This is a genomic window from Lysinibacillus sp. KCTC 33748, from assembly GCF_002237755.1.
In the GTDB taxonomy this organism is placed as follows: domain Bacteria; phylum Bacillota; class Bacilli; order Bacillales_A; family Planococcaceae; genus Lysinibacillus.
Window position 1 is genome coordinate 1 of sequence record NZ_MWSJ01000027.1, and the last position, 57,671, is coordinate 57,671.

General features: G+C 36.5%; 53 protein-coding genes and 2 pseudogenes (1 of these 55 running past the window's edge). 9 read left to right on the forward strand and 46 right to left on the reverse strand.

Translation table 11 applies throughout. The annotated features are described in order from the left end of the window. Positions 1–416 precede the first annotated feature (416 nt). From B1B04_RS21905 to rpsU, 10 genes are all read right to left on the reverse strand, one after another. Positions 417–767 (reverse strand): diacylglycerol kinase family protein, encoded by a 351-nt coding sequence (locus B1B04_RS21905; protein WP_079563470.1) that lies wholly within the window; start codon positions 765–767, stop codon positions 417–419. Next, the gene (gene ybeY / locus B1B04_RS21910) at positions 768–1,241 is read right to left on the reverse strand and encodes an rRNA maturation RNase YbeY (RefSeq protein WP_079563471.1); all 474 of its coding nucleotides are present in this window, start codon (positions 1,239–1,241) and stop codon (positions 768–770) included. Positions 1,242–1,249: 8 nt separating this feature from the next. Continuing rightward, positions 1,250–3,370 carry an HD family phosphohydrolase gene (locus tag B1B04_RS21915; protein ID WP_079563472.1) on the reverse strand — a complete coding sequence of 707 codons (2,121 nt, stop codon included), beginning with the start codon at positions 3,368–3,370 and terminating at the stop codon, positions 1,250–1,252. Between the two features lie 259 nt (positions 3,371–3,629). Next, positions 3,630–4,586: a PhoH family protein gene (locus B1B04_RS21920; protein WP_079563473.1), complete on the reverse strand. Its 957-nt coding sequence runs from the start codon at positions 4,584–4,586 to the stop codon at positions 3,630–3,632. A gap of 2 nt (positions 4,587–4,588) precedes the next feature. Next, entirely contained in the window at positions 4,589–5,707 is a 1,119-nt protein-coding gene (locus B1B04_RS21925; protein ID WP_079563474.1) for a sporulation protein YqfD, read from the reverse strand. Next, on the reverse strand, positions 5,697–5,957 hold the full coding sequence (locus B1B04_RS21930; protein ID WP_079563475.1) for a hypothetical protein: 261 nt from the start codon (positions 5,955–5,957) through the stop codon (positions 5,697–5,699). Before B1B04_RS21930 ends, B1B04_RS21925 begins: the two co-directional genes overlap by 11 nt. Before the next feature lie 55 nt (positions 5,958–6,012). Continuing rightward, positions 6,013–6,495, reverse strand: a complete 483-nt coding sequence (locus B1B04_RS21935) for a hypothetical protein (RefSeq protein WP_079563476.1) — start codon at positions 6,493–6,495, stop codon at positions 6,013–6,015. A 27-nt stretch (positions 6,496–6,522) separates the two neighbouring features. Beyond that, positions 6,523–7,527, reverse strand: coding sequence for a flotillin-like protein FloA (gene floA, locus B1B04_RS21940; RefSeq protein WP_079563477.1), 1,005 nt, complete (start codon positions 7,525–7,527; stop codon positions 6,523–6,525). 3 nt (positions 7,528–7,530) lie between these two features. Further along, the gene (locus B1B04_RS21945; RefSeq protein WP_079563478.1) at positions 7,531–8,859 is read right to left on the reverse strand and encodes an NfeD family protein; all 1,329 of its coding nucleotides are present in this window, start codon (positions 8,857–8,859) and stop codon (positions 7,531–7,533) included. A 331-nt stretch (positions 8,860–9,190) separates the two neighbouring features. After that, positions 9,191–9,364, reverse strand: a complete 174-nt coding sequence (gene rpsU / locus B1B04_RS21950) for a 30S ribosomal protein S21 (RefSeq protein ID WP_004227078.1) — start codon at positions 9,362–9,364, stop codon at positions 9,191–9,193. 223 nt (positions 9,365–9,587) lie between these two features. On the opposite strand from rpsU, the gene B1B04_RS21955 reads away from it, so the two are divergent. Beyond that, a complete protein-coding gene (locus B1B04_RS21955; RefSeq protein WP_079563479.1) occupies positions 9,588–10,925 on the forward strand; it encodes a TrkH family potassium uptake protein in 1,338 nt (445 codons plus the stop codon). Positions 10,926–10,950: 25 nt separating this feature from the next. After that, positions 10,951–11,607, forward strand: coding sequence for a potassium channel family protein (locus B1B04_RS21960; protein WP_079563529.1), 657 nt, complete (start codon positions 10,951–10,953; stop codon positions 11,605–11,607). A 68-nt stretch (positions 11,608–11,675) separates the two neighbouring features. Here the strand turns inward: B1B04_RS21960 and B1B04_RS21965 are convergent, their stop codons facing one another. The 19 genes from B1B04_RS21965 to B1B04_RS22055 form a co-directional block, all read right to left on the reverse strand. Further along, positions 11,676–12,245, reverse strand: coding sequence for a manganese catalase family protein (locus B1B04_RS21965; RefSeq protein ID WP_079563480.1), 570 nt, complete (start codon positions 12,243–12,245; stop codon positions 11,676–11,678). 104 nt (positions 12,246–12,349) lie between these two features. Further along, positions 12,350–12,613, reverse strand: a complete 264-nt coding sequence (locus tag B1B04_RS21970; protein ID WP_079563481.1) for a spore coat protein CotJB — start codon at positions 12,611–12,613, stop codon at positions 12,350–12,352. After that, positions 12,606–12,833 carry a spore coat associated protein CotJA gene (locus B1B04_RS21975; protein WP_079563482.1) on the reverse strand — a complete coding sequence of 76 codons (228 nt, stop codon included), beginning with the start codon at positions 12,831–12,833 and terminating at the stop codon, positions 12,606–12,608. The genes B1B04_RS21970 and B1B04_RS21975 overlap by 8 nt, the downstream gene beginning before the upstream one ends. Before the next feature lie 352 nt (positions 12,834–13,185). Further along, positions 13,186–13,671 carry a DedA family protein gene (locus B1B04_RS21980; protein WP_079563483.1) on the reverse strand — a complete coding sequence of 162 codons (486 nt, stop codon included), beginning with the start codon at positions 13,669–13,671 and terminating at the stop codon, positions 13,186–13,188. Positions 13,672–14,267: 596 nt separating this feature from the next. After that, positions 14,268–14,939, reverse strand: a complete 672-nt coding sequence (gene deoC / locus B1B04_RS21985; RefSeq protein WP_079563484.1) for a deoxyribose-phosphate aldolase — start codon at positions 14,937–14,939, stop codon at positions 14,268–14,270. A 286-nt stretch (positions 14,940–15,225) separates the two neighbouring features. Continuing rightward, complete coding sequence (gene mtaB, locus B1B04_RS21990) at positions 15,226–16,575, reverse strand: tRNA (N(6)-L-threonylcarbamoyladenosine(37)-C(2))-methylthiotransferase MtaB (RefSeq protein WP_079563485.1); 1,350 nt, start codon at positions 16,573–16,575, stop codon at positions 15,226–15,228. A 366-nt stretch (positions 16,576–16,941) separates the two neighbouring features. After that, entirely contained in the window at positions 16,942–17,709 is a 768-nt protein-coding gene (locus B1B04_RS21995) for a CsxC family protein (protein ID WP_170939055.1), read from the reverse strand. Between the two features lie 145 nt (positions 17,710–17,854). Then, positions 17,855–19,318 (reverse strand): BC_2427 family protein, encoded by a 1,464-nt coding sequence (locus B1B04_RS22000; RefSeq protein ID WP_079563487.1) that lies wholly within the window; start codon positions 19,316–19,318, stop codon positions 17,855–17,857. A 488-nt stretch (positions 19,319–19,806) separates the two neighbouring features. Further along, complete coding sequence (locus tag B1B04_RS22005) at positions 19,807–20,592, reverse strand: CsxC family protein (RefSeq protein ID WP_481817195.1); 786 nt, start codon at positions 20,590–20,592, stop codon at positions 19,807–19,809. A 411-nt stretch (positions 20,593–21,003) separates the two neighbouring features. Next, positions 21,004–21,741 (reverse strand): 16S rRNA (uracil(1498)-N(3))-methyltransferase, encoded by a 738-nt coding sequence (locus B1B04_RS22010; protein ID WP_079563489.1) that lies wholly within the window; start codon positions 21,739–21,741, stop codon positions 21,004–21,006. A gap of 84 nt (positions 21,742–21,825) precedes the next feature. Beyond that, a complete protein-coding gene (gene prmA / locus B1B04_RS22015; RefSeq protein WP_079563490.1) occupies positions 21,826–22,767 on the reverse strand; it encodes a 50S ribosomal protein L11 methyltransferase in 942 nt (313 codons plus the stop codon). A gap of 21 nt (positions 22,768–22,788) precedes the next feature. Next, on the reverse strand, positions 22,789–23,895 hold the full coding sequence (dnaJ, locus tag B1B04_RS22020; protein ID WP_079563491.1) for a molecular chaperone DnaJ: 1,107 nt from the start codon (positions 23,893–23,895) through the stop codon (positions 22,789–22,791). Between the two features lie 237 nt (positions 23,896–24,132). Then, positions 24,133–25,971, reverse strand: a complete 1,839-nt coding sequence (gene dnaK, locus B1B04_RS22025; protein ID WP_079563492.1) for a molecular chaperone DnaK — start codon at positions 25,969–25,971, stop codon at positions 24,133–24,135. Positions 25,972–26,049: 78 nt separating this feature from the next. Further along, positions 26,050–26,622, reverse strand: coding sequence for a nucleotide exchange factor GrpE (gene grpE, locus B1B04_RS22030; RefSeq protein ID WP_079563493.1), 573 nt, complete (start codon positions 26,620–26,622; stop codon positions 26,050–26,052). A gap of 18 nt (positions 26,623–26,640) precedes the next feature. Next, a complete protein-coding gene (gene hrcA / locus B1B04_RS22035; RefSeq protein WP_079563494.1) occupies positions 26,641–27,669 on the reverse strand; it encodes a heat-inducible transcriptional repressor HrcA in 1,029 nt (342 codons plus the stop codon). A gap of 89 nt (positions 27,670–27,758) precedes the next feature. Beyond that, positions 27,759–28,904, reverse strand: a complete 1,146-nt coding sequence (hemW, locus tag B1B04_RS22040; RefSeq protein WP_079563495.1) for a radical SAM family heme chaperone HemW — start codon at positions 28,902–28,904, stop codon at positions 27,759–27,761. A 294-nt stretch (positions 28,905–29,198) separates the two neighbouring features. Continuing rightward, positions 29,199–30,359: a chromate efflux transporter gene (gene chrA / locus B1B04_RS22045; RefSeq protein WP_079563496.1), complete on the reverse strand. Its 1,161-nt coding sequence runs from the start codon at positions 30,357–30,359 to the stop codon at positions 29,199–29,201. A 105-nt stretch (positions 30,360–30,464) separates the two neighbouring features. Further along, positions 30,465–31,307 carry a DUF5643 domain-containing protein gene (locus tag B1B04_RS22050; protein ID WP_240518371.1) on the reverse strand — a complete coding sequence of 281 codons (843 nt, stop codon included), beginning with the start codon at positions 31,305–31,307 and terminating at the stop codon, positions 30,465–30,467. Between the two features lie 550 nt (positions 31,308–31,857). Further along, a complete protein-coding gene (locus tag B1B04_RS22055) occupies positions 31,858–33,048 on the reverse strand; it encodes a DHH family phosphoesterase (protein WP_079563498.1) in 1,191 nt (396 codons plus the stop codon). A gap of 63 nt (positions 33,049–33,111) precedes the next feature. Between B1B04_RS22055 and B1B04_RS22060 the strand changes: the two are divergent. The 3 genes and pseudogenes from B1B04_RS22060 to B1B04_RS22070 all read left to right on the forward strand — a co-directional run. Next, positions 33,112–33,462, forward strand: a pseudogene (locus tag B1B04_RS22060) (polysaccharide deacetylase family protein); the annotation flags it as partial. A gap of 424 nt (positions 33,463–33,886) precedes the next feature. After that, entirely contained in the window at positions 33,887–35,536 is a 1,650-nt protein-coding gene (locus B1B04_RS22065; protein ID WP_079563499.1) for a pyridoxal phosphate-dependent decarboxylase family protein, read from the forward strand. Beyond that, entirely contained in the window at positions 35,514–37,211 is a 1,698-nt protein-coding gene (locus B1B04_RS22070; RefSeq protein WP_079563500.1) for a methyl-accepting chemotaxis protein, read from the forward strand. The genes B1B04_RS22065 and B1B04_RS22070 overlap by 23 nt, the downstream gene beginning before the upstream one ends. A gap of 94 nt (positions 37,212–37,305) precedes the next feature. Here B1B04_RS22070 and B1B04_RS22075 read toward each other — a convergent pair whose 3' ends face one another. The 5 genes from B1B04_RS22075 to B1B04_RS22095 all read right to left on the reverse strand — a co-directional run bounded on the left by B1B04_RS22075 (position 37,306) and on the right by B1B04_RS22095 (position 40,958). Next, positions 37,306–38,241, reverse strand: a complete 936-nt coding sequence (locus B1B04_RS22075; RefSeq protein WP_079563501.1) for an SDR family NAD(P)-dependent oxidoreductase — start codon at positions 38,239–38,241, stop codon at positions 37,306–37,308. 71 nt (positions 38,242–38,312) lie between these two features. Then, positions 38,313–38,891 (reverse strand): TetR/AcrR family transcriptional regulator, encoded by a 579-nt coding sequence (locus B1B04_RS22080; protein WP_079563502.1) that lies wholly within the window; start codon positions 38,889–38,891, stop codon positions 38,313–38,315. A gap of 136 nt (positions 38,892–39,027) precedes the next feature. Then, complete coding sequence (locus B1B04_RS22085) at positions 39,028–39,453, reverse strand: GatB/YqeY domain-containing protein (protein ID WP_079563503.1); 426 nt, start codon at positions 39,451–39,453, stop codon at positions 39,028–39,030. A gap of 104 nt (positions 39,454–39,557) precedes the next feature. Next, positions 39,558–39,893: a hypothetical protein gene (locus tag B1B04_RS22090; RefSeq protein WP_079563504.1), complete on the reverse strand. Its 336-nt coding sequence runs from the start codon at positions 39,891–39,893 to the stop codon at positions 39,558–39,560. Positions 39,894–40,199: 306 nt separating this feature from the next. Continuing rightward, positions 40,200–40,958 carry a formate/nitrite transporter family protein gene (locus B1B04_RS22095; protein ID WP_079563505.1) on the reverse strand — a complete coding sequence of 253 codons (759 nt, stop codon included), beginning with the start codon at positions 40,956–40,958 and terminating at the stop codon, positions 40,200–40,202. A gap of 482 nt (positions 40,959–41,440) precedes the next feature. Here B1B04_RS22095 and B1B04_RS22100 point away from each other — a divergent pair, with 482 nt between their 5' ends. Next, entirely contained in the window at positions 41,441–42,436 is a 996-nt protein-coding gene (locus B1B04_RS22100) for a PLP-dependent cysteine synthase family protein (protein WP_079563506.1), read from the forward strand. Between the two features lie 141 nt (positions 42,437–42,577). On the opposite strand, the gene B1B04_RS22105 is transcribed toward B1B04_RS22100, so the two are convergent. The 3 genes and pseudogenes from B1B04_RS22105 to B1B04_RS26605 all read right to left on the reverse strand — a co-directional run. Then, entirely contained in the window at positions 42,578–43,573 is a 996-nt protein-coding gene (locus B1B04_RS22105) for a zinc-dependent alcohol dehydrogenase family protein (RefSeq protein ID WP_079563507.1), read from the reverse strand. A gap of 70 nt (positions 43,574–43,643) precedes the next feature. After that, complete coding sequence (locus B1B04_RS22110; RefSeq protein ID WP_079563508.1) at positions 43,644–43,901, reverse strand: hypothetical protein; 258 nt, start codon at positions 43,899–43,901, stop codon at positions 43,644–43,646. A gap of 358 nt (positions 43,902–44,259) precedes the next feature. Then, positions 44,260–44,364, reverse strand: a pseudogene (locus B1B04_RS26605) (YoaP domain-containing protein); the annotation flags it as partial. Positions 44,365–44,810: 446 nt separating this feature from the next. Here B1B04_RS26605 and B1B04_RS22115 point away from each other — a divergent pair. Then, the gene (locus tag B1B04_RS22115; protein ID WP_079563509.1) at positions 44,811–45,236 is read left to right on the forward strand and encodes a GNAT family N-acetyltransferase; all 426 of its coding nucleotides are present in this window, start codon (positions 44,811–44,813) and stop codon (positions 45,234–45,236) included. Positions 45,237–45,346: 110 nt separating this feature from the next. Here B1B04_RS22115 and B1B04_RS22120 read toward each other — a convergent pair whose 3' ends face one another. Next, a complete protein-coding gene (locus B1B04_RS22120) occupies positions 45,347–45,850 on the reverse strand; it encodes a GNAT family N-acetyltransferase (protein WP_079563510.1) in 504 nt (167 codons plus the stop codon). Between the two features lie 208 nt (positions 45,851–46,058). Between B1B04_RS22120 and B1B04_RS22125 the strand changes: the two genes are divergently transcribed. Together B1B04_RS22125 and B1B04_RS22130 are read left to right on the forward strand one after the other, a co-directional pair. Further along, on the forward strand, positions 46,059–46,583 hold the full coding sequence (locus tag B1B04_RS22125) for a SpoIIIAH-like family protein (RefSeq protein WP_079563511.1): 525 nt from the start codon (positions 46,059–46,061) through the stop codon (positions 46,581–46,583). Between the two features lie 223 nt (positions 46,584–46,806). Beyond that, the gene (locus B1B04_RS22130; RefSeq protein ID WP_240518372.1) at positions 46,807–47,424 is read left to right on the forward strand and encodes an exosporium glycoprotein BclB-related protein; all 618 of its coding nucleotides are present in this window, start codon (positions 46,807–46,809) and stop codon (positions 47,422–47,424) included. A gap of 494 nt (positions 47,425–47,918) precedes the next feature. Here the strand turns inward: B1B04_RS22130 and B1B04_RS22135 are convergent, their stop codons facing one another. The 8 genes from B1B04_RS22135 to B1B04_RS22170 form a co-directional block, all read right to left on the reverse strand. Beyond that, complete coding sequence (locus B1B04_RS22135; protein WP_079563513.1) at positions 47,919–49,298, reverse strand: aminotransferase family protein; 1,380 nt, start codon at positions 49,296–49,298, stop codon at positions 47,919–47,921. A 125-nt stretch (positions 49,299–49,423) separates the two neighbouring features. Next, positions 49,424–50,821 (reverse strand): APC family permease, encoded by a 1,398-nt coding sequence (locus B1B04_RS22140; protein ID WP_079563514.1) that lies wholly within the window; start codon positions 50,819–50,821, stop codon positions 49,424–49,426. Positions 50,822–51,235: 414 nt separating this feature from the next. Then, positions 51,236–52,054 carry a helix-turn-helix transcriptional regulator gene (locus B1B04_RS22145; protein WP_079563515.1) on the reverse strand — a complete coding sequence of 273 codons (819 nt, stop codon included), beginning with the start codon at positions 52,052–52,054 and terminating at the stop codon, positions 51,236–51,238. A gap of 260 nt (positions 52,055–52,314) precedes the next feature. Continuing rightward, positions 52,315–53,808 carry an aldehyde dehydrogenase family protein gene (locus B1B04_RS22150; protein WP_094075121.1) on the reverse strand — a complete coding sequence of 498 codons (1,494 nt, stop codon included), beginning with the start codon at positions 53,806–53,808 and terminating at the stop codon, positions 52,315–52,317. A gap of 395 nt (positions 53,809–54,203) precedes the next feature. Further along, positions 54,204–54,590 carry a 5-carboxymethyl-2-hydroxymuconate Delta-isomerase gene (locus B1B04_RS22155; RefSeq protein ID WP_079563516.1) on the reverse strand — a complete coding sequence of 129 codons (387 nt, stop codon included), beginning with the start codon at positions 54,588–54,590 and terminating at the stop codon, positions 54,204–54,206. A 15-nt stretch (positions 54,591–54,605) separates the two neighbouring features. Beyond that, positions 54,606–55,394, reverse strand: coding sequence for a fumarylacetoacetate hydrolase family protein (locus B1B04_RS22160; RefSeq protein ID WP_079563517.1), 789 nt, complete (start codon positions 55,392–55,394; stop codon positions 54,606–54,608). A 33-nt stretch (positions 55,395–55,427) separates the two neighbouring features. After that, positions 55,428–56,186, reverse strand: coding sequence for a fumarylacetoacetate hydrolase family protein (locus tag B1B04_RS22165; RefSeq protein ID WP_079563518.1), 759 nt, complete (start codon positions 56,184–56,186; stop codon positions 55,428–55,430). A gap of 53 nt (positions 56,187–56,239) precedes the next feature. Further along, positions 56,240–57,671, reverse strand: the 3' portion of a protein-coding gene (locus tag B1B04_RS22170; RefSeq protein ID WP_079563519.1) for a solute symporter family protein. Its footprint extends 125 nt past the window's final position; only the last 1,432 of its 1,557 coding nucleotides appear in the window; its start codon lies off the right edge, out of view — the gene reads right to left on this strand; it ends in the stop codon at positions 56,240–56,242.

Consider the following 57,671-nt stretch of genomic DNA (forward strand, 5'->3'; position numbering starts at 1 on the left):
CAGTTAAAACATTTGTTGCTGTCGCTTCGCTTTCGCACAGTTAAAACATTTGTTGCTGTCGCTTCGCTTTCGCACAGTTAAAACATTTGTTGCTGCCGCTTCGCTTTCGCTCCAGGGTCTCGGGCCAGCAGATGTTTTTTGCGCGAAAGCGTAGTGCTAACGTAGCGGCAGCAGAGGGTTTTGTTTGTGCGAAAGCGCAGCGACAGCAGGATGTTGGTCACGAAGGCGTTATCACAGGACGTGATGCTTTTAGCCTTCGTTCCTCTATGACGCTGATCCCTAAGGAGTCGCCCAGCCTCCACTTCATCAACTTATTGCATGGATTAACAAATGTCCTCACTTAACTTTTGGTGACGAGCCCAATAATCATAATTCTCCAGCACATTTGTTACCACTTCATGACCGAGTAATAATTTTTAAAACCATTTCGGTATAAATATGAGTAATCCGATTATAGCACTGAATATCGCAAATACAAGTACTGCACCTGCAGCAAGATCTTTCGCCTGCTTAGCAAGCGGATGAATCGTAGGTGAAGCTAAATCCACTACTCGTTCAATTGCTGTATTAATCATTTCAAGTGCAAACATTAGAGCAATTAATAACAATACAATATACCATTCTATACGTGATAAACCCGTAAAATAGCCAGCATTCAAAACTATTCCCGCACTTAGTAAGTGGGATTTAAAATTTTGCTCCGCACAGGCTGTAATAATACCTTTAAAGGCATACCCAAAAGAGCGTACAAATTTGCGAACATTCATTTATTCTCGTCCTAAGCCGAAAGATTGTAAAATCTCATCCTGCTTACCGAACATCACCTTTTCATCTTCTGGCACCATATGATCATAGCCAAGTAAATGTAAGAAACCATGGACTGCTAAAAAGCCTAATTCTCGCTCAAATGTATGCCCATATTCCGCTGCCTGTTCTTTTGTACGATCTGTTGAAATAATAATATCTCCTAATATACGAGGCATCCCTTCAAATGTTACTTCCATTTCTCCCTCACCTAATTCCTCCAGGGCAAATGAGATAACATCTGTCGGTTGATCTTTGTCACGATATTCTCGGTTTATTTCTTGAATCGCTTCATTTGTAACGAACGTCACTGACACTTCCGTTTCCGGCTCAATATTCTCTAGTTTCGCAGCTAGCTGCAAAAGCTTTTCAACAAGCTCCATATGCTCAGTAGCCACTTCATTTGTTTCATCTGTAAAATCAATTGTTAAAATCATAGATCCTCCTACTTATCTGCCTTTGGATATTCAATTCGTGAGTGGAAAATTCCATTCAACGTTTCACAAAGTACTCTCTCTATACATTTTAACTCTTTTATCGAAATATCGCATTCATCAAACTGACTGTCTTGTACTCGATCATCAATGATTGCTCGTACCAACTTTTGAATTTTCTCTGCATTCGGTTCCTTCATCGATCGAACCGCTGCCTCAACGCTATCTGCAACACTAATAACTGCTGCTTCCTTCGTTTGTGGTTTCGGACCTGGATATCTGTACGTTGTATCATCTAAGCATTTTCCTTCTTCCTTCGCTTTAAAGTAGAAGTATTTTAACAGACTAGATCCGTGATGCTGCAAAGCAATATCAATAATTTCCTGTGGCATCTTATATCGTTTTAGCATTTCAGCCCCATCAGTAGTATGCGCAATTATAATTTCCGCGCTTTTTTCCGGAGACAATGAATCATGGGGATTAATACCAGACATTTGATTCTCGATGAAAAAAGCAGGTCGCTTCGTTTTACCAATATCATGATAATAGCATCCTACACGAGCTAGTAATCCATCCGCACCAATTTCCTCACACGCAGCCTCCGCTAAGTTCGCCACCATAACACTATGATGATATGTTCCCGGAGCCTCCATTAGTAATTTTTTCAGCAATGGATGGTTCGGGTTCGATAATTCAATTAAACGCAACGATGACAATAAGCTAAATGCTGATTCAAAGAATGGTAAGAGACCCATTGTAAGAGCTCCTGATAATAAAGCTGATATCATTGCCGCGATAAAGTAAAACACTAACTCTGACAAGCCGTAGGTAGATTGTGTCATCAGTAAATAAAATGCAATAAATAACATATTTACGAGCCCTATAATACCTACAGTATGTAGAATATGCGAACGCTTTTCCATACTTTGTAAAAAGAATAAACTCGCAAATCCTCCAAAAATTATATACAGTGTAATTTCCATTTGCATAACAGATGAATAACCCTCTTGGAATATAACACCCGCAGATGCTGCTGTCATAACCGTAATAAGAACTGCAGCACGGTCATCCGCTAATAACCGTACTAGCATCGTTGCCAATGCTGTTGGGAAAAGGAAGGCAATCGTAACATCGAAACTTCCTGAGACTAGACTAATAAATTTCATCAGCAGGATTGATAAACTATAAACAATTACTGTTACCAACAGGGCATTACGTTTCTTGTACTCATCTATATGCCAGCGTTCGAATAAAACAAACATGAACATCATTTCAAGAAGTATTAAAATAATCAGCCCTGCAATCGGTTTCATGGATGCCTTATTACTTACCATACCTAGAAGCTCTAATTGACGGAACGCCTCATTATCAATAATTTGCCCTTCCTGTACGATGATTTGACCTTGAAGAATTCGAGTCGGTTCAACTGATTCCTTCACTTGTTCCTTTCTAATTTTCGTTTGTTCCTCGTTTATCGTCTCGTTTTCAATAATACTCGTACGACCAATTAAAACTACCGTATTAAATATTTTATCAGGATAGCCTCGTTGTCCACGAATTTTTGTCTCAAAATCATTTTGAGACGCAAACACATTTTCCGATCGAATGGATTTTTGTAAATATTCCTGCACGAGTTTTGATAGTTGCGTACTTGTTCTTTTTAGATCCGCTTCACTTTGTACTAACAATCCTTCTAGTTGTGAATCAGTGAAGACAATAGGCATTTGCTCTGAATCTATAGATTCAAGTTTTTTACGAAGCTGCGCCACTTGATCGACAACAGGAATAGGTTCTTTGCTACTCTCAACATCTGCCTTTACCTCAAGAACATAGTCGAATAAAGACGTTACAATCGAAGCTCGCTGTTTAGCAACATCTGCAGAAAATTGATAGACTGGTGCAACTGCATTTGTTGCTTTTTCTCGTTCCTGTTGCGTTTTATAAGTATCTTCTATCGTTTTAGTAGATCGTACTGTTTCAGGCGCTAGCTGTAATGGTTTAAAATCATATGTAACACCTTTAACATTGCCATACATAAAAGTAAATTGTAGGGCTCCTGTTAAGATGAGAATGACAATTAAAAAGTAGCGAAAGCCAATAAGTTCTGTTATTTTTTTTAATTGTTTCTCCATCTTGCACCTCCTCTATCTACCTTCTATCATACCAATTCAAAAAACATTTTTCCCGAAAAATGTATAAGAAAGTAAAAAAACAGCTATACACATCGTATAGCCGTCACAATTTTTTCCATTTTTAAACCATTTTCTATTTGTTCTATCTTTTATATCCGTGGCTAAGCATTTTAATGCAGACTTTTTAAAGGCTGTTGCACCTGCCGTTTCGTTTCACTACACTTTCGGTGCAGACTTTAGAATTGCGCTTTGCGCAATTCTAAAGTTGCTGCTCTTCGTAGGCTTGGATGATTTTTGCTACGATTGGGTGGCGTACTACATCACCTTGTTCTAAAATTTGGAAATGTATAGATTTTACGTACTTTAATGTTCGTTCTGCTACGATTAATCCAGATTCCATATTTTTCGGTAGGTCAATTTGTGTTTTGTCGCCTGTAATGACCATTTTTGAGCCAAATCCTAGTCGCGTTAAAAACATTTTCATTTGCTGATGTGTCGTATTTTGAGCTTCATCTAAAATAACAAAGGCATCATCTAATGTGCGGCCACGCATATATGCTAAAGGCGCAATTTCTATTGTGCCTCTTTCAATAAGCCTTTGTGTTTGTTCTGATCCGTAAATATCGTTTAAAGCGTCATAAAGAGGGCGTAAATAAGGATCTACCTTTTCCTTCAAATCCCCCGGAAGAAAGCCTAGAGACTCTCCTGCCTCTACTGCAGGACGTGTTAAAATAATACGCTTAACGTGCCCGTTTTTTAGCGCCTGTGTTGCCATGACTACCGCTAAATACGTTTTCCCAGTACCGGCTGGTCCGATACCAAAAACAACGTCCTTATGACGGATTGCTTGTATGTATTCTCGTTGACCTATTGTCTTTGCACGAATAGGCTTGCCTTTCGTCGTGCGAGCTATTTCTTCATCATAAAGTTCTGCAAAGTATTCAATCGTTCCTTTTTGTGTCATTTCAATTGCTGTTGCAACATCACGTTGATCAATATTAATTCCTTTACGAATGACCTTTAAAAGAGCATGTAAAAGGAATGTTGCTTGTTCCTTTGCATCCTCTTCACCAGCAAGCTGAATTTGTTCACCACGTGTAATAATATGGACTTTTAGAGCCTCTTCGATTAATTTCATATTTGCATCGGAAATTCCGAGTAGCATGACCGCTTCGTTTGGATTATCCACTTGTAATACAGTTAAATGTTCTGACATAATCATTCTCCTTGTAGGCCTTGTATTGGACTGGCAATGTTTTCATTGACTAAAAATAGAACTTTCCCTTCAACTGTACCATTCCCCCACTTTACCTGTAAAAGGTTTTCTTTTTTTATAACCGTTTTCGCAGGTAGTGAACGAAGTACCTTTTCATGAAGCAATGGTATGAGCAATGAATCTATTTTGGATTCATTAAGCTCTACTTGCACTTTTTTTGTGTACTGCTCCTCAACAACCGAAACATATGGATCGAGCCAATCAGGTAAATCTTTCTTTTGCACATAGTCAACTTTATCTTTTTCTTCATGAATACCTTTCACTAATACGCGCCACTGCTTTTGTTGTAGCGTTTCCATCGTTAGTTTTGTTGGAATTTTAAATGAACATTCAAGCCAATAATCTGCGTAAACTTCTCCCTTTGCTCCAACAAAGACTTGATCTTCACCACTTTCAATTACACCACTTACGAGAACATCACCTTCGTAAGCCGTATCGTTAACTGAAATTTTCCGTTCTCCATTTTGAATATTAAAGTGAGTAATTACACCACTTTTTGTTGCTACTAAATGTTCCGCTAGCTTTTCATTCGTTTGTTTAGTTTGTTTCGGTGACTCCTGAGGTCGTAAAATCACTCGTCCACCGTACTTTTCAATATGCACCCACGAAAGGTCTCGATGCCCTTCTAATAGCTTCTGTCGCATAACTGCATCTGAGGGTAAGTTTTTTTTAGAAATGGGTGTTTCTAATTGAAATGTATCTTGAAAGGTCTTCCCTAGACGTGCCTCTAACTCCGGTGTTGCCGCTTTAATATCAATCCGCCAAATAACCTGCGCACATAGTAATGGTATTAATATCATCAACGCTAGGCCAAGCAAAGTCCAAAGCTGCGCTCGAAAAACTTGAAGTTCATCTGCATAATAGATTGCCATTTTAAGTCGGTAACGGCTACGCACACGGCGAATCTTTGGTAGATAATGCATAGTTGTTTCAAAGACAACCTCTTGTTCACGAAAAACAACACGCTTTAATGGCACATGTTGCGCATGCAATGCTTGAATAAAAGGATGAACATTTTCATGGCGCTTTATACGTATGATAATTGGCCGATTATTCCACATTATCGCTCACACCCATATTCTTTGTCATTTTCATCTGAAGCTCCTGTAAATCCTCTACAGAAAGATGCAGCATATCTTCTTTAAGAGCATTAATTTCCACTGATTTTCCACGCACAGTAATATGATAATCTGCATAGATAAAAGAGCACGATGAAGCATCAGCATGTAGAAAACGATACGGGCCAATGATTTTTAGTGTTTCATATTGTAATAATTCAAGTAGTGGCGTTAATTGAAATAGTTTTCTCATAAAAAAATGCCTCCTTCTTCGGCAATATATGCATCGAAAAAGGAGGACATGCTAGTTATTTTCTTTTTGCTTTTGGAGGGCCTAAAACTTCTGCCATTACAACAGCCTGCATGAATGATTTTTTTGATGTCGGTAATTGAAAAGCCGATTGTGACTCAGCTACTCCCTCGACTTTTTTTCCAGCTGCCAAACGGCCAATACTTTCTCTATTCGAAGTACGACCCATTTTCTCAGTCGGGACTAAAGAGGGAGCTACATAGCTCGGTGTTTTTTCAATTACTGTTTTTTCGACATTTTTTTTCGGCTCTTCGAATTGAGGCTGTTCATTTTCCCATTCACCTAAAAATCCACGTGCAAAATCCTCAAAACTCTGTGGTTTAGATTGTTGCTGTTGCGTCACCTCTGCTTTTTTTATAACAGGAGGCTCTACTTGTGAATCCTTGTTAAAAGGAGGCATTGGTTTTTGTTCTTTCTTTTTTGATTTACCGAAAATAGAGCTGACTATGGCAATTATCACAAATATAATTAATTGTTCCATTTATTAGTACCGCTCCTTTCAGTTTTTTTATTGGTTAGATTCATTAGTTTCTGATTTATCTGAGCCTACTTTAGAAATGGAGTCTCGCATCGCTGTATCTGCTTGAATGTTACGGTAGTTCATGTAATCCATAATACCCAGATTACCAGAACGTAGAGCCTCTGCCATAGCCTGTGGTACTTCAGCTTCAGCTTCTACTACTTTTGCCTTCATCTCTTGTACGCGTGCAATCATTTCTTGCTCGTTCGCTACAGCCATCGCACGACGTTCTTCAGCCTTCGCTTGTGCAATGTTTTTATCAGCCTGCGCTTGTTCAATTTGTAATTCAGCACCGATGTTTTTGCCGATGTCAACATCAGCAATATCGATCGATAAGATTTCAAATGCTGTACCTGAATCTAGACCTTTTGATAAAACAGTTTGAGAAATCATATCAGGGTGTTCTAAAACTTCTGTATGATGCTCAGCCGAACCAATTGTCGAAACGATCCCCTCACCTACACGAGCAATAACCGTTTCTTCACCAGCACCACCGACTAAACGCTCAATGTTTGCTCGTACAGTAATACGTGCCTTCGCTTTTACTTCAATCCCGTTCATCGCAACGCCTGAAATAAATGGTGTTTCAATGACTTTCGGGTTAACAGACATTTGTACCGCTTCTAATACATCACGTCCCGCTAAATCAATAGCTGCACAACGTTCAAATGATAATTCAATATTTGCACGATGAGCCGCGATTAACGCATTTACTACACGGTCAACATTACCACCTGCTAAATAGTGACTTTCAAGTTGATTGATCGTAACAGGTAATCCTGCTTTATGTGCTTTTATTAATGGGTTCACGATTCGTGATGGGATTACACGACGTAAACGCATACCGATTAATGTGAAAATACTAACACGGACACCTGCAGCAAGTGCAGAAATCCATAGCGCCACTGGTACAAAAGTAAAGAATACCGCGACTACAATGAATAATAAGACTAGCCCTGCAATCGGACCTAATAAAGCTAAATCAAAACCCATTTGCTATTCCTCCATCTCTTTTTCTGTTCGTCTCACAACAATACGTGAGCCCTCTACTTTAATAATTTCTACATGTTTCCCAACATCAACATAGCCACCTTCCGATACTACGTCAATGCGCTCACTTCCAAATAACATTGTACCCGCCGGACGAAGTGGTGTAATCGCTTTACCCACTTTTCCAAGCAGCTCTGTGCGATTCACGTTAGATACATAGCCTTCTTCCGTCGTTGTCGCATCCATCAAGACAAGCTTGTTTAAAACATGCAATTTTTTACCGAAAAATTTCATCAAGATCACCATTCCTATTATCGCTACAACAAATGCAATGAAAATCGCTATAATCATTTGCATCATGTTTGCACCTGCCAGTATTAGACTTAGTAATATTAGCGCACCACCTAAAATACCTACAATACCACCGGGGACAAAAAACTCCGCTATAACAAGCGCTAAACCTACAATAAATAAAAGTAATGTCTCATAACCTGCCAAGCCCGCCACCATATGACCGAAGAAAAATAATCCTAGCGCTGACAATCCCATTATACCCGGAACACCAAAACCTGGCGAATATAGCTCAACTACAAGCCCTAAGCTTGCAATCGACAATAAAATCGGAACGATAATTGGATTTGTAATAAAACGAGCGAGTTTTTCAGCAAAAGTAGGTTCAATCGGAACGATATCACGCTCATCTATTTGAGTTGCTTTTAAAAGATCCTGGAAATTCGAAACCGTTTCATCTGAATAACCAACTTTTTTTGCCTCTGAAGCAGATAACGTTAATAAATTCCCTTCTCCTGCTCGAAATTCTGGTAAATCAACAGATACATCAGCCATTGCTCGTGCATATTTTGGATCGCGATTTTTTGATTCTGCAGCTGCCTCCATTTGAGCAACCCATGCACTATGAGCCTTTAAATCTGCTGCATTTCCTGCTGAATCAATAACTGCAGCCGCCCCGATCGTTCCATTTGGCACCATGTAGATTTCATCCGCATGTAAGGCTAAAAAGGCACCTGCAGAATGAGCATCTTTGTTAATGTACGCAATTTTACGTATATCCGTTGCATCCATAAGCATTGCAATATCACCTGCTGCATTCACAAAACCACCAGGTGTATGAATGTCTAAAATAATCGCTTCTGCATTGTTTTCTTCCGCCTCTTTAAAAGCTCGTTCTAAAAATGCGTGAAGTCCTCTTTCTACTTCATTATGAATTGGTATATGGAAGACCTTGCTACTTGCAAAAGCAGACGTTAATGGAAACGCTAACAAAAATGTCATCCAAATAACTATTAAATAGCTGAGGATTCTTCGTCTTCGCATCTTTTTCCCTCCCTTCTAACATGCTTCTCTCCTGTATATACGACTGACTATGCAAAAAGTTTCATAAATCCTAATAATTTTATTATACAGTGAATTATTAACTTATGTAGCCCTAATAACCGGATATAGCTTCTACAATTAAGTATGTAACAAAAAAGCCGAATGAATCACAAAGATTACATTCGGCTTCTCCAATATGTACGTAAAAATGAGCTAATGTAAAATACCTGAAATTAATCAACATGCGATTAATTTCAGGTATATTTTTGTCTGCTCAGTGAATCATACAATTGCGTGTTATGAACGTAGGGATTTTTAATGGGAAATTAAATTACCACTTACGTTTACGTGCAGCTTCTGATTTCTTTTTACGTTTTACGCTAGGTTTTTCGTAGAACTCGCGCTTTCTAACTTCTTGAATTGTACCACTTTTTGATACAGTACGTTTGAAGCGGCGAAGAGCATCTTCAAGCGATTCGTTTTTGCGAACGACAGTTTTTGACATCTCTCTTTCCCTCCCTCCGAACACACGTCAATACACAAATAGGCTATTAACCATTTGCTGTGTACTAAAGAATTATAACGTATTGTCTAAAAATGGTCAATAGAAAGTGTACGAATTAATCTGGTGAATTTTTGGTTTTATTCCCTTAAGAATTTTCAGCTCACTTTTGGACAACAATAAACATACAAATTTTATTAATTATAGGTTCAATGAGGAGAATAAAATGAAAACATTTATCAATAAATTAAGTCCTCCAAAAGCGCTTGTTTTGGGCTTCGCCATCATCATTTTAATCGGAACATTTTTCTTAACGCTCCCCATTGCAACGGTCGATACTAATGGTCTTTCATTTTTAGATGCTCTATTTACCGCTACCTCTGCTACTTGTGTAACAGGACTGATTGTTGTAGATACCGGCGATACATTTTCGATATTTGGAGAATTAGTTATTCTTTTTCTTATCCAAATTGGCGGACTGGGCTTTATGACATTTGCGACGTTATTATTTTTACTATTAGGAAAAAAAATTTCTTTAAAAGAACGACTTTTGTTAAAAGAGGCATTTAATAACGTTACAATAGCCGGTTTAGTTAAATTAGTTAAAAGGATCCTGTTATTTACTGCAATCATTGAAATGATAGGTGGCTTCATTTTATCTATTCGTTTTTCGTTCGATATGCCTGTAGGTAAAGCCTTTTACTTCGGATTTTTCCATGCCATCTCGAATTTTAATAATGCTGGGTTCGATATAATGGGTGAATTTAAAAGCTTAACAGAATATGTCGATGATCCTTTCGTCGTATTCACTATTTGTGCACTTATTACGATCGGGGGCTTAGGATTTATTGTTATTAATGAACTATATGAATACCGCGGGACGAAGCGACTTTCAGTGCATACAAAAATTGTTTTAACTACAACGTTTATTTTAACAATTGGCTCGACGCTATTAATTTTCTTATTTGAATACAACAATAGTAAAACCATTGGCCCACTATCTGAATGGGGCAAAATTCTTGGTTCATTATACCAAGCCGTGACACCTAGAACTGCTGGCTCTAATACCCTCCCTATTGGTGATTTAACACATTCAACATTATTTTTAATCATTTGGTTAATGTTCATCGGAGGAGGTTCTGGATCAACTGCTGGAGGTATTAAAATAACAACTTTTGCTGTTTTAGTTGCTACGATGTGGTGTCAAATGAAAGGGAAAGAAGATGTAGTGCTTTTTAGGCGTAGAATTGTTAATGAAACGATTTTGAAAGCTTTAACAGTTACAATGTGTGGGATGATGATTGTCGTACTTGTTACCATCGTCTTAAGTCTTATTGAACAACGTCATAGTTTTATGATGTATTTATTTGAGGCTACTTCTGCATTCGGAACAGCCGGACTTACAATGGGGCTAACTCCTGAGCTATCAACCGGTGGCCGTCTTCTGATTATATTAACAATGTTTGTAGGAAGATTAGGCCCCTTAACAATTGCTTTTGCCATTACAAATCGTCGAAAAACGGAGGCTTTCCGTCATCCAAAAGGAAAGATTATGATTGGCTAACCATAATAAAGGAGCGATGCATACAATGACAATCAAACAATATGCTGTTATAGGTCTAGGTAGGTTTGGTGTAAGCGTAGCCCGCAAATTATATGAAGCTGGGAATGAAGTTTTAGGAATCGATATTAATGAGGAAAAAGTCGAAGATGCTGAACCTTATGTTACACATGCAGTAGTTGCTGATACGACAGAAGAAAAAGCACTTAACTCCATCGGAATCAGAAATTTCGATTGTGTCATCGTCGCTATAGGTATTGATATGCAATCAAGTATTTTAACGGTCTCATTATTAAAGGAAATAGGCATAAAAAAAATAATTGCAAAGGCTCTCGGCAAAAGACATGGACAGGTTTTAGAAAAGGTTGGTGCTGATTGGGTTATTTACCCTGAAAGAGATATGGGTGAGCGAGTAGCTAATCAGCTTCTTTCACCAAACATGCTGAATTATATTGAGTTATCAAAGGAATACAGTATAGAGGAAATTATGATTCCGTCTAAAATGGTCGGACAAAGTTTACGGGATTTAGACATTCGTTCGAAATATAATGTCAGTGTTATTGCCATAGTTCGCTATGGTAATATTACCATCTTACCATCTCCTGATCAGATTATTGAAGAAAGCGATCTATTAGTTATGATTGGCCATAGAAAGGATCTTACTATTTTTTCAAATGTTGAATAGATAAAAGGCAAAATATCGAAGGTTGTGTCCTAAGATGATTTCCCCCTTGAAACAGCCTTCGATATGTTTTAGAAGATTTTCTTGCTATCCCTATCGTCTTTTAAAATCTCTACAGCTTCTCTGAAACGTTGAGAATGAACAACTTCTCGTTCACGTAAAAATTTTAAGCTATCATTTAAATCAGTGTCATCTGATAAATCAATAATCCACTGATATGTCGCCCTTGCTTTTTCTTCAGCTGCAATATCCTCATACAAATCAGCAATCGGATCCCCTTTAGCCTGAATGTAAGTTGCCGTAAACGGTGATCCAGCTGCATTCTGATAAAATAATGCCCTGTCATGATTGACATAGTGTTCTCCCAGACCCGCCTCTTTTAGCATCTCTGGAGTAGCATCCTTCGTCAGTTTGTAAATCATCGTGGCTATCATTTCTAAGTGAGAAAACTCCTCTGTCGCTATATCGGTTAACAGACCAACTACTTTATCAGGAATCGTATAGCGCTGATTCATATATCGAAGTGCTGCTGCTAATTCCCCGTCTGCACCACCATACTGCTCAATTAAATACTTAGCCAGCATAGGGTTGCATGTACTCACCCTTACTGGATACTGGAGCTTTTTTTCATAATACCACAAAAATAGTTCCTCCTAGTTACTCATAATCAATTATGCCTTGATCATAATCGCATTCAGAATCGGCTTTGGGCGTGCGCAAAAAAAACTCCTAATACATTAAAAAGTTAAACTTGCCATGGCCAAGGTGTATCTATCCAATTAAACGGATAATTTGAATAACTTCTCCCAAAATTCATAAGCGGACCAAATTTCTGTTCAAATTCAACCTTAAGTCGCATACTGATTTCAGTGTTTTCGTTAAATTGCTGAATAGCATCAAAATCGTGAGGATGAGTATCTAAATAAAGATTTAATTCCACTATTACAAAATCAATGGCTTGTATTTCTTCAAGTAGCGTATAAAATTCGGGTGGCATCTCCTTACTCATTCTTTATCCCCCCTTGTTGGGGATTTGGATAGGGGCTAAATAATTGAGGCCATAACGTACCAGATTTGAGAGCTTCTCTAGGGGTTGGGTATTGCGGTAGCCCAGGCGGTTGAAAACCCATATATAATTGGGGCGGTGTTGAAAAACTTTTAACCCTTATAGGTGGACATGGATCGAACGGACTAACAAAAGGCTTCCAATACTTATATTGAGTAAACATTGTATCCTCCCTTCTGTATCAATTACATCAGTGGAGTATATGAGGTACATTTAATGTTTATTCAGACGTGTTACGATCTGGAGAAAGTCACATTGTTACGGAACTATGTATCGAATCCGTTTTCAAACCTCCCTTACATAGCAATTAAAAACTTGATCTAATCTAAAGTAAAGGATGTTAGAAAACTGTTTTATCTGTAGCCCTTTATTATCGTAGGAAATAATTCGCGCATCATGTATAAGTACAAACACGTAATAAAACTCGCATTTAATGCGAGCTTTATTACGTGTTTAGTTTGGCAAGGTCTCTTTCCCCATCATACGCACAGATAAAAATTACACCGTATTATTTTTTAAAATGTTACTCCAAGAAAATATCCTATAGAAATAAAAATAATTACCCATACCATAGCGCCAAAACAAGCAAAAGCCAGAAAAGTACTAAACTTCATCTGTGTGATTCCAGACATGTAACTTGTAACGTGTCTAATCCCCGGAACAAAATATCCTATAATTATTGTCCACGGTCCAAAACGATGAAACCATCGTTCAACTTTAGTAAACCGTCTATTATTTAGTCCAAACCACTTTCCATATTTTATTATTAACGGTGTTCCTAATTTACTTCCAATTGCATAACTAAATACCATACCAGTGGATGTGCCTAAAAAACTTAAGATAATACTCAATAGAAAGTTTAAATGTCCCTCATGACACAAAAATCCCACAAACGTCATTAAGATCTCATCGGGAATGGGTAAGCCAATTATTCCTAAAGATAAGATTAAAAATATAGCTAGATATCCATATTGACTTATAAAACTGCTTATGAATTCCACGAATAGCTTCTCCTTTTTTAATACAAATCGTTACCTATATCATTAAACATCATATATTCCCCTATTTTTTCATTTAAAACACTCGAAGGAAATATTAAAAACGGCGAGGGAATTAAGATTAAATAATAGTATTTGATTGACCTAATTATAATCTACGCGTTCAATCTTCAATACCCTATGTTATCGATGTTACTAAGTTATGTAAGAATTCGGTTCGTATCTATACAAAGTTCTTGTAAAATGATCCAATCATCAAGATTATTATAAGATTCTCGAAGCAAACCCATAAAAATGATAATATTCCTCTCTGTACATTTTTACAAGTACTCTTCATAATACAACATCTACTACGAGTTAAAAAGAGGTGTATTGTGAATGAAACACCAACAATCGTTCAATAGGTTAAATTTTGATAATAATCATCCAAAAAAAGTAATGGAATTTATCAATTTGCTCATTTTTTTATGTATAGAAATATCATTTCAGGAAATGAATATTTTCCATTATTAGACTATCAATCAAATTTTCAATAAAAACGGGGCTAGTTCTTAACGAACAGCCCCTTATCCCTTACTATATAAGGGTTTTCATTACTATTAATAATTAGAATCTGCAATTAATCCGTTCATAATAGCAACACCAGAACTTGCTCCAATACGAGTAGCTCCAGCCTCAACCATCTTTTGCATATCTTCTAAGCTTCGTACACCGCCAGAAGCTTTTACACCTAAATCTGGGCCTACTGTTTTACGCATTAAGGCAATATCTTCTGCAGTTGCGCCACCAGTAGAGAAACCTGTTGATGTTTTCACATAGTCAGTACCTGCTGCCACAGCTAGCTCACATGCTTTTACTTTTTCTTCATCAGTTAGAAGGCAAGATTCAATAATTACTTTTACAAGTGCGCTACCTTTTGCCGCTTCAACAACTGCAGCAATATCTGCTTGCACAAGGTCATAGTTTTTATCCTTTAATGCACCGATATTGATAACCATGTCTACCTCTTTTGCACCGTTAGCAATCGCATCTTTCGCTTCGAATGCTTTAACAGCTGGTGTGTTAGCACCTAAAGGGAAGCCAATTACTGTACAAACTAAAACATCTGAGCCTTGTAAAAGCTCGCTGCTATATTTCACCCAAGTTGGATTTACACAAACAGACGCAAAGTTAAATTGTTTTGCCTCTGCACACAATTTTTCGATTTGCTCTTTTGTAGCTTCAGCCTTTAATAATGTGTGATCAATCATACGTGCGAAATTTTGTTCCATTTTATTAGACTCTCCTTCTATCAACAAGTTGTACGTACCTCTCTGGAATCATAACATTTTTTAACGTTTCCGTCTAATTTTGAATGAAATTAGATGAATTCAAATTATTTTAGAAACAAATCCATTATGCCTCGGCATAATTGCATCCGGAATCAAGTTTGTGCTTGCACATTCGACTCCAAGACTCCGCTTTCGCGGGCATTTAGACACCCACTGAAAGAAATTAAAATATAGCAAAACACCGTTCAAAGTTTGAACGGTGTTTCTATTCATAGGTACTCTTTTTTTATTTTATAGTTTCTAATACACGAACGAATTGTCCTTTAGAATGAGGATATCCAGCTTGCGTAATTTTCACTTTTACAAGTTGACCGATTAGGCTTTCTGGACCTTCAAATACTACTTTTAAGTAATTATCAGTATAGCCTGTTAAAAGCCCTGCCTCAACGCTTTCATCATGCACGAATTCTTCAGGAATTACCTCTAGCACTTGATCTTCAAAGCGAGAAGAATATTCCTTCGCTAATTGATCATTTAAAGCGATTAATCGGTGAACACGTTCGTTTTTAATGTTTTCGTCAATTTGGTCCTCCATGCGCGCAGCTGGTGTACCTGTACGTGGAGAGAACGGGAATACGTGTAATTCAGAAAACTTATGGTCACGAATAAAGTTATATGTTTCCATGAACTCTTCCTCAGTTTCACCTGGGAAACCTACGATTACATCAGAAGTGACCGCCAAGTCTGGTAAAGCTTCATGTAGTTTAGTTAAACGTTCACCGAAGAACTCCATTGTATACTTACGACGCATACGTTTTAAAACTGTATCAGAGCCAGATTGGATTGGAATGTGTAAGTGGTTAACAACGATTTTTGATTCACGTAAAACTTCAATCACTTCATCTGTTAATTGACTTGCCTCAATCGAAGAAATACGAAGGCGTTTTAAACCTTTCACATTTGCCTCTAAATCACGTAGAAGCTGGGCTAAATTGTAATCTTTTAAGTCTTGTCCATAGCCACCTGTATGAATACCAGTTAGTACAATTTCAAGATACCCTGCATCCACTAGTTGTTGGGCTTGGCTTAATACTTCTTGAGGATCTCGAGAACGCATTAACCCACGTGCCCATGGAATAATACAAAACGTACAGAAGTTATTACAGCCTTCTTGTATTTTTAAAGATGCGCGTGTACGGTCTGTAAATGCAGGCACGTCTAATTCCTCATACACACGATTTTTCATAATGTTACGCACAGCATTAATTGGTTGGCGTTCAGTAAGATATTGATCTATGTAGCCAAGTAATTTTGTACGATCCTGTGTTCCTACAACAATGTCAACACCAGGAATCGCCATAATTTCAGCTGGGGATGTTTGAGCGTAACATCCTGTAACACAAATGACAGCGTCTGGATTTTGACGAATAGCTCGACGGATAACTTGACGTGATTTTTTATCCCCTGTATTTGTTACTGTACATGTATTAATGACATAGACGTCTGCTTGACGATCAAACTCCGTACGATCATAACCTTCTTCTTTAAATAACTGCCAAATTGCTTCTGTTTCATAATGATTTACTTTACAACCTAGAGTATGGAAACTCACGATTTTTGATCGCTCGTTACTCATAATATATATCATCCTTTCAAGAGTACACTACAATAAATTAAATTATCAACGTGTCTTATAATAGCACAAATAAATAAAATGAGCCTAGCTTTTTGGCTAGGCTTCAAAAAATATATAAATGAAAATTGTCTACTAATAAGAGTTGCTCTACTAAAAATACAAATAATATAAAAGAAAAAAAGTCCAATCTCAAAATAAATTGCAAAAAGGCAGTTGAAAATTAGATTCACTCTAACTTTCAACTGCCCACTCAAATAGTAAATTTTTATCAGTGCCGTTAAATAGTTTTGGGCAGTTTTTTCAATTACATTTTCTTAGAACAGCCCTTTAATTTGTACTATTTGTTCTACTCCTCTAAAAACTAGATCAAGGACTAACTGGAGGAGTAAGTCCTAAAAGAACAGGAGTTACTACAGTGCTACCCGCTCCAAGGCGAACTTGTTGAACTTGCAGTACTTTTACTGTAAGATCAAGAACAATTTTTTCACGTAATGTGCAGAAAGTACCTTCTGGTGCTGCCATAATTGGTGAAAAATCTAGTTCAAAGAAGTTTGCAGCAACTAACTCGCCAAATGGTTGCTCATTGTACTTCACGAGATTTTGGAAGAAAGCCTTATCCAATCGAGCATCCATTTGAGTAACTTCATTCAGGAAGTTCGCTTCGGCAAACTCAGAAATCCCTAAGATTGGAGTAGTGCCTCCAGGTGTTTGTGGGAAAATAAGTTCTGTAAAACCAGAAAACGGAACGTCTGCAATTCTATCACGAAGTGCGCCATTACATGCTGATGAAGCATATTCAATATTTTTACGAATATGTCCTGCTACAAATAATTTAGCTCTTGTTACTCTAAAAAAGTCAGTGTTATCAATACGTGCAAATCTAACCGGCACTAATTTAACTTGATTTAGGAATACATTTTTTTTCACTCTTTTGATTTCAGTTGCTGCAGGAGTAAGCGTAATATCTGACTCCACAACTATTTGAAGTGTTGGTTCTGCAAGTACAACTGGAACTTTAATAGTTGGGGCTGTAACTGGTGTAGCGATTAGTGGAGTAGCCTCACTATTTAAAGGTATTTGTTCAGTTGATGCTACAGGGCAAGGTAGCATTTGATTTTCTAATTGTTCACTCAAAAAATTCCCTCTTTTCATTTTTTAGTCATTAGAGAGCGCTCTCTATATTGCTAGAATATGTAGCTATTAAATCTATACATGGACGTATATACTAGTTTTTTTTTGATATTACAAAAGGGATTTTTGAGTTGAGAGATAAGTTTTATTACCCTCTAGACTCTTGACTGTCATAACGGACTCGAATTTTCTGTACTTGTAGCATATGAATGATCAATTCTAATACCATATTTTGGCACAGTTGGTTTGAATGAATAATTGATTCATCTTGTGCAGGTACTGCATCCGTAGTCTGAAATGTAGTATATTCAATATTTTGATTTATAAAGCCTTCAATAAATAATTTTCCCTTTAACGCTGTACATGTCCCATTATTTAATGATTGGGAAAACTGACTAGGTACGAATCTACAATTGGTTAGTACTACCTCATTCGAGATATCTTTTACTCCCACAATTCCTTTGTCAATTTGAATAAATTCTTCAAGACATATTTCTATCTTATATTCCCCTACAACAACCGGAACTCTAATATGCATAACATCATCGGAAGCGTAAGAGTGATTATTTGTTTCTCCTTTTTTAATTGATTGTGTGTTATGTAAAGGAACTACAACTGATTTAGACGGATTACTCGTCTGATTATTTTTTTCATAAGTATCATTTTTCATTAAAAATATTATTTCATTAATTTTTGAGTGAACTAAACGACAATCGGGCTGTTCAGGATAATCGGTTGAAGTATTAAATAGTTTAGTTTCAAGTTGAGGGGTAAGTTGATTGTTTAAATCAAGAAAATCAAATGTATTTTTAACAACCTCACCACAAATAGGAGCATGAAGAAAATCATCAATTTCTATATGAGTAGAAATTAGACTTTTTTTGGTTATAGAACATATTTGTCCTTGCGCTGAACTAATAGATACACTAATATCACCTGTAGAATTGTTTTTCTCCATCTCTTCTGTATCAATATCTCCATCAACTTTAGAAGGGCTGTGTAGCTCGCTATTAGGATCTAAACGCACTGCAAGATCCTCTTCTTCTACAGGACCGGTTTCATCCGCCTCTTCATTATTACGGAGATCATTCATTTCATCCTCTACATCAACTTCAGAAGGGCTGTGTAGCTCGCCATTAGAATCTAAATGTGTTGCAAGATCCTTTTCTTCTACAAGACTGGTTTCATTCGCCTTTTCTTTATTACGGAGATCATTCATTTCATTCTCTACATCAACTTCAGAAGTGCCGTGTAGCTCGCCATTAGAATCTAAATGCGTTTCAAGATCCTCTTCTTCTACAGGACTGGTTTCATCCGCCTCTTCTTTATTAAGGGGATCGTTCATTTCATTCTCAACATCAATTTCAGGAGGAATGAGTAGCTCACTATCGGGATTTAGATGCGTTGCAAGGCTGGTTTCATCTTTTTCTATAGCAAGGTCATTATTTTTAAAATCGACATTTAAAGAATATGAAATGTCACCTGTAGTATCTAGTTGAGGTGTATGATCTATCTTTTTCTTGGGTTTAATTTGATAATTACAATTGATGAAAACTTTTTGTTTGGAACTTATTTCTTTCATTTCTCTAAAATTAATCCATGGAGTTTTCATTCGTTCACTCCTAAATAATGTATTGACAAATAACGTGCAACAGGTGATTTGTAAAAAACTCCTAAGCATTTTTCCAGCCAAGACAGCTTTTTGGTCAAATATTCAGACTTTATGCGTTATTCTTGAGAGACATGTTCAAAATCCGTTTCTTCAAGAAAACTCACACTATAACCCTTCTTCGTTTTTAATTCCATGAAATTCTTTTTTCTTTTATTTTGATCTAAGTGTTGCACTTATAATTACAATCCATTTTATGCATTACTTTTACTTTTGCCACTCGGTCATTTCCAAATCTCAGTAGAAATGCGTTTAAGTCGATTATTGAAATAGAAAATATCTATCTTTACCTTATTTTGTTTTCAACCCGATAATATATAGCAAAAAGGCAGTTAACAGTTCTATTCAATCAAACTGTCAACTGCCAAAATTCAAATATTGGATTTTCAATATCCCTCGAAACACCCGTTTTTATCTACTCGCTCCTCTAATTAACAAGGATTAGAAGGAGGATCAGGTCTAACTGGTGGATCAGCAGGACTAACCGGTGGAGTCAATCCTGGTAAAACAGGAGTTATTACAGCACTACCAGCTCCAAGGCGGACTTGTTGAACTTGCAGTACTTTTACTGTAAGATCTAGAACAATTTTTTCACGCAATGTGCGGAAAGTACCTTCAGGTGATGTCATAACTGGTGAAAAATCAAGTTCAAAGAAGTTTGCAGCAACTAACTCGCCAAATGGTTGCTCATTGTACTTCACTAGATTTTGGAAGAAAGCCTTATCCAATCGAGCATCCATTTGAGTACGTTCATTCAGGAAGTTCGCTTCAGCAAACTCGGAAATTCCGATGATTGGAGTAGTGCCTCCAAGTGTTTGTGGGAAAATAAGTTCTGTAAAACCAGAAAACGGAACATCAGCAATTCTATCTTGTAGCGCTCCATTACATGCCGCTGAAGCATATTCTATATTTTTGCGAATATGCCCTGCTACAAACAATTTAGCTCTTGTTACCCTAAAAAAGTCAGTGTTATCAATACGTGCAAATCTAACCGGCACTAATTTAACTTGATTTAGGAAAACATTTTTTTTCACTCTTTTGATTTCAGTTGCTGCAGGATCCAGCGTAATATCTGATTCCACAACTATTTGAAGTGTTGGTTCTGCAAGTGCAACTGGAACTTTAATAGTTGGTGCCGTAACCGGTGTAGCGGCTAGTATAGTAGCCTCACTATTTAATGGGATTTGTTCAGTTGATGTTACTGGACAAGGTGGCATTTGATTTTGATTTTCACATTGACCACTCAAAAAATTCCCCTCTTTTCATTTTGTAGTATTCGAGAGCTCTCAGTATCAGAATATGTTGCAATTAAATCTATGAATGGACGCGTATACTAGTTTTTTATTCATTTAAATAAAGGGGATTTTTGAGCTGAGGGATAAAAATGAACACAATGCCAGGTACTCACCGTTGTGATGCCTGATTTGACAATGTTCCTTCAATATGGGATTTCACTAAAAAAACCGATTCAAAGTTTATTGAATCGGCTCTACTTATAGGATTACCTAATAAAAACAGTCATTGAATGTAGTTTCTAAACCTTTGCACGACTGCCTATATATGCAAAAAAAAATGATGTTTACTCATTCATTGTGTGAAAATCTCTTTTAACAAGGCTAAACGCTGTGTCATTCAAATTCATACGATATTGCAGATAGCGCATAGAGTGGTGCCGTTTCTGCTCGTAAAATTCGGGGTCCTAAAGACATCGTTTGAGCACCTGCTTGAAGCAGGGCATCCGCTTCTTTTCGTGCAATGCCGCCTTCAGGACCAAAGATAATAAGAATAGATTTCGACTTCTTGTCATACACGTTTTTTAGCTTCTCTGCAAACCTTGTACGTTGTTTTGCTTTTGCATCCTCTTCATCCGCTATAAAAACGGCGTCGAAATTGCCTACTTGTTCTACTAGCTGTTTAAAAGAAATCGGTTCATATATTTCTGGGATATGTGTACGATGGGATTGCTCAGCTGCCTCTTTTGCAATTTTTTGTAGACGCTCTTGCTTTTTGGCACCTTTCTTTTTATCCCATTTAACGATGGAACGCTCCGCTTCAAATGGCAACAAGGCAAACATTCCAAGCTCTGTCGCCTTTTGTGTAATCAGTTCTAACTTATCGCCCTTCGGCAACCCACATGCCACTGTTACATGGACAGGTAACTCTGGTGAAGGAACGATTTCACCCGTAGTTTGAACGTGTACCTCATCCCCTTCAAAGGCTGAAATTTCACAAATATGAGCAGTATTTTGTGCGACAACTACGATTTTGTCGCCCTCTTTCATACGCATTACTCGTTCAATATGTCGGGCATCTTCTCCGCTAATTCTTGCTTCCGCTATGGCTGTCTCAATAAAATATCGCTGCATTTAAAACCGTACTCCTTTCTAGAAAGAAGAGAAAACGCCAAATCACAAGCACTCGGCTTCCGATTTGGCGCTTCCTCAGTCCACTTATTGTGGTCGACGGGCAATGATTGCTACCCAATCTTCCATTAATAATACTTCTTCGATTACAAAGCCTGAAGCTTCTAGTGCTGCTTTTACATCATCACGTTTTGCGGCAATGATGCCTGAAGTGACATATAATCCACCCGGTTTAACAATTGAAAATGCATCGTCAGTAAAGGACATAATAATTTCTGCTAAAATATTAGCCACAACGACATCAGCTGGTTCCTTTACAGTGTCCAATAAGTTCCCATGGAATACTGATACTTTATCATCCACTTTATTTAATGCAACATTTTCTTGTGCTGAACGTACAGCTACTTCGTCTAAATCAAGTGCATGCACGCTCTTAGCACCTAGTAAGGCTGCACCGATTGATAAAACGCCCGAACCCGTTCCGATATCGATAACCAAATCTTCCTCTTTTACAACCTTCTCAAGCCCCTGTAAACACATAACAGTTGTAGGGTGTGTTCCTGTACCGAAAGCCATACCAGGATCTAATTCAATAATTAGTTCGTCTGTTGTTACTGGTACATATTCTTCCCATGTTGGTACGATTGTAAAGCGTTCAGAAATTTTTACAGGATGATAGTATTGCTTCCATGCTGTTGCCCAATCTTCCTCGTTAACTTCCACAATCGAAACAACATTTTCACCAATATCGATGTTGAAGTTCGTTAGATTCGTTATAGCCGCCTTAATTTCTTCGACTGTTTCATTTAAAAAACTAGACTCCGATAAGTAAGCCTTAACAATAACACCATCTTTCGGAAAATCTGCTTCATTTAGCGCATAAATTTCACCATACTGATCTTCTCGTGGCTTCGCAAATTCTGCAGAATCCTCAATAACCACACCACTTGCCCCTGCTTCATGCAAAATATTCGAAATTGCTTCTACCGCTTCATTTTTTGTATGAATGGATAATTCTGACCACTTCACGTAGCTCCTCAGCTCCTCTAATTATTCACCTTGGAATTTTTTCTTAATTTTATCGAATAGTGTGCTTCCTTGCTCTTCAGGAATATCACCACTGATTTCCGCAAATTCACGTAGTAATTGCTTTTGTTTTTCTGTTAATTTTTCTGGCGTTACAACTTTTACTGTTACATATTGATTCCCTGTGCCATAGCCATGGACGTTTTTGACACCTTTGTCTTTTAGACGGAATTGTGCACCTGACTGTGTTCCCGCTGGAATACGTAGTTTTACTTTCCCATGAACAGTCGGAACTTCAATTTCATCACCAAGAGCTGCTTGTGGGAATGTCAGTTTTAGTTCGAAATAAATATCATCGCCATCACGCTCAAACTCTTTATGTCCTTGAACGCGGAACATAATATATAAATCCCCCGCAGGTCCTCCATTTATACCTGGCTCACCTTGACCAGACACACGAATTTGCTGACCATCGTCAACACCTGCTGGAATGTTAACTTTGATTTTCTTACGTTGTTGAACTTTCCCTTCACCACGACAAGTAGAACATTTTTCTTTAATGATTTTACCTGCACCTTGACATGTAGAACAAGTACGACGATTCATCATACGGCCAAATGGTGTATCTACTGCCTGATTTACTTGACCTGCACCTTGACATGTTGAACATGTCTCAGGATCAGTACCCGGTTTTGCACCTGAACCTTGGCAAGTATTACATTCTTCATCTTTAGGAATTTCGATTTCTGTTTCTTTTCCGAAAATTGCTTCCTCAAACGAAATATTCATACGATATTGAAGGTCATCACCTTTGCGTGGTGCATTCGGGTCCTGACGGCGACCGCCACCACCAAAGAATGAACTGAAAATATCCTCGAAGCCGCCAAAGCCGCCGCCTCCGAAGCCTGCATTTGGATCCTCGTGGCCAAATTGATCATAGCGTGCTTTTTTCTGATCGTCACTTAATACTTCATAAGCTTCAGCGATTTCTTTGAATTTTTCATCTGCACCTGGCTCTTTATTAAGGTCAGGATGGTATTGCTTTGATAATTTACGGTATGCTTTTTTAATTTCATCTTTAGAAGCCGATTTCGTTAAACCAAGCACCTCGTAGTAATCGCGTTTCTCCATGATTCACACTCCGCTCTTTTTGCATAAAATCTATTGTATCATGCAGTTAAAAAAACTGCCTCTATTTTATTACTAATTATTCATTAAAAATGTTGCATCACATGTTTTTAACTCTTTTCTCTTAAATACCCTACGCCACTAGACAATTAAATGGGCATAACTTATAGCAGTAAATAAAGAGAAAAGCCAAAGCCGCAAGCGGTCTTTGGCTTCTTCACTTAACTGTGTTACTTACTATTATTTATCGTCTTTTACTTCTTCAAAGTCAGCGTCTACGATGTCGTCTTTTTTACCATCGCCAGCTTCTGCACCTGCTTCGCCACCTTGAGCTGCTTGAGCAGCTGCTGCAGCTTGTTCATATACTTTCATTACTAGTGGTTGTAATACACCTTCTAGTTTTTCTTTAGCAGATTTAATGCCTTCTAATTCGCCAGCTTCAAGCGCTTTTTTCAGCTCATCACGAGCATCTTCTACAGATTTTTTCTCGTCTTCTGTAATTTGTTCGCCTAAATCAGCAATTGTTTTGTCAACTTGGAACACTAATTGGTCAGCTTCGTTGCGAAGATCTGCTTCCTCTTTACGTTTAGTATCCGCTTCAGCATTTGCCTCTGCATCTTTTACCATACGTTCGATTTCTTCCTCAGATAAACCAGAATCAGATTGGATAACAATTGTTTGTTCTTTGTTTGTACCAAGGTCTTTCGCTTTAACAGATACGATACCATTTTTATCAATATCGAATGTTACTTCGATTTGTGGTACACCACGTGGTGCTGGCGGAATATCCGATAATTGGAAGCGACCTAATGTTTTGTTGTCAGCTGCCATTGAGCGTTCACCTTGTAGTACGTGAATATCTACTGCTGGTTGGTTGTCAGCTGCAGTTGAGAATACTTGTGATTTAGATGTTGGGATCGTAGTATTACGGTCAATTAATTTTGTGAATACGCCACCCATAGTTTCGATACCTAATGAAAGTGGTGTTACGTCAAGTAGAACTACGTCTTTAACATCACCTGTTAATACGCCACCTTGAACTGCAGCACCCATTGCTACAACTTCATCAGGGTTTACACCGCGGTGTGGTTCTTTATTAGTTTCTTTACGTACAGCTTCTTGTACAGCTGGAATACGAGTAGAACCACCAACTAAGATTACTTGGTCAATTTCAGATGTTGAAAGACCTGCATCAGATAATGCTTGACGTACCGGACCTACTGTACGGTTTACTAATGGTAATGTAATTTCGTCAAATTTAGCACGAGTTAAAGAAATTTCTAAGTGTAATGGACCCGCTTCACCAGCAGTGATGAATGGTAAAGAAATTTGAGTAGATGTTACACCTGATAAGTCTTTTTTCGCTTTTTCAGCTGCGTCTTTTAGACGTTGCATAGCCATTTTATCTTTTGAAAGGTCAATGCCATTTTCTTTTTTGAATTCTGCTACAAGATACTCGATGATAGCATCGTCGAAATCGTCCCCACCTAGTTTGTTATCACCAGCTGTTGCTAATACTTCAAATACACCGTCACCTAATTCAAGAATAGATACGTCAAATGTACCGCCACCAAGGTCAAATACTAATACTTTTTGATCTGTATCTTGTTTGTCTAAACCATAAGCAAGTGCAGCAGCTGTTGGTTCGTTGATAATACGTTCTACTTCTAAACCAGCGATTTTACCAGCGTCTTTTGTAGCTTGACGTTGAGCATCGTTGAAGTAAGCAGGTACAGTAATAACTGCTTTTGTTACTTTTTCACCTAAGTAGTCTTCAGCATAACCTTTTAAGTATTGAAGAATCATTGCAGAAACTTCTTGTGGCGTATATTCTTTATCTTCCACTTGAACTTTTTCAGATGTACCCATTTTAGATTTAATAGAAATAATTGTGTTAGGGTTTGTTACAGATTGACGTTTCGCTACTTCACCAACTTGACGTTCTCCGCCTTTAAATGCAACAACAGATGGTGTTGTACGGTTACCTTCTGGGTTTGGAATTACTTTTGGTTCTCCGCCTTCAAGTACAGAGACACATGAGTTTGTTGTTCCTAAGTCAATACCGATAATTTTGCTCATTAAAATTTCCTCCTATTATTGAAACGCAAATGATGCGTTTTCTAACTAATAATTGTAATTAACTAAATAGTACTAAGTCTATTCGTTCACAGATACCATCGTTGGGCGTAATACGCGATCCTTTAATATATAACCTTTTTGAAGCTCGCGTAAAACAACACCAGTCTCTTTTTCACTATCTTGCTCCTGCATAACAGCTTGGTGAACATTTGGATCAAATTGCTCACCTTCAGCTTTAATAATTTGCAAGCCTTCCTTCTCAGTTGCTTCGATCAGAGAACGGTACACCATTTCAATACCTTTTACGATAGAAGCCGTTTCTTCTGAAGTCGCTTCAACTTGTAAGGCACGCTCAAAATTATCAATGACTGGCAGTAAATCTGACAGTAAAGTTTGAGCACGATACTTTTCAGCAGCCTCACGATCAAGTTGGTTGCGACGACGAATATTATCGAAGTCAGCGCGTAAACGTATATGACGGTTTTCCTCATCGTCTAGCTTTGCTTGTAACTCAGCTAGCTTTGCTTCGTACTGTTCTTCGATTGTTAATTCGACTTCTTGTTCTTCTACTTTAACTTCTGTTTCTTCTACTTCATTTTCAGCTTGTACGTCTTCTTGTACAAGGTCTTTGTTTTCAGTTGTTTCCGTCACTTGAAATCCTCCTCATTATCAATCACTACGATTCTTCGTAAAGGCTTGTGTTAAATCCATGCGCATTACATCTAGTAAAGCAACAACACGTTTATAATCCATTCGTGTTGGACCAATAATTGCTATAGCCCCTTGCTGTTCTTCACCAATAGAATAAGTGGTCGTAATGACACTACAGTTTTCCATTTCTAGTTGTTTATTTTCCGAGCCTATACGAATATGAATGCCCGATTCATTAGGATGGAAGAGCGATTGCACTTGGCTAGTCGTTTCCATTAAGTCCAAAATCATACGGACTTTATTTAAATCGTGGAATTCCGGTTGGTTGAACATATTTGTTTTACCACCATAGAAAACTTTACTTTCCGAATTATGCATCGTCGCTGTCACGAGAGAGCGAATAAAATCATCCGCTGATTGAACATGCTGTTGTAATACTGTTAGCACTTCAGCTTCGAGTTTTTTATGAATATCTTCTAATGACTCACCAACTAGACGTTCATTTAAGATATTAACCATTTTCTCTAAATCAGAAGCGGTAAAATTAGGAGGTAAACTAAACATGCGATTTTCAACATGTCCATTATTCGTTACGATAATCGCTACTGCTGCATCGCTAGAAAGTGGCACAATTGAAAATCGTTTAACACGATGTCTTTGGACATCTGGTCCTAAAAGAATCGATGTATACGATGTCAGCTCCGATAAAATATTGGCCGACTTTCTGATAATATGCTCTACTTCTACTAAGCGATCGTTAAAAATTGATTGGATTTGCTGAATGTCCCTCGAATTAATGCCTTGAGGGCTCAACAAATGATCTACATAAAATCTATAACCCTTTTCCGAAGGCACTCGACCAGAGGAAGTGTGCGTTTTTTCCAAGAAGCCTAATTCCTCTAAATCCGCCATTTCATTTCGAATTGTGGCTGGACTAAATGTAATCTCTTGCTTGTTGGAGATTTGGCGAGAACCTACCGGCTGTGCAAACATAATAAAGTCGTCTACTATAGCTTGCAATATTTGTAATTGCCGATTTGTTAGCATGATCATCACCTCTGTTAGCACTCAACTAAGAGGAGTGCTAATACTATTATTAAGTTATCAAATCCTACATTTTATGTCAACGATATCGCTCAATCTTCTAGTAAAAATTGTTGAAATACTTCATTCCCTACAAAACGACCTTTTCGAGTAAGGCGAATTCCTTTAGTATCATGCTCCAATAGACCTTCTGAAACTAATTTTTCTATGATATGTGAGTAATGCCTATGCATGGATTCATTAAATTTTTCTTCATATATAGTGTGTGTAATTCCTTCCGTTTTACGCAGCCCTAAAAACATTTGCTCTTCACATTTTTCTTTCTCTGTTACAACATGTTCATATACAATTGGTAGTTCTCCTGCATTTACTGTATCCATATACTTTTTCAATGGTCCATGATTTGAATATCGCACACCTGCTAGATATCCATGAGCACCCGCACCAAAGCCTGCATATTCATCGTTTTCCCAGTAAATTTTGTTATGTGTAGAACTGAAACCAGATTGAGCAAAGTTACTAATTTCATATTGATGAAGTCCATGTACCTCCATCTGGTTCATTAACACCTCATACATATCTGCTTCAAGATCTTCAGTTGGTAAATGAAGCTTACCTTTTGTGTATTGATTATAAAAAATCGTTTTCGGTTCAACGATTAGTGAATAAGCGGAATAATGTGGTATATCAAGCGCGAACGCTTTTTCTAAAGTATCCTTCCATTGTGCCATCGTTTGTCCTGGCAAACCGTACATTAAATCCAAACTAATGTTTCTAAAACCTACCTTTTTCGCTAAGTCAATTGTTTCATAGACATGATTGTTGCTATGTGTACGGCCAATCTTTTTTAACAACTCTTGATTAAAGGATTGCACACCCATGCTTATGCGATTTACACCACCAGCAAATAATGCTTGTAATTTTGCTTCTGATAGCTCGTCCGGATTGGCCTCTGACGTAAACTCCGTCACACTGTCCATTGGAATGTACGTACGGATAAGTTCAAGAAGTCTCTCTAGTTGTTGCGGCGTTAATGCTGTTGGTGTACCGCCACCAAGAAATATCGTTTCGATTTTTTTAAAACTTTCAGGATATTTTTTAGTCGCAAGCTCCATCTCCTTGCCAAGCATTTCTATATATTCATCAACTGGTTGATTTTTAAAATAAAATTTATTGAAATCGCAATAGTTGCAAATTTGATGACAAAAAGGAATATGAATGTAAACACCTCGTGCCATAGCTATCCCTTCTTTCTCGTTAGTCTTTTTCCATTTCCTCATTATAAACAATCGTGACAGGGAACGCCATGAATCCAACCAGTTAAAATAACTAAATCAAAACTAAATGGTTTGGACATTATTTATCTATAACAATTGCATGACAGCAATCCTGCTGGACATGTTTTAAAGTTAAGAAGCTGTACACACTTTATTTAAATAGCCAACTTTCACAAAAAAAATAAAACCCACTGCAACAAGTGGGTTTGATTCATCGAGAAAGGAATAAATGCATATCAATATATTTTTGTGTACTTAATAACATACAATCCCTACACAAATCCCAATTAGCACGAGCAAATAAGGTTGAATTTTCCAACGCATTAAGCACCATAAAAAAACGGCTGCAATTACGATGTCCAGTCCATTTTGAATTGTCTGTGTAACAATCGGATGAATAAAAGCTGCAGCTAATATGCCAACAACCGCTGCATTTGCACCAGCCATCGCTCCTCTTAATCCGGCAATACGATTAAGAGTTAGCCAAAAAGGCATTGCCCCTACTATAAGCAAAAATGCGGGTAAAAAAATCGCTATCGTTGCAATAATAGCCCCTGGCACTCCAGCAATGACCATACCTATATAAGAAGCAAACGTAAATAATGGACCAGGGACTACCTGCGTCATTCCGTATCCTGCTAAAAAATCGGAAGAACCCATTAATCCATTTTGGACAAACTGCGCCTCTAGTAAAGGCAATACGACATGACCTCCACCAAATACTAATGCACCTGATAAATAAAACTTTTCAAATAACATAAACCATTCATATTGAATAATTGGGCTAGCGATTGGTAAACCAATAAGTAATAGAACAAACAGCGCTAAAAAACATACACCGGTCATTTTTGAAATCGGCACAAGCGTTTCTTTTGGGTCTTCTTTTTGATTAGTCATCTTAAAAAAGAGATAGCCTATAAAAGAAGCAACAATAATAGTAGTTACTTGAGCAAGTGGATGAACCCATAAAAGCACTACTACAAGTGCTAACAAAGCGATTATAAAATGGCGAATACTAGGGATTAATTTTTGGGACATTTCTAAAATAGCTTGTGCAACAATCGCAACAGCCACTAATTTTAAGCCATGAACCCAGCCCATATCCATCCCTGTATATGCAGAAAAATACGCAAATGCCATAAGCAACAAAACCGATGGCAATGTAAAACCAAGAAATGACACAACACTCCCCAATAAACCGCCTCTTAATAAGCCGATACCCATCCCTACCTGGCTAGATGCTGGCCCAGGTAAAAATTGACTGAGTCCAACTAGTTGACTGTATTCTTTATCAGATAGCCATATACGCTTCTGAACATATTCATTTTGAAAATACCCTAAATGAGCAGTAGGACCCCCAAAGGATGTACAACCTAATTTTAGTGAAACTAAAAAAATCTCCCATAATTTTCGCAATATCTTCAACTACTCTCGATGTCATATATATTCATATTACATTGAGTAATCATCTTTTTAGTTTAAGATATTGTAAAATTTAAAAAGTTACGGATGTAGGTTTCGTTATTTATCTTCAATTTTAATAGCAGAGCCCAGTTCACTTCCATTTTTAGCAACTGGAATTAGCTCATAACTATTTCCGGTCAAATATAATGCGTCGAGGCGGACACCCCATTTTGTATAATCTTCATTTAAAGGATAAGCAGAGTTAATGTGCCAAGTTTCCCCTGACGCTGATTGAATTTTAAAATGTATCGCTTCATTTAGTAAGCTTTTCTCGGAATGAAAGTAAATCGTTGTAGATATTGGTGTAGAAACAACCTTTTCTATCGTTATTTCTTGACCATCTAATAGCTTTACTTTTTTCTCAACAGAGAAGGTATTTCTATCTTCTTGTAATTGCTCTTGCGAAGCTTTCACTTGAAATTCCCATGGCTCGTCAATCTTTTTTTCCCCGTTCCAGTTGTTATAACGAATATCTAAGCTTAATATTTTATCTGCTGGTAGTTCTCTTAATTTCACACTACTATAAATTGTATAATTTTTATTGGATTGTTGGATTGTCTGTCCTCCATTTCTAACCGTGAGCTCTTTTCCATTCACAAAAACTTGTGGAAAGAAAAAGATTTGATTGTCGAAATTTAAGTCCTTGACTGGCTTAAAAGTAGCGTTCAGTAATATTTGGTTATCATCAATGATTATTTCATTTAACGTTAAACGTCCGAGAGCATTTTCAGTAGTTTTGTCGACAACTGTTTTGTATGCTTCAAAATTCAAATCTTTCTTAAATAAAAAATAATAAACAATGACACAAGTAGCTACCAATAAAAGCAATACTACAATAAACCATATTTTGCGTCCTAGGTTTCCCTTTGGCTGATTCTCAACTAGAAGCATATCGGACATCATGTACACCTCATTTTAAGAAAGTATGTCTGCACAAAAGCTTTTTATTTATTGTAGTTTTCAGTTGAACATTATATAACCTCTAACGTTGTCTTGATTTGGCTGATTTCGCTATGTATCTAAAGGAATAATGTATATTCCTTTATTCTGAATGAACATAAAGTACTGCTATTCGGCAAAACGAGGGGTTGATTTCCGTTCCGACTGGGCGCTTTGTTGCTGCCGATTCGCTGCAGGGTCTCGGGCCAACAGATGTTTTTTGCGCGAAAGCGTAGTGCTAACGTAGCGGCAGCAGAGGGTTTTGATTGTGCGAAAGCGCAGCGACAGCACGATGTTGATCACGAAGGCATTATCACAGGGTATGATTTTTTTAGCCTTCGTTCCCCTATTGCTGATCCCCAAGGAGTCACCCCGTCACCACTTCAATCAACCACACAGCATAGTATCGTCACTGATAATAAGAGGAAATCCTCTCATTTAAATCGTTGCACAATCTAAAAGATTCCCTTGACCATTTTTTCAACACTACTTTAGGAATAGTCCATATCCCTTACTCTTGATGACGAACCTTTTTGGCCTCTTCCATTAAATACTCTACAAATAACTCATCTTTCACTAACCATGCTTGATAATTTCTTTTTAAAAACCATTCCGCTTCATAAAAACTTGTAAAGATTTGATCTAATGGCAGTTTATTTTTTTCAATTATCCAATCAAAATCACTTATTGAATATAGAAGGAAATTTTCTTCTTCAAGATTTTTATACATTGTCCCAAACGAAGAAAACCTTAAATTATAGCGATTTCGTTTGGCATCTTCAGGTATTGGTGCTATATGAAATGTTTGTGTTACATACTTCTCATAAGCTTCATCTGTTAAAGAGCAACCAGCTGCTTTTTGATGCCCTCCCCCTCCGAATTCTGCTGCAATAGCTGAAACATCTACATGATCATGAATCGTGCGAAAGGAAATTCTTTTGCCACCCATATTTAATATAGCTATAAAATCAAGGTGTACATTTTCTTTTCCCAATTCATTCCCAAGCTCTGAATGATAAGATTCTGCATACACTACACCTGTAAAGTATTCTCCTATCGATGTTTGAACTAGCTCCCGTTTTTTTCGGCGGATGTACCGTTCTATTTTCTCTTCTTCCATACGCAACATTTTCTTTTCAAATTCATCAAAGTCAAAGTGTTCGCTTGTCTTTAAGCGTTCAAGCATTTTTTCTTCAAAGTCATCGATTGATACTAAAAAAAAGAGAGTGTTTAACCGACGTGCTTGTTGATTATCATTCTTTTCCCATTCCCATGTATCGTACTGTCTCACTAACTCTACAAATTCTGTGATGGCATTTGTTTGTTCTAAAAACCCATGTGAAACAAGGTACTGATAAAATAAGGACGTTGCTGATGTTAAATATCCATTTTCATCTTCTACTATTACTTTACCCCATTCATAATCGTTCAAATGATAAGCTGTTTTATGATGATCAAGCAACTGAACATTGCCAGTTGCTGTATAATAATCATCTAATCTCTTTTCATTTTCCTCATTTGGAGATAAGTCTGTAATTAATAAAAATGTACCTTGTTCGTTCGTGTCTAAAAAAAATTCAATCTCGCGATCAAGCGCTGAAATCGAATTGTACCTTACCTTCACTTGATCTTGAAAAGCAAGTTTGGCTAAAATTCCGCAACCTATTCCATCTAAATCATTATGTGATAGCAATTTGTACATTTTTTCACCTCCCAATTAGTATGGTTTAACATTAAAAAATTATCGGTATTGTTAGGAGTGTTTATGCTGAAAAAGAGGACTACTTATTTAGGACTTGGTCTATTATTCATTGTTGCTTTAGGATTTGGTACATATAAGTTGATGAATGCTAGATCGTACCAACTATTTGGCACTATTACTTCACATGTCGAAACACATCAGAAGGTCGTAGCATTAACTTTTGATGATGGCCCTACTAAAAATGTTAGCGCCATTGTATCCTTATTAGACGACTACAACACTAAAGCAACCTTTTTTCTAATTGGAAAGGAAATTGAGGAAAATCCAGAGGAAGCTAAAAAAATTGTCCAGGCAGGTCACCAAATTGGAAATCATACGTATTCACATCAGCGAATGGTGTTTAAAAGTCCTGCTGTTTACAACAGCTTGTGATGCAGGACAAACATATCACATCATTTATACTCGCTTCTCATTCATAGTCATAAAGCATTAAAAAATCCGCATTTATTTATTAAATTAAAATTATTATTTGCATAGTATTCACCATAAAAAGTTTCTTTTCCTCATAGAATTCCCCCTTCACTAACTTTGCAAAAATACATAAAAAAATGTCATGAAAACCCTTTAAAATCAACATTAACAGAAATAATCCATTATATAAATTCCCCAAATATTTCACCACAAAACAAGTTAGACTATTTAGAAATGTCTAAAATTAATTTTCCAATAAAATATAAATTCATTTTTTGTTATAATATGTTATCATTATTTTAGTAAAACGACCTATTTTTATGAAATAAAAAAACAGGGGAAAAACGAACTATAAAGGATGATGAATATGAAAAAAATCCAGCAATTATTCCAAAGTGAAGATGGAAATATCGAACAAAGAGAGAACTTTTTAACCCTATTAGAGAAAATTGTTACATCATTAGATGAATTAAAAGATCCACAAACAACGACTCTTGGACCGATGAAAGAACGCTCTGACAATTTCTATAAAGAGTTAATGCAAGAAAATCAAGTACCAGTTTCAGGTGTCGGGCTTGATCAAGTTGTAAATGAATTAACAAAATTGATGCAAGGACATCCTTACCATACACGCAACTTTGTAACAAATGTTTTGCCAATGGCAAGCATTCCAGGCATATTGGGCCAATTCACAAATGCTCTACTTAATGGTAACAATCTATGGGATGTATACGGACCTGCTGCCGCAGAATGTGAGGTAAAAGTAGTAGCAATGATGTCGAAGTTAGTTGGCTACGACTATACACAAAGCTTTGGTTACACAACTTGGGGTGGACAAGGGGCTGTTTTCAGTGGGCTACGTCTTGCAATCGCTAAACAATTCCCTAACGCAAAGGAAGATGGCATACCTAATAATTTATATTGTTTTGCTTCAGAAAATGCTCATTACAGCTTATTAAAATCAATTGAAGCAGTCGGCATCGGTAGCAAGCATTTAATTCGCGTTAAAGCTGGACAAGATCATTCAATGGATATTGAAGACTTACGTTTGCGTATGACTGAGGTTATCGAAAAAGGTGGTATTCCAGTTTATGTAGTTGCTACAACAGGCGCTACAGATCAATTTGCTATAGATGATGTACAAGCAATCAAAATTGTTACAACTGAGCTAGAACAAAAACATTCCTTAAAGCCTATACATATTCACGCTGATTCAGCGTTAGGTGGTTTTTACGCATTTTTCAACGATTATGATTTTAAGGCAAATCCACTTCAACTAGAAACTGATGTTTTACAAGGACTTGAACAAATTAGAGAACGTATGCAATATCTACCTATTGCAGATAGCCTTTGCTTCGACTTCCAAAAGCTTGGTCAAACACCGTATTTAACAAGCTTATTCTTAATAAAAGAAGGAAAACATTTGCAGCTATTAGATATCGAGGACTTTGACACACCTTATGTAGGTAATCGAGGCTATGGTTCTTACCATACAGGCTATACATTAGAGTGCTCTCGTATGGGTAGTTCAATTGCTATTTATGCTGCATTACAGGCGTTTGGTAAAGAAGGCTACCAACAAATATTAGCTAATTATGTGCGTGTAAATTTAGCGTTCCGTGCGCAGTTAGCTGAGAAAACGCCAATGTTACAAGTAGTCAATGAGTCTAATATTGGACCAGTCACAGCCTTCCGTTTATATCCAGAAGGTTTGAATTGGAATTCTGAACAGTCAGGTAGCTATACACAAGATCAAATTGAATATATTAATGGCCTAAATGCTTCTTTATTTGAAATTATAGGAGAAGGTCGCGACGAAGTATTTTTCGGTGATACAACACGTGTTTGCACTGTCAACACTAGCGATACAAAACAACAACTTCCAGTCGCTGCTGCAAAATTCTTTTCAATCTCTCCTTATACTGAGACAGAACATATTAGTGATATGGTTCAGTTCTTACAACAAAAGGTGAAAGTATTGGAGGCTGCTAAAGTTGAGTATAGTCAAAAAATTTAAAAGCTCTTTACTCTATAAATATATTGCCAGTTTTACTATTCCAATTGCTATTATTTCTGTAATATTTAGTATCGTATTATTTATTACATCTAATCGGATCATCGATAATTTCGTTATTACACAATTTGAGTCAGAATTAGAAATTATATCAAATGTAATTTTTGATGATATTGACATAAATGACGTCAAAGCTGCAGATGACGGTGATAAGGATAAATATGAAGACATATTAAAGGAATTAAATGAAGCTCTTAAAGAGTATGATATTCAAAATGCCTACGTTCTTTCCCGGGCAAACGGTAAGGAACATATCGTGGCATTAAGTGATAAAGATGATTATCAAGAGAGCTATGCTTTTAGCCAGGAAATGAATGATGCACTAGATAATGGAACTGTTCAATCCAGCGATATTTATGAAGATGAATATGGAATTCATAAATCGATTTTTTTACCATTTAAAGATACTGATATTCTTTTTGGTTTAGATATGGACGCTTCCTTTATTTCTAAGCTTCAAACAGAAACTCTTTGGATTTGTATCATCATGACCGTGATGTTTTTGATATTCGGTATTATTGTGGCTTATGTCATTAGTAAAGGTATTATTAAACCAATTAAAAATATGACTAGTTATGTTGGTAAGGTTGCACAAGGCGACTTAGCTGTTGAATCACTTAACATAAAGGGTTCTAATGAAATTGCACAGCTTTCAGATGGCATTGAAAATATGACAGGAGACTTACGCTCACTAATTCAGCAAATTGCTGAAAATGCTGAGCAAGTAGCTGCTATGTCAGAAGAGTTGTCGGCAGGCTCTGAGCAAACAAGTGCATCTATTCAACAAATTACATCCTCAATGCAAGAGGTAGCTGCAGGATCAGAAAAACAAACTTCCTCTATTGAAGAAGTAGAAACTCATATTACGACAATCTCCACAAGGATGTCAGAAGTTGTAGCGAGCGTAAATGATGTCACTACTAAAGCATCTAATGCATCTTCTATTTCTGAAAAAGGTAATACGACGATTCAAAGTGCTACAGAAAAAATGGCCTTAACATCTAATGCTATTCAAGAGACTTCAGATGTTGTGAAACGTTTAAGCACTTATTCAAACGAGATCGGCGATATTGTCACTTTAATTAACGAGATTACGGATCAAACAAATTTACTCGCTTTAAATGCCTCTATTGAAGCAGCACGTGCTGGTGAGCATGGTAAAGGCTTTGCAGTTGTAGCCGAAGAAGTGCGTAAATTAGCTGACCAATCTTTAGCAGCGACGAATAGTATTCGAACACGAATTGAGACGATTAAAGAAGAGTCTACTCAAGCTGTGAAATCTATGGAGATTAGCAGTAATAATCTTGCAGAAAGCTCTACTAGCTTTAATGAATCAGGTGTAGCCTTTAAAGAAATATATTCGAATATTACTTCATTAACTCAAGAAATGGATTCTGTCAATAATATCATTTCTAACATTAATGACGGGGTTAACAACATTGCATTTTCTGTAGAGGAAGTTGGTGTAGTAGCCGTTCAAGCGTCTGGAAACATTCAAAATGTGGCTGCTGCTTCTGAGGAACAATCAGCTAGTATTGAGGAGATTACGGCGTCTTCAAATAATTTAGCTGAGATGGCACAACAACTTCGTAATATCATACAAAAATTTCAGCTGTAAGAAATACTAATAAAAAATCCGCTATGCTTTCTGTAGGTAAGTTTCTACCAACAGAAGTTTATGCGGATTTTTTCATTGTCACTTAAAAGTCTTTTTATACTCTCTTGTTCATCCATGCAAGCGTTTCTTCTAGCCCTACTCTATACGAAGTACTTGGTAAAGCGCCTATTTCCTTTTCAAATTTCTCCCCACTTAAAATGACTGGTTCTTCTGTTAAATACAAGATTTCAACTACTTCTTTCATAGAAGGAGCAAATATTCCAATCAGCCGGATCATGCCTTTAGAAACTGTACGAATACCCTTTTTGTAGCCAGTAATGTCACGTAAAATTTTCACTAGTTCTTCCCCTGCAATTGGGTGAGCAGCTGGCACATTCCAATTTTGATTATAGGTGTCGTCTCGCAAAGCAAGCTCTACCATAGCCTTTGCGCCATCAACTGTATAAAGAAATTCCCTCTTCACTTGCATATTCCCTACAAAATTAGCTTTTTTATCTTGCGCAACACTTTTTAATGTTTCATAGAGTATTGTGTTCTCTGCGTTTGGTCCGTATAAATCAGGAAAATGTACAATTAACGAGGGTGCATTACTGTTTTTCAATTTATTTTCCATCGTTAAGCGAATTTTCCCCTTTTTCGTCTGTGGTTCCTTTCTAGCTTGCTCTATTACAGGGTTTGTCGATTGTCTTCCATATGCATAAATATTATCTACAAATGCAATCTTCGCTCCTCGCCTCTCGGCTATGTTGATCACCATATCTAAGCATCGCAAATGGAGTTTTTTCCAATCCTGATACGGAAAACTAATAGCATGAAAAATAATATCCACACCGTTTGAAGCTCTCATCATGTCCTGTTCATTAAATACATCGCCTGAAATGATTTCGACATTTTTGTGCTGCCGGAAAAGTGCAACTAACTTTTCTTCATTTCTAGCAAATGCCTTTACCTGTATATTTCTACTAACTAGTTCATTTACTAGCGCATAACCCATACCACCAGATGCCCCAATAACTAATGCTTTTTGCAAACTATATTCCCCCTTTAATTAACCACTGGTCAAATAACTGTTAAAAGAAGGCTCTAGATTTTTTTCTAGAGCTACTCTCTAAATGTTAAAGCCTTCATAAGAAATTTTGCATGTACATCCACTGCTTCTTTCGCTTCCTCATAATTTTTAACATAATGACGATAATGTGCAACAAATCCATGAAGAGCAATGAATGTAGAATGAATATCTGAAATCAACAGTTCTGTTGTTGATAAGAAACGTACAGATTGTGCAAATTTTTCATAGCTAAGGTTTGCTGCCTCTTGCGATAGCCCATCAATTTCGCTATCCCTCATGATAAACATTAATTCATACTGACTTTGATTATTTAAACCAAACGCCATAAAGCCTACAAAAACATTCAGCAGTTTAGTGTCATGATCTTCAGGACCGTTCATATTTTCATCTAAAGTATTATTTAGTTCAAAAAAATAATCACTTAATATCGCATAAAATATTTCGGCTTTATTTTTAAAATGATAATAAATAGCCCCATGACTACAACCAAGCTCTTTAGCAATACTACGCATTGATATTTGCTGAAAATCCTTCGTAATAAATTGCTTATGAGCCTCGTTTACAATCATTTCTTTCGTCAAATCTTTTGTTGATGGCTTACGTGGCGACATAGTACCCTCCTTATTGACCAGTGGTTAACAATAAGTATAAAAGCACTTTCATCTTTTGGCAATAGCTACACAAAAATATAGTAACTCAAAAAACAACCCCGTACTACTTAAGAGTAGGGGGCTGTTTCTAACGATATTAAATAAGGCCCTTCACAACTTTTGAAATAACAGCGCCTTCAGCTTGACCAGTTAATAAAGGTTTTGCAATTTTCATCGCTTCACCCATGTTCATTCCTTTTACAACGCCAGCTGCCACAAGCTTTTCTGCAATTTCTTCTTCAGTTAATTGCTTTGGTAAAAATGATTTTAACAGAACTAATTTTGCTTCTTCTTTTTCAATTAAGTCAGCTCGACCTGCATTTTGAGCGCCCTCAAGAGCCTGATTTGTTTGCTTTACTTCACGATTTATAATAGCCATTTCCTCTTCAGGCGATAAAGCTACTCCCTTTTCTTTTTCAGCTAAATCTAGAGCAGATTTCAAAAGCGTTAATACGCCTTTTGCTAATACATCCTTTTCTTTCATTGCCTTTTTTAATTGTTCAAATACCTCTGTTTTTAACAATCTTTTTCACTCCTTTGTGACATTTATTATACCATAAAAAAATACCGTAACCTTAAGGGATACGGTAGCATGTGTCACAGAATTATGCCGAGGCATAACTGATATTATTTTACTTGTTTAAGCATAGATACTTCAGCTTTTGTCGTTATTAAATCCGATGATAAAATATCAAATTTTGCATCTACAAGATCAATTTTTCGACTTAAATTTTGTTCAACTTTGTCTAATCTTTTTTCCAACACTTCGTTTTTTTCTTCTAATCTCTTCTCAACTGCATCGAGTTTTTCTTCTAATCTCTTCTCAACTGCATCGAGTTTTTCTTCTAATCTCTTCTCAACTGCTTCGATTTGTTGTTGAAGGTCCGATTTTATGTCTTGCATTTGCTTTGAAAGCTCTAAAATTGCTTGAAGAATCGTATGTTGGTTGACTTCTTGTTCCATTTTTGAGTTCCTCCGCTCTTTTATGTTTATTACATTATCTATTAATTTCTCGTATTAATCACAATAAAAATAGGTAGAGTTACATAAGCAACTCTACCTGTCATTCTATCTACGATTTATCTAAAAGTCAAAGTATTAAGAGATGGAAATTGTCAAGTATTCATCCGTTAATTTCACTTGATATAATCGCATCGCTTTATATTCCTGTATATATCAACAGGTACTTACAATCACTTCTCAAATTGCCATGGCAAGAAGTATTTTACTCTACTTAAACTGACTACATTAGCAATATTTAGTGATTTATTAATCTCTGCCATTTACCCAATAAACAAAACCAATAACAGCTCCACCAATAATATTCCCTAGTGTTACAGGCAATAAATTTGAAATGGCTCCACCAAACGATACTAGTTCACCATGAGGTATGAAAAGAGCAAGAGAAAACAATGTCATATTTGCTATACAGTGCTCAAATCCTATTGTGACAAAAGGGAAAATACAGCAGAAAATCATCGCTAATTTTCCTGCCTCTGTTTTCAATTTATACGTACACCATACGGCCAAGCATACAAGTAAATTACATAAAATACCTCGCAATAAAAGCTCAACGAAACTAGCATTCATCTTAGCTGTAGCAAGCTTTTCAATGTAAGCTGCTGTGTCTCCAACTGCTAACCCCGAGTAAAAAAATAATGCGGCTGCTAAAAGAGAACCAAAGAAATTTCCTATGTAACTAAACGACCAAATGCCCAACATCTCTAATGGCGATGATTTTTTTGATAGTGTACTAACCGTTAAAACTAGATTATCACCAGTAAATAAATTTGCCCCAGCCATCATAACCATACTAAGCGCCACACCAAATGCTAATCCTTGTAAGATTTTCATACTTGGTACCTCAGTCGGACTTAATAAGCCGCCAATAGTAGTGATGAGCAAAATTCCAAATCCGATAAAAAGTCCGCCAAAAATAGCTAATAATAAATAATTAGCAGACTTATGCTTCATCATGTTAATTTTTGTTTCAGCAGTTATACAAACTGAAGAAATTGTTTCTTTCATACTTTCATCTCCCAAATAACATCAAGCTAACTTAATAGCTCTTTTTTACCGTTGATCTCAAGTAGTCACCTAGTTACCACTCAAACCAACTTTTATACAAGGCTACATTTTAACAAATATTATTCCAAAATATCGTTAATTAGCAAATTTAAAGTAAATCCCTCCAAACAAACATATATTTATGCACTTTAAAGATTACTTTAAACCTACTATTAGTTCATTTGGATTAAAAAAATTTAATTAATCAAAAATAATGAAGGAATTTCTTTCTGATAAGACGTCAATTTGTGTTACACTCGACTCACTTTCGCATAGCCCCAGGAAAAATTAATGTGTAGATATGATTCATCATTTTTTTCTATCATTAGATTCAATCTTTCTATCAGGCACTTTATTGCTTCAATGGATTTATCATGATACAATTCCATTAATTCCTATTAAACAAGTAAGATAAGTAGGTTAAATTAAAGGGGTTGATTGTGATGGGTCAAATTGTAACGAATAAGATCAAACAATCTATTACAGAATTAATCGGTCATACACCACTATTAGCATTAAATCAGTATATAAAAGAGCAACAGCTAGAAGCCGAAATTATCGTAAAACTAGAGTATTTTAATCCTGCTAATAGTGTGAAGGACCGTGTTGCTAAAGCGTTGATTGAGGATGCTGAAGCTCGTGGTGTATTAACAAAAGATAAAACAATAATCGAAACAACAAGTGGCAATACTGGTATTGGTCTAGCAGCAATTGCAGCAGCAAAAGGCTATAAGCTTCGAATTTACATGCAGGATGGTGTTAGTGAAGAGCGCACAAAGGCTGTAAAGGCATACGGAGCGGAGGTTGTCCCTTTTTCAGATGTTCCAGAAATGGTAGCTGCTTTTGAGGAAACAGAGGGTGACTTTGTTGAAACGAATAAAGTATTTCGAGAAACGGTCGTTGAACAAGAAGAAAATGTTGTGTTTTTAAATCAGTTAAATAATGATGCCAACCCAAATGTTCATAGGTTAACTACTGGTCCTGAAATTTGGGAGGATACGGACGGACAAATTGATATCTTTGTGGCAGCAATCGGCACAGGGGGTACGATAAGTGGTGCTGGAGCATACTTAAAATCTAAAAATCCAGTTATTCAGATCATTGGTGTAGAGCCTGCTGTTAATTCCATTGCTACCGTTCATAATCCAGATATCATTGAAATCACAGGTGTTCACCGCTTCTCCGATGCTGACGAGGTCCGTGTACCATCGAATGTTCATTTAGATATAATTGATGAAGTACTTGAGGTAGAAACTACACAAGCTTATGAGGCTGCACGCGCAGTTGCGAAATCAGATGGTATATTAGTAGGTACTTCATCAGGTGCTGCTATATTTGCCGCCACAGCTCTTGCAAAACGTGCAGAGAACAAAGGAAAACGAATTGTCGTTATCCTACCTGATACTGGTCTACGATATTTATCAACTGATTTATTTTAGAATCACAGTAAGCTTAGATTTTTTTGGCAAATCATACTTATAAGGAAAGATGCTGGGACAAAAGTGTTTCAGCTAACAAAAATACCGAACTAGCTCAATGAAACGCTCATGAAGTGTTTCGGGATAGTTCGGTCTTTCTATTTATTTATAACTTGTTAAAAAAATCTTTCCTTTAGTAGTTTTAGATGATTCAACAGCCGTTATCGCCTTATTAATGTCTAACAAATCATAATGAGAATCCACCGTCATCATTTTTAACTTTCCACTATTAACTAGATGGATTAAATGCTGAAATGTACGTTGCCATCTTCCCACCGATACTTGCCTATTCCAATGACGTAAATGGAACATATTTACATTTATATTTGCCTCTTTAACGATTCTCTGCCAATTCACTTGCACACCTGATAAAAGACCAATGGCTAAAAAGTCCCCTCCAGATTTCAGACAAAAAGCAAGGTCATTGCCAGCTGTCCCTCCAATAGAATCAATAGCAGCATTAGCGCCCCGACCATTTGTTAGTTCCATTACTGTCTCATAAAGCGGTGCTTTTGAAGTATCTATTACATAGGAAGCACCAAGCTGAATTAAATCGTCAGTATGTCTATTATTTCTCGTAACCGCGATTAATTGAAAACCTAACAATTTTGCTAGCTGAGCAAATATGTGTCCAATTGCGGACCCGCAAGCATTGACTATTAAAACATCATTTGGCCGCAATTGTAATATGTCTGTACATGTTACCCAAGCTGTCATTGGGTTGATATACATTTGTGCTGCAGTAAAATCATCTATAGTATCTGGAATGGGTACTGCGAATTCTACGCTTGTTTTTACAATTTCCTGCCAAGTTCCTTCCCCTCGCAAAGGTAATACACGCTTTCCGATAAGATTCTGAGAAACACACGGGCCTACATCCTCTACAATACCTACCCCTTCATAGCCAGGAATATTTGGCAAAGAAATTCGATGGGCATAACTCCCCCATATTGGGATTAAATCAGAAGGGTTAATAGGGCGTGCCAGCATTCGAACAAGAATTTCTTGTTCTTGAGGAGGTTGAATCATTTTATTTTCAAACTTCAAAACTTCCCGAGGGCTTCCAAATTCATATAATTTAATGCTTTTTGCTTTCAAAAAATTAACTCCTTTATATAGCAGTTTTGTGACTACTCCAAAATAAACCTTCCGAGGAGCTTTCTCATCCTCACCGAGCGTTCCAGCCTGTTGTTGGGTGTAATCCTATATATTCCTCTATTGTTGGATTTGCTTCACTTAAGGAGACTGGTAGTAAAACATCTCCTTTGTACTTGTGAGCTTTACTATTCTTTCTACCATCTGGTGCGTTTTTTTGTAGCACAATTCGTTCTCCGGCAATATCGATCGTTGCTGTTGCAAATACCACAAAGAAAAATTGTTGTGCATGATGGTGATAATGATTTACCTCAACTGTTTTAGCAGCCATAAGCTCATAAATAATACTGAGATCATTATTTCACTAAATGCCATCCATCCTGTTGATCTCCCTATATTTAATGTTCTGTATACTGTTTGCTAATTTTCAAAGCTGATCTACCTGAATTCTTAATTCTTATGGATATTTACCTGATAATTCTATAAAATATAAATAAGGGTAATAACTTTTAAAAATCCTAAGCTGTAAGGAGTGAGAACGTTGAATATCCAAAAACAATTGTTGGGCACTGTTCTCGGATATATGCTTGCTATCGTAATTGCATACATCTTTTTCGATTATTTTTCTTGGTCGTTTACTCTAGGTTCTTTTATAGGTATTTGTTTATTTGCTCTAATTTTAATGTTCATCAAAAGGGGATAAATTCCCTACTCATAATGTAATTAAATACTTTTTCGAATTTGTTTGCGCTCATAATTTTATATGAAATAAACTGACCATTGTAAAATAGTCCAAAGGTTGTTCATATGATAGGTGCATTCTGTGCTTCATCTTTCGCCATTAGTTGATATGTATGAAAAGGAATGCCCCTTTTCTCTTCTATATTTTTCAAATCATCTATAATACCAACTGCAAACGGGCATTGGGCCAGCATAAATTTGAATATAATTCACTTTACCACCCGCTTCTTTACCTACAAAATTAATCCTGCTATTGTATAGTTCATCACCAAACTTATAACGTGACACACATTTTAACGAATGCCATCCCAAACTTTTATGATAACCCAATTTTATTATATCGAAGGTAGATAACGGATAGTAATTTCTTTTCTTTATTACTATTATCTAAAATTTACCGCAAATGTGAACAATCGAAAACGGAACATTATTAGAATGAGAATAGCCACCATATAATTTGGAAGCGAAATTTAACATTATAAAAGAGGAGGAAAAATGTATGCAATATAAAATCTTACAGGAGCAAAATGAACATAAAAAATCTTTAATTAATAAAAAGCTTTACGAATACAATTTAAAACACTTTCCAAAAGATTTAAGAGGCCGATATCAAGCAATCAACCTCTTCCTTACAGATGAAAATGACCAAGTCCGTGGTGGCATATTGGGGGAAATTTGTTGGAATTGGTTAGAGATACATACACTTATGATCGATGAGGAAATTCGCGGATTAGGTTATGGCTCTAAATTATTAGTAGAAATCGAACAAATAGCTTTGAATAACAACTGTGATTTCATAAAGGTCGATACTTTAAGTTTTCAGGCTTTAGATTTTTATGAAAATCACGGATATCAAGTTTACGGTACATTGGACAATGTTGGACGGGATTATAAGCACTACTATTTAAAAAAGGATCTTTCATAAAAATCTCCTAAAGGAACTTTCTATCGAACTAAAATAATAAATAATCCTCTATATCATAAAGTATCAAAAAGTTGTAGTTGTAATCATTTAGTCTTCATTATGTTTTACAATTACAACTTATTTAATGAATATATATCGTGAGTTTTATTAAAAACAAACGATTCCTTTTCCTTCATTAAGCCATTTTTTTCAGCCACACGAATAGAAGCTCCATTTTTTGGATCAATAATACTTATTAATCTTTCTTGTCCCAAATGTGCAAATCCAAATTCCACACAACCTTTAGCTGCTTCAGTTGCATATCCTTTAGACCAATATTTTTTATGAATATGGTAACCCACTTCAACTTCATTTTTTCCATCAACGATTTGTTTAACAAGGCCGCAATCTCCAATTAATTCTTTTGATTCTTTTAAACAGACAGCCCATAAACCATAACCATCTTCTCGATATCTTTGTTTATTTTTCTCAATCCAATTTTTAGTTTGTTCTAAGTTAAATGAGGATGGATAATATTTCATTGTTTCAGCATCTGAAAAAATTGTGTAAAGGACAGAAATATCCTCATCATTAAATTCTCGTAATTCTAGCCTTTCTGTTTCTATAATTATCAAAATAATTTCCTCCTTAAATCGTTTTCTCTTATTCTAAGTTTATAACAATCCATAACAGACTTGTGCAAATTTGTGGACTTAATTTATTTTCAAGGTTTATGTAAGAATTAGGTCTCTTAGGAATATATTTAAGGTAAATAAAACGATGCTCTCTTAACTACTTTCAAGTGATGGCTCATTAACCATTAAACTGATGGAGGGACAGTACATGCACCTACAAAGTAAATCGTCTTGGTTACTTATATTATTAACTCTAGTAGCGGTTATTTCAGTCTATTCTTTGATAGATTCACCAAAACAATCAAAAGAGGAGATTACATTTAAAAAAAATGCAGATCAAAAAGAAACTTTACAGAATGTGACAAAAGAAGTTTCCTCTCCAAGCTCTTTATTTGAAGAAACGCGCCTACAAGTTAGTAATGAACGAAATCAACTTCGCCAAAAATTAACTCAAAAAATTACATCAGATGGGTATTTTGCTGAAGAAAAAAACAAGGCAGCTATTGAAATTGATACTCTCAATAAAGAAGAATCCACAGAAACAATGCTTGAGATGCAAATTAAGTCACTAGGCTATCCCGATGCTTTAGTAAGAATAGAAGGCAAAAAAGTTTCTGTAACAGTGATGGCAAAGGAACTATCTAAATATTCCGTAAACGAAATTATCTATCTGGTAATAAAAGAATGCGAGGATGCTAATGTGCAAGTTAAATTTGGCGCTAATAATTATTAAAGACTAGAGAAAAATGGTATTCAATATATAAACAAACGTTACTTACGACATGTAGAGATTTTTTTGATAGCATGCCCCCTTCTCCCAATAGAAACAACAACATTAAGTCGCTCAAAATGAGAGGCTTTTTTCATCGTTTAAAAATAAAGAAATAATTATAAAGTTTATAGCCCTTCTCACTTCCCTTCTTCAACATATCATAGCGATGAAAGGAGGGAAATTTGTGTGCAAAAATAATTGTAATCGTTCATCAGCAAGTAAAGATTGTAATAACTTAGGACCATTTGTGGCCACAGATATCAATTGTATCAATTCAAAAATTGGGAATGGCGGAGAAAATCAAGGTGGTTCAATAATTCCCTTCTCCTCTGGACGACAAACAGTCGTTGAAAATATACTTGGCAATAGACTTGCTAGTCTCATAGGGTTTGGTTCGGCTGTAGACCTTGTACCTCTTGCAAATAATACGATTAATTTAACCGGACTTTTAAGTGAAGCCTTCACCGTCCCACGTGACGGGAATATAACTGCTATTTCAGCCTCATATAATGCACTTGCTGGGCAGGTAGAATCAGGATCTGTGACAATCCGTGCTCAAATTTTTCTTGCACCTGTAGGAAGTAATACTTTTACTGGTACAAGTGCTAGCGTTGATTTAGTTCCATCTATTACAGAACCTATACCCGTAGGCCTTTTAGTATTTGCATCGGCTACTATCTCACCCGTACCAGTAACTGCAGGTGATCGTTTATTAATGGTACTTTATATTTCATCGGTACCAGGAGAAACTGCCGTTGACATTATTCTTGGTAATGCGAGTGCAGGAATTAATATTGTATAAAAACAACACCCCTTTCCTCTAGCCAGTAATTGAACGGTACAGGGCTCTCTCTATGCGCTTCGTCCTCCACAGATGATATTTCAATTGTCTAATTAATTACTCGTTTTAAGCTTTTCCATAAGCCCCTGCAAATACAGCTCTTAATGTACTAGCAATCGTTAGTATACCTTCTTTTTATCCATAGTAATTTTGACTATGACTACTTAGGAACAATAAATATCCTACTTATTGTCTTGCTTTTTGCCTTACTTACGTTATATGTACAGGGTTACTTCTTAAATAGTAGCTAAAGAACAACCGAAATTATTTTTAAAAAGTATGATACTAGAGAAAAAGATGAACTTACATTGCTCCGTAACAAGTTTAGACCGTATGATGAATAAACACAAAAAGACCAGGTACTCATATGTTATGAGCGCCTGGTCAGCAGTTGTTTATTGGATATAGTCTTTACTATCACTATCAATAGTCTTAATAGATTTTGCTAGCGTGATTTAAATTTGTTTTTCGAACCTTTTAAGAGCGTCAGACATTCTGTTAATAATCTCTTCAACCTGTTGGCTTGTAATAATAAGCGGTGGAGCAAGAGCAACCGTATTTGTTCCCTTCCAATCGAAGTAACGCAATTGTAGCCCTAAGTCCATGCATATATCTGTATACAGAGCTGCGGCGTGTACCGACGGATCAAATGCGATGCCGTTTTCAGGATCTTTAACTAGTTCAATACCGGCAAGTAGACCAAGACCTCTTACATTCGTTATATGTTTATGATTACTTTCGAGATACTTAAGTCCTTTTAATAATTGCTCACCGCGAAGTCTACTATTCTCAACAATTTGATCTCTTTCTAATATCTCAAGTGTCTTTAAACCAACCGCGCAAGCCATTGGATGTCCACTGTATGTGAATCCATGGAACATCATTTCATCTGATTGAATAAATGCTTCTCTTACATGCTCTCTCATAATTACGGCACCCAGGTGTGCGTAGCCACTTGAGATTCCTTTTGCAACACATAGAAAGTCCGGAACAATGTTCCAATTATCAACACCAAAGGTCTTTCCAGTTCTTCCAAACCCACAAATCACCTCATCTGCAATAAGCAAAATGTTGTGTTCGTCGCAAAGTTTGCGAACAGCTTGAAGGTATCCGTCAGGAGGGAACCTTACCCCGCCTGCTCCTTGGATTGGCTCCAGAATGACAGCGGCTATGTTGTCGGATCCTTCTGATTCAATTATCCCACGAATCGAACGCGAGTAATTTGGATCACTTTTATCACCAAGCTCTGCATTCAAAACATGCGCTGCAGCTGTAAGGAAGTTCGGAGCATTGGAGTTCGCAAATTTGTTGAATCCCTCGATTCCTGTAGCACTTGTGGCTCCTACTGTAACCCCATGGAATGACTGTTCAAGAGAAATAATTTTTGTTTTCTCTGGCTGACCTTTTACTTTCCAATAAAAACGGGCTAGTTTAAATGCAGTATCATTAGATTCCGAACCTCCCGATGTGAAGAAGCAAACATTCAAATCACCAGGTGCTAATGAGGCCACTTTCTGTGCTAAAAGGATAGCGGGCTCATTGGATTGTCCGCTGAATGAAGAGCTGTAAGAAAGTTTTAACATCTGCTGTTTTGCTACCTCAGCAAGCTCTTCATTTCCATAGCCAAGATTAACATTCCAAAGCATCGAAACCCCATCAATACGCTCTTTCCCCTCTATGTCTTTCAGATAAATTCCTTTACCTTCTGTAAAGATTGTTGAAGGCCCTGATAAATAATGAGCTCTTGGTGGTGTAGTCGGATGCAAATAATGTTTTTTATCAAGCTCTGATAATTCCAATTTGCTTAGGTTATTCCGTTTTGTAACATATTGCATATTTTATTCCTCCTTTAATAGACAAATATAATTAACTTTCCTAACTAGTTGTCCTATCAATAAAGCCTTTGTTAATTCATTTAGCTAATGCTCTGAGTAGGTATAAAAATTGTTATTTTATTTAACTAATATTCTGCCCTTCTATATCTGTTAAGAGTTTCTTGGAGTTTCTTGGATTCTTTTGAATACATGGATCGAATCGCGAAATAACAAACACCAATTCCCATCCAAGTAAATCCAACTATTTTTCCAGCTGTTGAAAGCCCCCACAAAATATAAAGACAAACTGACATCCCAATTAATGGAACAATCAAATGTTTAACGATATTTTTTTGCTTATTTTTTAAATAATAATGATTAATTACACAAATATTCACGAAAGCAAATCCTAATAATCCACCAAATGCAACTAAGTCAGAGACAATTTGCAAATCCAAAGATACTGCACCAATAACTCCGATGATTGACATTAATAAAATATTATTCATCGGTGTTTTATACTTTGGATGGATATAGCTAAAAAATTTTTGAGGGATGACATTGTCACGTCCCATCCCCAAGAGCAGACGACTTGAAGCTGATTGGCTTGCTAAGGCGCTTGCAAATCCAGATGCGATAATCGTAAATGTAATAAAAGTCTGAAGAAACCCGCCCCCTATCGTCTCTAAAACGTTGAAGAAGGCTGTGTCGGGATTATCAATAGTTAAATAATTTCCTACAAGAATCACTGCTAAATAAGTGACGGAAACATAAAATACCGTTTGAATGACACAGGTAAACATAATGGCCAAACCAATTTTATTCCCCGCTACGTTCGTCTCTTCAGCTAAGGTTGTTATAGCATCAAAACCTAGGTAAGCGACAATAACAATAGCTGCCCCGCCAATAACTGCTCCTATTGAAAATGAATCACCATCATAAATTGCCTTATAGCTTATTAAAGATAACTCACCCGTTATAATAAAGTGACTTGCGCTGAAAACGAAGGCGATCACCGCGATAATCATGAAGAGCACTAAAACTGAATTCAACTTAGTTGCTATATCAATTCCAATTATATTTACAATCGTGATTGGGATAGCGAAAATGAGAACCCAACCCCAAACCGGAATACTTGGTACAAGGGCGTTTGCAAAACTTGCACTGATCAAAAAAGTTAGCATGGGTATCAACAGATAATCAAGGAGCATTCCCCATCCAGCTATAAATCCTATTTTAGGGTGTAGCGCTTGATGGGCGTAGGTATAGGTTGAGCCCGCAACTGGGTAAGCTTCAACCATTTTACCGAAACTGTACGCCGTAAATAACATTGCAACAAAACCAAGAACATATGAGAGGACAGAATGGCCCTGAGATACCAAAGTGATAATTCCAAACATTGACATCGCTGCAACTGGTGCCATAAAGCCAAGACCAAAAATAACTAAATCACGCATCTTTAAACTTCTTTTTAGACTTTGCCCATCTGATAAAATTTGAATGTTCTCTACTGATTTTTGTGTTTCTATAATCCCTACCCCCATTGGCGTTATTATAATTTTGTTATTTATACAAAGCGTTATCCTCCATATTCAAACCTTTTCATTCAAGTCAACTCAGGCATGCTTTGTCTAACTGTACATTTCCAGTTCTGGGGTTAATAGACTCAAACGTTCTGCCTAACACAGCCTCAACCCAATCACCATTAATATATTTCGTCATTCATCTGACACTCCCCCTCTTTCGTTTTGTTTATTGCCATTTTTTCCTACGAACTGTAGTAGGAACAATAAGCATTCTTAATATTAATTACAGATTATCAGATGAAGATCATTTAATATTGTAAAAATCGGAACATTCTAAATTTTTACTCATAAATTGTTCCAATATGCTCATGCCAGGCGCACGTAAAAAGCAATTACTTAAATAAGTAATTGCTTTAGCAATACAAACATTATTTAGCTGGTTTTCAGGCAACTTTTTTGCCCAGTTAATTGATAAGGTGTCATGCATCCAAAATTCCGAAACTCATGAATCAAATGGGCTTGGTCATAATAACCATTCTCATAAATAACATCATTTAACGTAAAGTGGGTTGTCCTTAGAAGCATATTTAGTGATGATTGAAATCTTACTATTTGGCTAAATAATTTTGGGGAAATTCCAATATGGTCTTCAAATTGTTTTCTTAAATATCTAGTTGAATATCCTACTTCTTCTGCAAGTTGAGTTATGGTAATATTACCTCTTGTCGCGTATATATTATATAATGCTTGTTTAATTAGTTTTGTTGATTTATCCATCTCAAAAATTTGGTTTTCCAATATTTCATTGAATATATTGACTCTCTCCACAAAACTTTCGTCGGTTACTACCCTTTCTAAAATATTCGTATTTACAGGAAACATTTCATTTAAGGAAATTTCTTTATCTGTAAGGTCTTTTATACCGAATTTTATTTTCTTAATATCTAGACATGGCAGAAAACGCATACCAAAGTATGTACTGTTCGGGAGAAGGTTAATCACTCTACTTTTAGTAACGCTTCCACAAATATTACCGTAATGCTGATCACAATTAATGAGAATATCGATACACCCATCCGGGATAACAGAAATTTGACTACTTACCCCTCCCATTTTAAATTGATAAAACAGAATAGATGGTTGGTTTGGTTTAATTCTAACTTTTTGTTCAATATAGTAATCTGTCTGAAATTCAAAGTCAGGCTGAGACGGCAAGTAACTAATTATTTTCGAATTTAAAGAACTAATCACTTATACCCCCTTTAACACATATTAGTAAGCGCTTACAAATCGATGCTTAATATATCCTCGATTAATCAAGTAACAGCCAAATCAACGGTTTACTACTTTTCTTACAGAAAGTATGTGTAAGTAGTTATTTTGCAATTATTAACGGTTGGTCCTCATCTACGTCTACTCTCTGGCTCTCTATTTACAGATTTCCCGAACGAGAAAGCGCATGCAGGGTTTAGCTCGTTCGGAAAATCTGTAATTTGAATTTCACTGTAATCCTAAAACGGATAATCTAATTCACTCGTCTGTACAGATACCCATTTCGCAACAGTAAACTCCTCTACAATCCATTCATATCCAAAACGTCCAATTCCACTTTGTTTCACTCCACCAAATGGAACATTTCCTTCTAGCACTGCAGGCATATCATTTATATGTGTTGTACCAGATTCGATCTCAAGGGCTAATCTTTCCCCTCTTTCTAAGTCACTAGTCATAATGGAAGAGGATAATCCATATTCCGTGTCATTAGCAAAACGAATGGCCTCTTCATCACTTTCAGCCGGAATAATTTGTGCAACAGGACCGAAGATTTCACAAGATGCAAGACTTGAATCATTTGGTACGTCAACAAATACAAATGGAGAAATAACATTCCCTGTACGGTCACCTTCTACAGCAACTTTTAATCCACTTTCCTTTGCTTTATTAACTAAATCCATAATTTTATCAGCTTGTTTTTCATTTATAACAGGTCCAATAATTGTGTTAGGGTCCTTGGGGTCTCCTACTGTTAATCCCTTTACTTTTTCTACGTATCTAGCAACAAATTCATCATAAATATCTCTATTAACAATAATTCGGTTTGTTATCGCACAGATTTGGCCACTATGCAGAAATTTCCCGAAGATGGCAACTTTCACTGCTTGTTCAACGTCGGCATCTCTTAAAACTACTAAAGGATTATTGCCTCCAAGTTCTAATGCCATTTGCTTTAATGTTCCGCCTGTTACCTTATTAATATGTTTTCCTACTGCAGTCGATCCTGTAAAACTGATAAACGAAGAATTCTTATTTAACAGGAATTCATCTCCTGATTCTTGAAGATCAGTTAAAATTGAATTAAACACTCCAGCTGGAAGTCCTGCTTCTTCGAAAGCCTTTGCAAAAACTTGTCCACCAACTATTCCAACTTGGAGATCTGGTTTATGAACAACACTGTTCCCGAGAGCAATGGCAGGGAAAATTGTTCTTGTTGCCATGTTAAATGGAAAGTTAAAAGGCGTGATGGACGTAATAACACCTAAAGGTAATCGATATACACGATTAACCTTTCCTGGCGTAGTAGATACATAATTTTTGGGTGTGTATATTTCATCAACCATATTAATAGAATCTTTTATGTCACTAACCCCAAAGCCAAACTCAATATGAGCTTTAAGTAGTGTTCCACCTGTTTCTCGTGTAATTAATTCCAAAATATGCTCTTTATTTTTCTCTAAATAGTCTAATGCTTTTGTTAAAACCTCTCTTCTTTGTTCTGGAGTAGATTTAGCCCATTCCTTTTGTGCTGCTTTTGCTTTGTGATAAGCGTCTTTTATTTGCTCTATATTCGCTAATTCTACAGATGTAATAGTTGACTGATCATACGGATCCTTTATTGAATAAATTCTTTTACTCCCCCCCTCTACCCATTGACCTCCAATATAACTTTTGTTTATTTTACTTGCCCATTCAATGCAGTTCACATCTAAAGCCTGATTCTTTATCATTTAAAGTCCCCTTCCTGAAATGAAAATCTAAACTTAACGCGATGTAACCTAAATTGTAAGCGATATCAATTGTTTTTTATTGTAAAAAGCGGAACTACTCTTACAAACTAAATTATTTACCCTAAGCAAAAGTTCTGAGCAAATGGTTTTTATATAACTTCTGTTTTCTTTTTATAGTCCTGTCCACATTGTATTCCCTATTTTTTCCCTTCATTAACAAATTCTCCTGAATGTTGTCTTGATATAATGGCTCATACCCTCTGAAAAATGTCGACTATGAGCCTTTTAATCAATGAAACAACAGTAATGAAGATCTTAGATTAAAAATCTAGAAAACTTCTTTTAGCCAAATTTAAATCTATTACCTTTAACGCAGGTTGACTTTCAGCGCCTTCTTACTTATTAAAACGCTTATGAATATTGTTATACTTGTAAGTACCTTCCTCACTGAATTCAATCAATTCCATAGATAATGCCAGATATCGTCTAGAAAATAAATCAGCAAAATGATCCTTGATTACTTCGAATAGTTCGTCACAAGTTTCTTTCTTATTTTCAGTCGATCTCCCCGCCCCAATTTTTAATATAGCGTGAACAAATGCATCATCTTCCGCTCCATCTGCTACTCGGTAATTTTGAAGTTCTACTGCTCTTGATCGAATTCCTCCAGTCGGAAAAAGATTACTACGGCTAATCAAAATATCATTCACTTTTTTAAGTAAATTCGGAATGTCTGCTTCTTTCTTTATATTATCGGTATACTCAACAAAAAAATGCGGCATGTATTTTCATCCCTTTCACTGACTAAAAATAGCGTTATCACTTTTAGTTCTTAAGAAATGTTTTTCACTAATAATGGTATTTACTAGTCGTCCCACTCCTTCAATTTCAGTAATGACTTCATCTCCTTCCTTTGTATCAGCTAAGCCCTCAGGCGTACCAGTAAGGATAATGTCGTTTTTATTTAATGTCATAAAACTACTTAAATACTCAATTAATTGAGGAATATTAAAAATCATATCTTTCGTTGTGCCTTCCTGCGTAACTTTTCCATTTACATAAGTACGCAATGTAAGATTCATAGGATCTTCAATATCTTGTACATCGACTAGCCATGGACCAATTGGTGTACAAGTATCTCTATTCTTTACTTTTAAGTTCGGACGATAATAGTTTTCTAAATAATCACGGATGGCATAGTCATTTGCAACGGTATATCCTGCTACATAATCATATGCATCTTCTCGTTTAATGTTAGTCCCGGAACGCCCAATGACAACTGCAAGTTCACATTCGTAATGCATATTGGTAGCTTCATCCGGTCGGTAAGTCTGACCTCGATGACCGATAAAAGTATTAGGACCTTTTAGAAAAACTAAAGGTTCAGTTGGTGCTTGAAAAGCAAGTTCCTTTGCATGATCTGCATAATTTAGTCCTAAAGCAAAAACAGTTCTAGGTTGGACAGGCGGTAGCCAGACCACTTCCTCCTCAGAAACAATTTGTCCATTATCTAGTTTAAGATGACCGTCATCTGTTTCAATTGCGTGATGAACGACATCCTGAAATACTACACGTGCATGTTTCATAATAATCGCGCTCCTTTTAAAACAATGAGATTCTCATTCAACTGTATTTTCCAAATAACCGATTCCATCGATTTCAATTCGTACTCGATCTCCCTTTTTAACAAACGGAGGATTTTCAGGTACCCCAATCAGTAAAACATCTCCCTCATACAGTGTCATAAATTCAGAAATTTCAGAAATCAACCGCGATACAGGACGAATTAAATTAGCCGTTGTATTCTTTTGTTTTAATTCATCGTTAACGAATACAGTAATTGTCAAATTATTAGGGTCAACGATTGCATCGCGTTCAATAATCCATGGACCTACAGGGCAAAAGTTATCTCTTGCTTTTTGCTTAATAGCTGGTCGATAAAAACTCTCATGTGGAATACTCACATCATTTACAATGGTGTATCCTAATACATGATTTAAAGCTTTTTCTTCAGTTACACGAGTAGCATCTTTTCCAATGACAATGCCTAATGAGGCACCTACTTGCAGATGAGATGTATCCTCGGGTAATGGAATTGATGATTTAAATCCAGTAATGGTGTTCACAGGTTTTATATATAAGACAGGCGCTTTGGGAGGCTGTTTATAAGGCTCTTTCGTTAACGATGAACCTAATGCTTTAAGCTCGCCACTATAATTTAATAAAGCCCCATATACTGTACCTGAAATCGGCGCCTCTAAAGAGGACTGCTCTACTGTTAAATTTCTATCACCGAGAATAATTGTATTGCTTTGAGGATCTACTTCCACTTCTTTTGTGTGGAGGGTTTCACTAAATTTAATAATTGCCTTACTCATAACTATTCACTCCTCTCATAAACTCGTAAATTCTTCTGATGATTACTTAAACACTAATGATTAACTACACCTTTAACATCATTACCTATATTTGACTTAACGATAATTTCCGAAAAATTATCCTCTACATTTTTTGACTTGCGGGCCCCTATTAATGTACCAATATAGCAGCCTAAGAAACCTAGCGGTATAGAAAGAATTCCTGGTGATGCAAGAGGGAAAATAGGATTACCAGTAAATAAAGCTACACCTGGTTCTGGATTCCAAACATTTGGACTCAACATAACTAGACCAATCGTGCTAATTAATCCTATAAGCATCCCAAATATTGCTCCAGTTTTGTTGAATTTTCTCCAAAAAATAGTTAATAAAATAACTGGTAAATTCGAACTCGCTGCTAATGTTAGAGCGATTGATGCTACAAAGGCAACATTGAAATTTTGAAGAAATAATGATAAGGAAATGGCGATAGCAGTGATGAGAATCGATGCAAGACGTACCATAAACATTTGCTGTTTTTCGGTTGCCTTCCCGTCTTTTAAAATTTCGTTATAAAAGTCATGGGAAAATGCTGTTGCTCCCGTAACCACAATTCCAGCGACAACTGCGAGAATCGTAGCAAAAGAAACCGCAGAAATGAAAGCAAACATAAAATCTCCGCCAATATACCTTGCTAATAACGGCGCTGCCATATTCCCTGCTGGGTTAGCCTCTATAATATTCGAAGTTCCAACTAGCTTTGCTGCTCCAAACCCAAGGAAAACGACCATAATATGGAATAGCCCCATGATCCACATAAGCCAAACAACTGACTTTCTGGCAACCTGAGCATTAGGTACAGTTAAAAAGCGAACTAATACATGGGGTAGACCCGCTGTCCCAAGAATGAGCCCAAGAGTTAAAGAAGCTGCATCCCAACCATTTTTATATTTTAAACCAGGATTTAAGAAATCAATTCCAAAAGGAGTGGCTGTTTTCATATCAGTAAAAATGCCAATAAAATTAAAATTAAATTTCCACATAACCATTACAAACATAATAAAGGTTCCACCTACTAAAAGAACGGCTTTAATAATTTGAACCCAGCTTGTTGCGGTCATTCCTCCAAACAAAACAAAAGCTAACATAGCAACACCAACAATAAGGACTGAAGTATTATACGGAATGCCTAATAATAATTTGAATAAAGCTCCTGCAGCAACAAGCTGTGCAAGCATATAAAAAACTGAGATGATTATTGTATTGAAGGCTGTTACACCTCGTACTTGTTTAAACTTAAATCGAGCAGTAATCATATCACCTAACGTATATTTCCCAAGATTCCTTAATGGTTCTGCAACTAAAAATAAAATGACAAGAAAAGAAACTAGGGCACCGTACATAAGGAAAAATCCGTCATATCCCGTTAAAGAAAAGGCTCCAATTAACCCCAAAAAGGTAGATGCAGACATAAAGTCTCCAGCTAAAGCAAGCCCATTTTGTCTA

Bases quoted from the DNA above. Each gene is read 5' to 3' on its own strand.
- B1B04_RS22110 (WP_079563508.1), bottom strand. From the start codon at position 43,901: ATGGCTGCTAAAACAGTTGAGGTAAATCATTATCACCATCATGCACAA.
- B1B04_RS22155 (WP_079563516.1), bottom strand. From the start codon at position 54,590: ATGCCGCATTTTTTTGTTGAGTATACCGATAATATAAAGAAAGAAGCA.
- B1B04_RS21935 (WP_079563476.1), bottom strand. From the start codon at position 6,495: ATGGAACAATTAATTATATTTGTGATAATTGCCATAGTCAGCTCTATT.
- rpsU (WP_004227078.1), bottom strand. From the start codon at position 9,364: ATGTCAAAAACTGTCGTTCGCAAAAACGAATCGCTTGAAGATGCTCTT.
- B1B04_RS21905 (WP_079563470.1), bottom strand. From the start codon at position 767: ATGAATGTTCGCAAATTTGTACGCTCTTTTGGGTATGCCTTTAAAGGT.
- B1B04_RS22005 (WP_481817195.1), bottom strand. From the start codon at position 20,592: ATGCCACCTTGTCCAGTAACATCAACTGAACAAATCCCATTAAATAGT.
- B1B04_RS21915 (WP_079563472.1), bottom strand. From the start codon at position 3,370: ATGGAGAAACAATTAAAAAAAATAACAGAACTTATTGGCTTTCGCTAC.
- B1B04_RS22115 (WP_079563509.1), top strand. From the start codon at position 44,811: ATGCAATATAAAATCTTACAGGAGCAAAATGAACATAAAAAATCTTTA.
- B1B04_RS21925 (WP_079563474.1), bottom strand. From the start codon at position 5,707: ATGTGGAATAATCGGCCAATTATCATACGTATAAAGCGCCATGAAAAT.
- B1B04_RS21930 (WP_079563475.1), bottom strand. From the start codon at position 5,957: ATGAGAAAACTATTTCAATTAACGCCACTACTTGAATTATTACAATAT.
- B1B04_RS21945 (WP_079563478.1), bottom strand. From the start codon at position 8,859: ATGCGAAGACGAAGAATCCTCAGCTATTTAATAGTTATTTGGATGACA.
- mtaB (WP_079563485.1), bottom strand. From the start codon at position 16,575: ATGAGTAACGAGCGATCAAAAATCGTGAGTTTCCATACTCTAGGTTGT.
- B1B04_RS22080 (WP_079563502.1), bottom strand. From the start codon at position 38,891: ATGTCGCCACGTAAGCCATCAACAAAAGATTTGACGAAAGAAATGATT.
- B1B04_RS22150 (WP_094075121.1), bottom strand. From the start codon at position 53,808: ATGATAAAGAATCAGGCTTTAGATGTGAACTGCATTGAATGGGCAAGT.
- B1B04_RS22125 (WP_079563511.1), top strand. From the start codon at position 46,059: ATGCACCTACAAAGTAAATCGTCTTGGTTACTTATATTATTAACTCTA.
- B1B04_RS21955 (WP_079563479.1), top strand. From the start codon at position 9,588: ATGAAAACATTTATCAATAAATTAAGTCCTCCAAAAGCGCTTGTTTTG.
- dnaJ (WP_079563491.1), bottom strand. From the start codon at position 23,895: ATGGAGAAACGCGATTACTACGAGGTGCTTGGTTTAACGAAATCGGCT.
- B1B04_RS22135 (WP_079563513.1), bottom strand. From the start codon at position 49,298: ATGCAATATGTTACAAAACGGAATAACCTAAGCAAATTGGAATTATCA.
- dnaK (WP_079563492.1), bottom strand. From the start codon at position 25,971: ATGAGCAAAATTATCGGTATTGACTTAGGAACAACAAACTCATGTGTC.
- deoC (WP_079563484.1), bottom strand. From the start codon at position 14,939: ATGGAACAAAATTTCGCACGTATGATTGATCACACATTATTAAAGGCT.
- B1B04_RS22165 (WP_079563518.1), bottom strand. From the start codon at position 56,186: ATGAGTAAGGCAATTATTAAATTTAGTGAAACCCTCCACACAAAAGAA.
- B1B04_RS22000 (WP_079563487.1), bottom strand. From the start codon at position 19,318: ATGAAAACTCCATGGATTAATTTTAGAGAAATGAAAGAAATAAGTTCC.
- B1B04_RS21920 (WP_079563473.1), bottom strand. From the start codon at position 4,586: ATGTCAGAACATTTAACTGTATTACAAGTGGATAATCCAAACGAAGCG.
- B1B04_RS22055 (WP_079563498.1), bottom strand. From the start codon at position 33,048: ATGTACAAATTGCTATCACATAATGATTTAGATGGAATAGGTTGCGGA.
- B1B04_RS22100 (WP_079563506.1), top strand. From the start codon at position 41,441: ATGGGTCAAATTGTAACGAATAAGATCAAACAATCTATTACAGAATTA.
- B1B04_RS22140 (WP_079563514.1), bottom strand. From the start codon at position 50,821: ATGGGGGTAGGGATTATAGAAACACAAAAATCAGTAGAGAACATTCAA.
- B1B04_RS22090 (WP_079563504.1), bottom strand. From the start codon at position 39,893: ATGGAACAAGAAGTCAACCAACATACGATTCTTCAAGCAATTTTAGAG.
- hrcA (WP_079563494.1), bottom strand. From the start codon at position 27,669: ATGCTAACAAATCGGCAATTACAAATATTGCAAGCTATAGTAGACGAC.
- B1B04_RS22160 (WP_079563517.1), bottom strand. From the start codon at position 55,394: ATGAAACATGCACGTGTAGTATTTCAGGATGTCGTTCATCACGCAATT.
- ybeY (WP_079563471.1), bottom strand. From the start codon at position 1,241: ATGATTTTAACAATTGATTTTACAGATGAAACAAATGAAGTGGCTACT.
- B1B04_RS22050 (WP_240518371.1), bottom strand. From the start codon at position 31,307: ATGTCCGATATGCTTCTAGTTGAGAATCAGCCAAAGGGAAACCTAGGA.
- B1B04_RS22095 (WP_079563505.1), bottom strand. From the start codon at position 40,958: ATGAAAGAAACAATTTCTTCAGTTTGTATAACTGCTGAAACAAAAATT.
- B1B04_RS21970 (WP_079563481.1), bottom strand. From the start codon at position 12,613: ATGAGTAAGGAGATGCCACCCGAATTTTATACGCTACTTGAAGAAATA.
- B1B04_RS21960 (WP_079563529.1), top strand. From the start codon at position 10,951: ATGACAATCAAACAATATGCTGTTATAGGTCTAGGTAGGTTTGGTGTA.
- B1B04_RS22010 (WP_079563489.1), bottom strand. From the start codon at position 21,741: ATGCAGCGATATTTTATTGAGACAGCCATAGCGGAAGCAAGAATTAGC.
- floA (WP_079563477.1), bottom strand. From the start codon at position 7,527: ATGGGTTTTGATTTAGCTTTATTAGGTCCGATTGCAGGGCTAGTCTTA.
- B1B04_RS21975 (WP_079563482.1), bottom strand. From the start codon at position 12,833: ATGTTTACTCAATATAAGTATTGGAAGCCTTTTGTTAGTCCGTTCGAT.
- B1B04_RS22065 (WP_079563499.1), top strand. From the start codon at position 33,887: ATGAAAAAAATCCAGCAATTATTCCAAAGTGAAGATGGAAATATCGAA.
- hemW (WP_079563495.1), bottom strand. From the start codon at position 28,904: ATGGCACGAGGTGTTTACATTCATATTCCTTTTTGTCATCAAATTTGC.